The organism is Nocardioides yefusunii, from assembly GCF_004014875.1.
Lineage (GTDB): Bacteria > Actinomycetota > Actinomycetes > Propionibacteriales > Nocardioidaceae > Nocardioides > Nocardioides yefusunii.
This window is the reverse complement of sequence record NZ_CP034929.1, coordinates 229,916-287,586: the sequence shown is the minus strand read 5'-3', so window position 1 is coordinate 287,586 and position 57,671 is coordinate 229,916. Positions and strand designations below refer to the sequence as shown.

Sequence of the window (57,671 nt, the reverse complement as noted above, 5' to 3'; positions counted from 1 at the left end):
GGGGCGCGGCGAAGCCCGCTCAGGTCGTTCGATGGAGGCACTGCTGGCCGCCTACCGCGTCGGGAGCCGCGAGTCGTGGCGCCAGATGGCGTCAGCACTGGTGGAGAACGGCGTGGACGCAGCGACCATCGCGTCGTTCGCAGAACTCGTCTTCACCTACATGGACCAGCTCTCCGACGCCTCCGTCACCGGCCACAGCGACGAGACCGCGTCGAGCGGGCGCATCCGTCAGCAACTGCTGGACGAACTGGCGCGTTCGCTCGTCGCCGGCGACCCTGACGAGATCCTCGTCCGGGCTGCCGAACGTGCCGAGTGGGAGCCACCCGAGACCCTGACCGCGGTCCTGCTGCCCGAGGCCCAGGTGGGTGCCGCGATGCGCGTCGTCTCGCCACACACGTTGCGCGTCGACGACCTCACCGGCGAGACCGACCGCGTCGTCCTGCTGGTTCCCGACGCTCCGCGACGCCTGCTGCTACGCGCCGTCCAGGGTCGCCAGTGCATCGTCGGGCCGCCGCGACCGTGGACGCGGGTGCGCCGTTCCTACCGACGGGCCGTGCGAGCACTGACGCTGCCGGAGGCCAACGGACCCAGCGTGGTCGACACCGAGCACCATCTGGCCGCACTGGCGGTCTCGGCCGACGTCGACGCCCTGCGTGACCTGCGCGCCCGGGTGCTGGCGCCGCTGGCCGACCACACGCCCACCGCCCGGGAGAAGCTCACCGAGACGCTGCGGGCCTGGCTGCTGCTGCAGGGCCGGCGCGACGCCGTGGCCGAGGCGCTGTTCGTGCACCCACAGACGGTCCGGTACCGCGTGGGGCAACTCCGCGAGGCGTACGGCGACGCTCTCGAGGACCCTCACTTCGTCCGCGAGGCGATCGTGGCGCTGGGTTTCGACCACCCGGCCTGACCCTTTCTTGCCCGCGGACGTCATCACATCTGGTCGCCAGAGCGACCAGATGTGATGACGTCCCGCACGACGGGGTACCTCAGGGGCAGGTCTCGGCGAGCTTCACGACACCGAAGTCGACGATCGTCTCCTCGGTGAACGTCTCCCCCGGCGCGGGCTCCTGGCCACAGACCTTCCAATGGGCGTCGAGCACCTGGAGGCGCCACCCCTCGAGCACGTCGTGCGACCTGAGCAGCGGCCAGACCGGAACGCCCAGCAGGTCCTTGACGGCTTCCTGGGCCGACTGGAGGTCGACGCCGAGAGTGTTCGGCATCGTGTAGGCGGTGAGCACGGGCTCGGGTGCCTTCTTCTCGGCCTCCTCGACGGCTTCCTCATCGGCGGGCTCATCGGCGGGCTCAGACTCGTCGGCGACCGGCTCGGGCGTGGCGGTCACGGTGGCGGTCACAGTGGCAGTCGCGGTCGGGCCCGCAGCCGGTTCGGCGTCGCCTCCGCAGCCGGTGACCACCAGGGCGCCGAAGGCGAACAGGGCGACAGAGGTGGCGAGCCTCTTGGGCTTCTCAATGGCATCAGTACGCGGCACTTCACCAGCCTCGCCGCCCGCCTGATGTTTCGCGCCCTTTCCCGATCGACGTGACGCGCACCACGTCTTTCCCTCTACCCAGCAGTAGCAAACCTCTGAAATGGAAGTTTTTTCGCGGCACAGTGAAAAAACCATCTGGAAGTGATCTCGGCACTCCCTCTGTCCCATGCGCGACATCCCGGCCACCCGGTCCGGACCGCGCCGTCGAGGAGATTCGTGAACACCCCCGCACCGTCGCGCCGCGCCGTCATCCGCACCGCAGCGTGGACCGCACCTGCCGTCATCGTCGCCGGGAACACCCCGGCCTTCGCCGCCTCAGGAACCACGTCGACCGCGGCCTGCGCGCCGATGTACTACAGCCTCGACTGGGGCACCTCGGACTACACGACCACCGCCGGGTCACTGGTCCCCACAACCAACAGCATCACCAGTTCGTCGTCGTCGGGAACCGTCACCGTGTCCCCCACCGGCGTCGCAGCCACGACTGCCACCAAGATCAGGATGACCGTGAACAGCTCGTTCACCGGTCGGACCCGCGGACTCAACGTCTCAAACTTCCGCAACATGACGCTCTCCCACTCCTACGGGGGAAGTTCCGACGTCGGCGGGACCGGCAAGGTCGGACTCACCCTGATGCAGCGCCTCTCCAACTCCACCAGCAACGGCCGCAACAGCCGACAGACGCTCACCATCACCTTCGAGAAGCCGGTCAAGAACCTCTCGTTCACGATCACCGACATCGACGCCTACAACCCGAACCCCAGTTACCAGTACACCGACGCCGTCCTTGTCACCGGCAACCAACCCAACGCCACCGGCGGCGCCGGCGTCGCAGTGCTGCCGGACCGCTTCACCCACGACACCACCACCAATCACGGCACCCAGGGCAGCGGAACCGCCGCTTCGCCGCTCACCAGCCGCAACAACGGCAGGTCCGGCACCGCCGTCGACACCAACTCCCGCGGCGGCAACGTGATCGTGCACTTCCCCACCGACACCGAGGTCAAGACGGTGACGGTGGAGTTCTGGAACAACCGCTCGGGCAGCGTGACCAGCAACGGTCAGCAGGCCATCTTCCTGACCGACTTCACCTTCACCCGCGACGGCATCTGCTGACCCCCGGCAGCACCGACGTTCCCGAGCGGGTTCACGGCGTCAGCCCAGACGGGCCAGTTCCTTCAACGTCCCCTCCGACGTCGGGATCGGGAGACCGTAGTTCTCCCGCAGCGTCGTGCCCTCGTACTCGGTGTGGAACAGGCCGCGCTCCTGCAGGATCGGGACGACGTTGTCGATGAAGTCCTCCAGCAGCACCGGGTAGGCAGGGATCAGCAGGTTGAAGCCGTCCGCGGCACCGGTGGTGAACCACTCCTCGATGAAGTCGGCCACCTGGACGTAGGAGCCGACGAAGTTGAGGTGGCCGCGTCCGTTGGCGATCACCTCGACCAGGCCGCGGAGGGAGAGGTTCCCCTCGTCCGCGATCCGGCGCAGGATCTCGATCCGAGACTTGATCCCATCGCTCTCCTCGGCGGTGGGCAGGGCGTCGAACGGCACGGGTGCGTCGAGGTCGTGGCCCGAGAGGTCGACGCCGCCGAAGAAGTGGCCCAGGGCCACCAGACCCGCATCGAAGTCGATCGCGGCGTCGTAGGTGGCCTTCAACGCGCGGGCCTCCTCCTCGGTCTCCGCGACGAACGGCATCAGCCCGGGCAGCACCTTGGTGTGCTCGGGGTTGCGTCCGGCCTCGGCGACGGCGGCCTTGAGCTTGGCGTAGTACTCGCGGCCCTGCTCGATCGTCGGGGTGGCGGTGAAGACCGCCTCGGCGTACTTGCCGGCCAACGCGATCCCCGCCTCGGACGAGCCCGCCTGCACCACGACGGGGTGCCCCTGCGGACTGCGACCCAGGGTCAACGGTCCCGTGACGGAGAAGTGCTCTCCCACGTGGTCGATCGGGCGGATGCCGCCCTCGCGCCTCGGATCCTCGTCCCAGCTGGCCCACAGCCCCAGGGTGACGCGCAGGAACTCGTCGGCGATCGCGTACCGCTCGGCGTGGGTGGGCAACGCGCCACCGTAGTTCGCCGCCGCAGCCTCGTGACCGGTGGTGACGACGTTCCAGGCCGCCCGGCCACCGCTGACGGTGTCGAGGGAGGCGAACTCGCGTGCCAGCGTGTACGGGTGGTTGTACGTGGTGGAACTGGTGGCGATCAGACCGATGTTGCTGGTCGCCGCCGCGATCGTGGTGAGCAGGATCCGGGGTTCCGGGACGCCGTGCGTGGGGCCGAACTGGCTGGCCTGGTGGGCCGGGCCGTCGGCGAAGAAGATCGACTGCAGCTTGCCGCGCTCGGCGGTGCGGGCGAGTTCCTGGTACCACGCAGCGTCGAGATCACCGGAGGCGTGCCCGAGGACGCGCCACGCGGCAGGATGGTGACCGGAACCGGCGAAGAAGGCGTTGAGGACGAGCCGACGAGACATCGAGAACTCCTGGGATGCGGTGCGGGCGGGGTCAGCCGACGCGGAGGTCGGCGATGGCGGAACGGTCGGCCGGGACCGGCAGGCCGTAGTGCTCGCGCAACGTCGAGCCTGTGTACTCGGTGCGGAACAGACCGCGCTGCTGCAGGATCGGGACGACCCCGTCGACGAAGTCGGTCAAGGTGTCAGGGAGCGTCGCCGGCATGATGTTGAAGCCGTCCGAGGCACCGGTGGTGAACCACAGTTCGATCTGGTCGGCTATCTGCTCCGGCGTCCCGGCGAAGACTCGGTGGCCGCGGCCGCCACCGAGGCGACGCAGGAGCTGCCGCACGGTGAGGTTCTCCCGGCGCGCCAGGTCAAGCGTCAGCTGGTAGCGGCTTCCGGTGGTCTCGTCGGGGGCCCGGACCGCGGAGGGCAAGGGCGCGTCGAGCGGGACCTGCTCGATCGGCAGCCCGACGGCGCGGGCCAGCTGCTCGTGGGCGTGGTCGAGGACGATCAGGTCGTCCAGCGCCTCGGCCTTGGCCTTCGCCTCCGCTTCTGTGCCACCCAGGACGGTGACGATGCCGGGCAGGATCTTGAGGTGGTCAGGGTTGCGTCCGGCCTTGAGCGTGGCTGCCTTGAGGGTGGAGTAGAAGTCGCGTCCCTCCTCGATCGTGCGCTGTGCAGTGAAGACCGCTTCGGCGTACTTGGCAGCCAGTGCAATGCCGGGACCCGACGACCCTGCCTGCACGACGACGGGGTGGCCCTGCTCGCTGCGCCCGACGGTGAGCGGGCCCTGCACGTCGAAGAACTCACCGTGGTGGTCGGCGGCGTGGACCCGCGTCGGGTCGGCCCAGACACCGGTGCCCTTGTCGCCGACGACAGCGTCGTCCTGCCAGCCGTTCCAGAGCTTGAGGACGACGTCGACGAACTCGTCGCCACGGCGGTAGCGCTCGGGCGCCTCGGGCCAGGGGTTGATGCCGTAGTTGAAGCCGACGTCGCCGCCGGTGGTGACGACGTTCCAGCCGGCCCGGCCACCGCTGAGGCGGTCCAAGGAGGCGAAACGTCGAGCCAGGTTGTAGGGCTCCTCGACGGTGGTCGAGGCGGTGCCGATCAGACCGATCCGCTCGGTGACCGCGGCGATCGCGGCGAGTTGGACGGTTGGGTCCAGGGACTCCGAGGGACGACGGTCGGGCGCCTGCAGAGCCGGGACGTCGGCGAAGAAGATCGAGTCGAGCAGGCCACGTTCGGCGGTACGGGCCACCTCCACCCAGTGCTTGAGCGGCAGGTAGTCGGCCGGCGCCTGGGCGTTGTGGCGCCAAGCAGCCTCGTGGTGGCCGGCGTGCATGAGGAAGGCGTTGAGGACGAGCTGACGGGACTGGTCGGGCATGACGATTCCTCCCGGGAACGGGTGGGTGGGACGGAGCGGGCACGGTGGGACGGTCGAGTACGCGGCGCGGTTCAGTCGCGCCAGCGGGAGAGCCGTTTCTCGATCCCCACCAGGCCGTAGTTGACGGCCAGCCCCAGTGCGGTGGAGGTGATGATCGCGGCGTACATCTGCGGGTAGAGCGAGTTGTTCTGGTAGTAGGTGATCAGGAACCCGACGCCTTGGGTCGCGCCGATCATCTCGGCGGCGATGAGCACCAGGATCGAGACCGCGCCGGCCATCCGGATACCGGTGAAGATGGTCGGCACCGCAGCAGGGAAGACGACCTTGCGGAACGTCGTCACCGGCCCGAGGCCGAGCACCTTCGCCGACCGCAGCAGCTGCGGGTCGACGCTGGAGACGCCACTGATCGTCGAGAGCAGGATCGGGAAGAAGCAGGCGAACAGGACGATCGCGATCTTGGACGTCTCCCCGATGCCGAAGACCAGGGTGAAGACCGGGAGGATCGCCAACGCCGCGGTGTTGCGGAAGATCTCCAGCGGCGGCGTCAGGGTCTCGCGGACCACCGGGTACCAGGCGATGGCGGCACCCAACGGGATCGCGAGCGCCACCGCGAGCCCGAACCCGATCCCGGAGCGCACGAGGCTGGCCCCGATGTTGTCGAACAGGCTGCCGCTGGCGGTCATCTCCCAGAGCGCGGCGAGCGCCTCCGAGAGCGGCGAGACGACGTACGACGGGACGATCTCGAGGCGCGGGGCGAGCTCCCAGACGGCCGCGAGCAGCAGCACTCCGACGAACCCACGGCCCGTCTTCGCGGCGACGTTGCGGTAGCGGGAGACGTGCTTGACCCCGGCCGATGCTTCCTGGCGTGGATTGAGCGCAGGCTCGGTGCGCTCGGCGAGCAGACTAGGCAACGCGGGTCACCCCTTCAGGCGTGGTGGTGCGGAGGTTCCCCTGGCGCAGCAGCGACCAGATCTCGTGCCGGTACCGGGCGAACTCGGGCGTCGAGCGGACGTCCTCGTCCCCCGACGCGTGCGGTAGATGAATGTCGAGAAGGGCCTTGATCCGGCCCGGACGCGCGCTCATGACGGCGACGCGTTGGCCGAGGAAGACGGCTTCGTCGATGTCGTGGGTGATGAAGACGATCGTGGTGCCGGTGCGCTTCCAGATCCCGACGAGTTCCTCCTGGAGGCGTTCGCGGGTCTGGGCGTCGAGGGCACCGAAGGGTTCGTCCATCAGCAGCACGTCGGGGTCGTAGGAGAGCGACCGGGCGATGGCGACGCGCTGCTTCATGCCCCCTGAGAGCTCCTTGGGTCGGCGGTCGGCGAAGTCGGCGAGACCGACGAGGTCGAGCACCTCCAGGGCACGGGCTCGACGCTCGGCCTTGGTGTAGCCACCCTTGGCCTCGAGGGCGAACTCGACGTTCCCGGCCGCGGTGCGCCACGGCAGCAGCGTGTACTGCTGGAAGACGACGCTGCGGTCGAGGCCGGGTGCGGTGATCTCGGTGCCGTTGGTGGTGAGGCGTCCCGCCGTGGGCCGGGTCAGGCCGGCGATCAGGTCCAGGACAGTGGACTTGCCGCATCCCGAGGGGCCGACGAGGGTGATGAACTCGCCTGCCTCGATGGTGAGGTCGACGTCGTCGAGCGCGACGAACTCGTGGAGCTTCTTGTCCGCGTCACCGCGGACCTGGAAGGTCTGGCGGACGCCGCGCAGTTCGATCCTGCTGCTCATGGGGCTCTCCTGGTTCCTGGTCCGGGGTTCACTTCTTCGCCGCGACGAACTCGGGCACGAACTCGCCCTTGTCGGCGTACGGGTTGAACTCGTTGGTGTAGACGTCACTGAGTTCGAGGGAGCCGGCCTCGACCGACCCGGACTTCTCCAGCCAGTCGATCCAGGCGGTGAAGTCCTCGTCGCGCAGCCATCCGCCGACGGTCGGGACGCCGAACCCGATCCAGTTCTGCACGGCCGGGATCACGTCGTCGCGGCCCTGCTCCCGAAGGAAGCCGACGACGAACTCGCGTACTTCCTCCACGGAGTGGGTCTGGGTCCACTCGAAGGCCTTGGCGACGCCCTGGACGAAGTCCTCGGTGGCCTCGGGCTGCCCCTCGATGAACTTCTCGTGCAGCGCGTAGGAGCCACCGGTGTAGGGACCGACGACGTCGATGTCGGTGGTGAGGACCTTGACCCCGCCGCGAGCCTCGACGGCCGGGTAGAGCGCGGCGGAGTAGAAGAAGGCGTCGACCTGCTTCTTGCGCAGCGAGGTCTCCAACGACGCGGACGGCAGGGGCACCAGAGTGACCTGGGCGATCTCCTCCTGGGTGAGCCCGGCCTGCTCGAGGTAGGTGTCGAGGACGGCCTCGGAGTTGGCGCCGAGGGTGTTGAGGGCGACCTTCTTGCCGATCAGGTCACGGGCCTCGTTCACGCTGCCGTCGTCGCGGACGACGATCGGGCTGGCGACGTCGCCGACGGATCCGTAGGAGGCGATGAGCGCCTTGACCGGCGCCCCGGAGGAGATGGTCTTGGCGATGGCGCCTTGGAAGGCGTTGGCGATGTCGACCTGGTCGGTGGAGAGGGCGCGCAGGCTCTCGGGGCCACCAGTGGTCTCGCCGACGAGCTTGAGCTCGACGTCCTCGAAGTAGCCGAGCTCGGCAGCGATCTCCGGCAGCGTGACCGCACCGGGCGAGGACTGGTAGCGGACGACGACCTTCCCGTCCTCGGTGGTCTCGGCACCGTTGGCACCGCAGGCCGCGGTACCGACAGCCATGGCGAGGACGGCGGCGGTGGCCAGCAGGCGGCGGTGCAACGGACGAGTGCTCATGGGAGGTCCCCCCTCGGGACGTGGTGGTGCAGATGGTTGAGTGAGTAATAGTTAGTCACTAATTCATAGTGACTTGATAGACAATGACAGATGGATGCCCGACCGGCGAAACGGCCGTCCAGCCATTGAGACGACCCCTCGTCCACGGCGACTGCCCCGCCTCCCCCGCGCCCGACGATCGACCTACTCTTGAGTAATGAACGAACGTCTTTCCGCCCGGGCACTGATCGACCTCGTCATCGACGAGGGCTCCTGGCAGTCCTGGGACACCGCCCCCGACCACTCCGCCGCCACCGGCACCTACGCCGAGCAGCTCGTGGCCGCGGCCGAGAAGTCCGGCGTCGACGAGTCGGTCATCACCGGCGAGGGCACCCTGCGCGGACGCCGCGTCGCGATCCTGGCCAGCGAGTTCCGGTTCCTGGCCGGTTCACTGGGCCGGGCGTCGTCGGACCGCCTCGTGGCCTCCATCCGCCGCGCCACCGCCGAGGGCCTGCCGCTGCTCGGTGCCCCGGTCTCGGGCGGCACCCGGATGCAGGAAGGCACCGCGGCGTTCGTCCAGATGGTCCGGATCTCCGAGGCGATCGCCGCCCACAAGGCCGCCGGCCTCCCCTACCTCGTCTACTTGCGCCACCCCACCACCGGCGGCGTGATGGCGTCGTGGGGATCGCTCGGACACGTCACCGTCGCCGAGCCCGAGGCGCTGCTCGGCTTCCTCGGCCCCCGCGTCTACGAGGCGATCTACGGCGAGCCGTTCCCCACCGGGATCCAGACCTCGGAGAACCTCTTCGACCGCGGCATCATCGATGCCGTCGTGCCGCCCGCCGAGATCGGCGAGGCCGTGCACCGTGCGCTCGAGATCATCGAGCTCGGGCGCGAGGCCAGCGCCAGCGACCCCGCCGACCTGCCCACGCCGCGCCCCGACCGCAAGGTCGCCGAGACCGACGCGTGGACGTCGATCGAGATCTCCCGACGCACCGACCGCCCCGGCATTCGCGAGCTGCTGCGGCACGCCGCCGGAGACGTCGTCCCGCTCAACGGCACCGGCGAGGGCGAGTCCGACCCCGGCCTGCTGCTCGCCCTGACCCGCTTCGGCGACGCTCCGTGCGTGCTGCTCGCCCAGGACCGCAGCGGCCAGAGCGCCGACCACCCGATGGGGCCCGGCGCGCTGCGCGAGGCCCGGCGCGGGATGCGCCTGGCCGCCGAGCTCCGCCTGCCGCTGGTCACCGTCATCGACACCCGCGGGGCCGCGCTCAGCGCCGAGGCCGAGAACGGTGGTCTGGCCGGCGAGATCGCCCGCTGCCTGGCCGACCTCGTCACCCTCGAGGCGCCCACCCTGTGCCTGATGCTCGGCGAGGGCACTGGCGGCGGCGCGCTGGCCCTGCTCCCGGCCGACCGCGTGATCGCGGCCCAGCACGCCTGGCTCTCCCCGCTCCCGCCCGAGGGGGCGTCCGCGATCGTGCACCGCACCGTCGACAAGGCGCCCGACATGGCTCGCGCCCAGGGCGTCCGTTCCACCGACCTGCTGGCTCGCGGCACCGTCGACCGGATCGTCCCCGAGACGCCTGATGCCGCCGACGAGCCGGAGTCGTTCTGCCGTCGGGTCGGCGCGGTGCTGTCGGAGGAGCTGGCCGTACTGCTGGCCACCGGCGCAGGCAGCCCGGAGAAGCGCGCCGCGCGTCACGCCTGAGCGCTTCCGGCACGCCCTTCTGCGGACTTCCAGCACCCTCCCCCTCGTCAATCACTAGAATCCAGATCAACTTTGGATGACTAGCGCTGACGACGAGGGGAAGCCATGGCAACGGCCGCTCCCCCGGTGCGCCCCGACGCGGCACGCACGACACCCCGAGCGCCCCGCCGCACCGGACTCCTGCTGGCACTGGCGATCGCCCAGACCGTGGTCGGCGGGACGACGTTCCCTGCCGTCGCGGTCCTGCTGACCCCGATCTCCGAGGCGCTCGACGCCACCCGCGCCCAGGTGATGGGCGCCAGTACCGCAGCTCTGCTCGCCGGTGCGCTGGTCGCCGTGCCCGTGGGACGGCTCCTCGACCGGCACGGCGGGAGGGCCGTCATGACGACGGGCGCAGCCGCGGTCGCGCTGCTCCTGACTGCCTGCGCCGGAGCACACGACCTGCCTCAGCTCTACCTGGGGTTCCTGCTCCTGGGCGGCGCCCAGGCCTCGATCGGGTTCGAGAGCACCTACGCGGTGGTGGTGAGCACGCTCGGGCCGCGCCAGCGCGACCGCGGGCTTCTGATCATCTCCACCGTCACCGGCCTGGGCACCACGCTCTTCTACCCCGTGACCGTGTGGCTCGAGGACGGCCTCGGCTGGCGTGGAGCGCTGCTGGCCCTCGCCGCACTGCAGGCCGCGGTCAGCGTGCCGTTGCTGGCCCTGAACCTTCCCGGACGCTCCACCCACCGTCGACGGATCGCGCAGCGCCGCGGCATGGACGTCGCCGCCGCGCTGCGGACGCCGTCGTTCTGGCTCCTGACGCTCTGCTTCGTCGGGCAGGCCGGGGCAGGCAGCACCTTGTCGTTGTTGTCGGTGAGCTGGTTCCTCGACCTGGGCCACCCTGCCGCGGTGGCCGCCGTCCTCCCGATCACCCTCGGGGTGCTGCAGGTGCTCTCCCGGCTCGCGCTGGTGCCGCTGGCGCCGCTGGTCGGGATGCCCACGCTCGCGGTCTGCGCCAACGTCGTGCAGGCCGCAGCGATGGTGTCGTTGCCGTTCACCGGCACGTCGATCGGACCGACGATGCTGTGCCTGGCCGGTGCCGGACTGGGGATGGGCGTCGGCGCGCTCGCGCGACCTTCGGTGATCGCCTCCACCTACGGGGCGGTCCGGTTCGCGACGATCCTGGGCCTGATGACGATCGCGATGAGCGCGTCCCGGGCCTTGTTCCCACTTCTGGGCGCGACTCTCGACGCCGACCACGCGATGCTGCTCTGCGCGATCCTGTCCGCCGTCGGCGCCCTCAGCCTGTTCCCGGTGGCACGGGCGGCGCGGACGCGGGGCGAGTACGAGAGCTCGTGACCGTGGCTCAGGCCGGGTCGAAGGAGAGCTCAGCCGCCGGCAGCTTCACCGGCGCACGGAAGACGTCCACGAGGTCAGGGTCCTGATCGACGAGCAGGTCCTCGAACGCCTCCCAGCCCTGCTCGCGCACGAACCGTGCCTCGGCGGAGGTGATCGGGACCAGCCACAGCACCTGCACGTCGGGGCCGCCCTCACCTGCGAACCGGGCGAACTCGTCGGGCAGGTAGACCGGGTCGGCGACGTAGAGCGCCGAGACCTCCGACCCCCAGATCCCCGAGCGCGGACGCACCGGCGCCGTCGGGGCGGCTGGGGCGGCAGGAGACGGCGTCAACGGCAGGACCGGCTGCACCGGCCCGAGGACGCTCCCGCGCCGCAGCGCCCGCCCGGTGCTGAGCGCGACATGGGCGGCGTCGACGAAGACGCCCAGGACGTACTCGACCGGCAACGACTTGGTGACCATCACGACGAGTTCCTGACGCACCGGCGTCGGATCGCCCGAAGGACCGGCGGCGAGGACGTTCCGGCTCAGACCGAGGGTGGAGTAGGCCACCGAGCCGACGTCGGGGCCGCGGGTCCATCGCACCACCTGGAACGGCAACAGTTCGCCGGAGTTCGACTTCATCCAGCCCGACGTCCCCGGCCCGAGGAAGCGCTCGAAGTGCGCGACGAGTCCGGACACACCGGGAGCAACGACCTCTCCCACCGCGCCTCCTCGTCGTTCCGATGACCCTCACGGTCTCCGCGCCAACGGTACGAGCGTAGAGCCACGGTCCTACCCGGCGTGCAGGAACCCGTCCCCGCGTCAGCCCCTTGCTGCGCGTCTACGATCTGGCCATGGGTGCAGGTCACGGGCACGGAAGCAGCGGACACGGGCACGGCGGCGCGACGTCGGGCCATGCGGGCGGGCGCCACCGCTGGCGTCTCGCGCTCTCGCTGGCGGTGATCGCGACGTTCTTCGTCGTCGAACTGGTCGCGGGCGTCGTTTCGGGGTCACTGTCGTTGCTCTCCGACGCCGGGCACATGGCCGCCGACGTGGTGGCGTTGAGTGCGGCGTTGGCCGCGACCCGGATCGCGACTCGGCCGGACCGCAGCGGCCTGCGGACGTTCGGTTCCTACCGGGCCGAGGTGTTCGCCTCGGCGTTGGCCGTGTTGCTGATGGTCAGTGTCGCGGTCTTCATCACCGTCGAGTCGGTCCAGCGGATCGGCACGACCGTCGAGGTCGAGACCGGGCCGATGATGGTCGTCGGCGCGCTCGGCCTGGTGGCCAACCTGGTCGCGATGGCCCTGCTCGCGGGTGGCGCGAAGGAGTCGATCAACGTCAAGGGCGCCTACTTGGAGGTGCTGGCTGACACCCTCGGATCGGTCGGCGTGATCGCGGCCGGCATCCTCGTCGCGACCACCGGCGACGTCTGGTGGGACACCGTCGTGGCGCTCGCGATCGCCGCGTTCGTGCTGGTGCGGGCGCTGATGCTGGGCCGCGAGGTGGTGGCGGTGCTGGGGCAGCACGCTCCGGCCGGGATCGTGCCTGCGGAGATCACTGCGGCCCTGTCGGAAGTCGACGGCGTGCACGAGGTCCACGACCTGCACGTGTGGGCGCTGACCTCAGGCATGAACGTCGCGACCGCACACCTGGTCGCCGATCCCGGCTGCAGCGACGAGGTGCTCGGCGCGGGTCGAGCTGTCCTGCGGGAACGGTTCGGGATCGAGCACGCGACGTTGCAGGTGGAGTCGGCCACCGAGGAGTGCAGCCGCACCGACTGGTAGCTCAATCAGCGCTGGCGCAGGACCTTCGCCGACACGAAGGTCATGATGACCATCAGCACCGACGCGACACCGGCGATCACCAGCACACCTCCGTCGAAGGCATGGGCGGCCGAGGCCATCAGTGCGTCACCGGCAGCGGCGGGCAGCTGTCCGGCCACCTCGTAGGCACCGGCGAGGGTGTCCCCGGCCTGAGCGGCCTGGACGTCGGTGAGGCCGCCGGGCAGGTCGATGCCGGTGCGGTAGGCGACGTTGAGCAGGGTGCCGAGCACGGCGATGCCGAGGACCGCACCCACCTCGTAGGCGGTCTCCGAGGTCGCGGAGGCCGCGCCTGCCTTCTCCGGCGGGACGGCAGACATGACGAGGTCGTTGGAGATCGTCTCCGAGAGGCCGACGCCGGCCGAGAGGATCACGAAGCCGCCGAGCAGGGCGAGCAGCGAGCCGCCCGAGCCGAAGGCCGCGACCGCGAGGTAGCCGAGTGCCGCGAGTGCGAGGCCCACGACGACGACGCCCCGCGTCCCGAGCGGACGCACCAGACGCACCGCGAGCAGGCTGCACACGATGGTGGTCACCAGGCCGGGCACCAGCATCCATCCGGCCTTCATCGGGGCGTACCCGGCGACGAACTGGAGGTGCTGGGAGATGAAGTAGAGGTAGCCGACGAAGGCGAACATCGCGACCAGGTTGGCCGCGAGCGCACCCGAGAAGACGGGGCTGCGGAACATCCGGACGTCGAGCAGCGGGGTCTCGCGCGTCAGCATCCGGCGCACGAACATCCAGCCCGACGCGATCGCGACCACCGCGACCAGCACGACGACTCCCAGCGGCTCGCCCGAGCCGAGGCTCTTGATCGCGAGGACGACGCCACCGAGGGCGAGGACGGAGAGCAGGATGCCGATCGGGTCGACGGGGCCCGGGTGGGGGTCCTTCGACTCGGGCAGCAGGACCGGGCCGAGGATCAGCAGCGGCACCAGCATCGGGACGGCCATCAGGAAGACCGAGCCCCACTCGAAGTGTTCGAGCAGCCAGCCGCCGACGATCGGGCCGAGGGCGGCGCCGCCGGAGAACCCGGAGGCCCAGATCGCGATGGCGGTGCGTCGTTCGGTGTCGTCGACGAAGATGTTGCGCAGCAGCGACAGGGTCGCGGGCATCAGGGTCGCACCGAAGACACCCAGCAGCGCGCGGGCAGCGATCAGGTGGGCGGCGTCGGTCGAGAACGCCGCGAGTGCCGAGACCGCGGCGAACGCGGTGGCACCGATCAGGAGCAGTCGACGACGTCCGATCCGGTCACCGAGCGATCCCATGGTGATCAGCAGGGCGCCGAGGACGAGCGGGTAGGCGTCGACAATCCAGAGCATCTGGGTGGACGACGGCTGGAGGTCGCGGGCCAGGGACGGCACGGCGAACGAGAGCGCGGTGTTGTCGATGGAGACCAGCAGCACCGGCAGCATCAGGACGGCAAGTGCGGCCCACCGACGTCGCTTCGACGCGATGGGCGAGACCATGGTCGGGGTGTTCCCGGTCCGGTCGGCGGCCGGGGCGTCGGCAGCGGGCGCCTGCGGGCGCGGTTCGGTGGGGGCTGAAGTACTCACGTGCCATAACTGTACCGTCTAGACGGTACAGAAACTCAATCACGCGTCTGGCCCCCTCTCCTATTAGCCTTCGCAGCATGGCTCGACCTCCCCACGCCCGCGAGAAGGTGCTCCTCGCCTACGCCCAGCTCCTCGTCGAGGGCGAGCGCGCCGCGACGATGGACGCCGTCGCCACCCGCGCCGGGGTCTCCAAGGGCGGCGTCCTCTACCACTTCCCCAGCAAGGACGCCCTGGCCGAAGCGCTCCTGGGCCGCTTCGCCGAGGTGTCGGCCGCCGACGTCAAGGCCATGCAGGACGACCCCGACGGCCCGGTGCGCAACTTCATCCGCACCTCCTGGGAGACCGACGCCGACCTCGACCCCGTCTACCGCGCCGTCATGCGGCTCGCGCACGCCGGCCACGAAGGCGCGCTCGGAATGCTCGAGTCCCTGCACGACGACTGGCTGCGCGAGCTCGAGACCGAGACCGGCGACGCCGCGTTGGCCAAGACCGTGATGCTGCTCGGCGACGGCCTCTACCACCAGGCCTCCATGCCCGGACGCTGGTCGCAGCAGCAGTTCAGCGACCTCGACGAACTCCTCGCCCAGGTGGACAGACTGCTCGGTCGCTGACCTCCGCGTCGCTCCGCTCCCCGGCCCGCTCCCCGGCATGCCCCGGTAACTGTCGGATGGATGCCACTCGCTTGAGCGTGTCGCTGCATCAATCCCACAGTTGCGACGTCCCGCCCTCCCGAGCCCGCCTCAACCCCGTACGGTCAGCTCACCGCGCCGCGACCTGCGGCCCTGGAGGCACCGAGTGGACCCGGTGCGCCGTTCTGTCGTGAGTGCGACGCGCAGGCCAAGGACACGCTGCAGGCCTTCTGCGGCGCCTGCGCACGCAGCCTGGAAGAGACGTCGAGTAGGCGTCAGCCGCGACCGTGCGGCGTCATCCACACCGAGACGTCGGGCCCCTTCGGCACGACGCCGGTGGGATTGATGTCGGTGTGCACGACGTAGTAGTGCTCCTTGATCTGCTCGAAGTCGACGTTGTTGCCGAATCCGGGCGTCTGGAACAGGTCGCGGGCGTAGGCCCACAGCACCGGCATCTCGGTGAGCTTCTGGCGGTTGCACTTGAAGTGACCGTGGTAGACGGGGTCGAAGCGGACCAGCGTCGTGAAGAGGCGGACGTCGGCCTCGGTGATCGCCTCACCCATCAGGTAGCGCTGACGCGAGAGGCGGTCCTCCAGCCAGTCGAGTGCCGTCCAGAGTCGGTCGTAGGCATCGTCGTAGGCCTCCTGCGATCCGGCGAAACCACAGCGGTAGACGCCGTTGTTGACCTCGGTGAAGACCCGTCGCATGACGGCCTCCATCTCCTCGCGCACCGCGACCGGCCACAGGTCGGGGGCGCCGGCCTTGTGGTGCTCGCTCCACTCGAAGAAGAGGTCGTGGGTGATCCACGGGAAGTCGTTGGTGACGACCTTGCCGCTGGGCACGTCGACGACGGCCGGGACGGTGATGCCCTGGGGGTACTCGGGGTCGCGAGCGAAGTAGGCCTGCTGAATCCGCTCGATGCCGAGGACGGGGTCGACGCCGCCGGGGTCGAGATCGAAGGTCCACGAACGCTGGTCGTGGGTGGGCCCGGGCGTGCCGAGGCTGATGACGTCCTCGAGGCCGAGGAGTTCGCGGACGATGATCGCGCGGTTGGCCCACGGGCAGGCCTTGGCCGCGACGAGTCGGTAGCGCCCGGGCTCGACCGGCCAGGTCGGCGCGGTGATCTCGGCAGGCTTCTTGTCGTGGCCGTGCGGGTCACGGGAACGTCCCGGCTCAGCGGTGATGCGGTCCGGGAGGTACGTCATGTCACGCTCGTACGCCTCCCCGGCCTTGGTGTAGGTCGGGGTCAGGTCGGCTGCGGTGGCGTGGCTCATGGTTCGACCCTAGTTGGATCGTCAACCTCTTGGCTGCCCCTCGCGCCGCAGTTCATCCCCGCAGTGCGCGTTCCTTCACCGACGGCGCGCGCCAAGGACGCACCAACAGCAACGCCAGCAGACCGACGACGAACCCGAGCGCAGCGCCAACGGTGTTGTCCACCATGTCGGTGACGTCGCAGGCCCGGTCGATGCGGGCCACCTCGAACTGCACCCATTCGATCGCCACCGAGTACGCCGCGAGACCGAGCAGCCCCAGCGGGGCCAGCACCCAGGCCGCACGCCAACGCCCCAACGCCAGCACCAGCAGGAACCCGGCAGGCACGAAGATCGCGACGTTCAGCAGCCGCTGGTTGCCGGCCACCACCCAGAACCCTTCGGGCGCCGGGCCGCCGTAGTCCATCGAGCATCGCGTCGGGCGCGCGTCGGCCGGGATCACCTCGGGGACGGCGTACGCGGGGGTCAGGGTGATGACACCGATGCAGAGCACCGCGAAGACCAGCAACGCCCACGCCCAGGCGCTCACCGGCGGGAGCAGGCGCACCAGCACCCACGCCACGAGGAGGGCGAGCACCCCACTCGCCGCCACCCCCACCAACATTCCCTGCACACCCACCAGCACCACGCCCCGAGCGTAGCCACCGGCACCGACCTTCCCCGACTCCCGCGGCCCCGGTCACCGACCGTGTGCCGTGGCTCCGCCTACAGTGACGAGCATGCGATTCATCTCCCAGCTGCTCTCCACGATGGCGGCCCTGGCCGTGTCCGCCTGGATCTTCGACGGCATCTGGTTCGGCGGCGCCGCCGAACCGTTCGCCGACGAGTTCGCCGACAAGATCGTCCCGCTCGCGCTCGTCGCGGTGATCATGTGGCTGGTCTCCTCGGTGGTGACGCCGATCGTGAAGCTCCTGTCGTTGCCGTTCGTGATCGTGACGCTGGGGCTGTTCCTGTTCGTCGTGAACGCAGCGATGCTGTTGTTCGTGGGGTGGTTGGCCGACAGCGTCGGGATCGACTTCCACGTCGACGGTTTCTGGACCGCCCTGGGCGGTTCGATCGTGATCACCCTCGTCCAGCGCGTCGTCTCCGGCGTGCTCTCCGACGACTGAGAGGACGCAGCCATGAGCGGACGCACCACCGAACCCCGCACTTCGGTCCCGGCGCCGCGCACCCCGGGCCGGTACCGGGTCGCCGCGGTCTGTCTGGGCAACATCTGCCGCTCCCCCGTCGCTGACGTCGTGCTGAGCGCACGCGTCGCGGAGGCCGGGCTCGCCGACGTCGTCGAGGTGGTCTCGGCCGGCACCGCCGGCTACCACGTCGGGGGTGGGATGGACCCGCGCTCGGCCGCGACGTTGAGCGCCGCCGGATACGACCCGACGCGTCACCGAGCCCAGCAGTTCTGGCCGACCTGGCACGACGAGTGCGACCTCGTCCTCGTCATGGATCGCTCCAACCTGCGCGACGTCGGCCCAGGCGAGCGCACGTTCTTGTTCCGCGACTTCGACCCCGTCGGGACCGGCTGTGAGGTACCAGACCCGTACTACGGTGGAGAGGACGGATTCAGGGAGGTGCTGGAGATGGTCGAACGGACGAGCGAGCGCGTGGTCGCGCTGATCGCGGCGCAGATGACCGACGCCGACACCGTGGGGTCGCAGGAGCAGGCGTGACCGTGGAGCTCTTGTGAGCAGGGCGCCACTGGTGGCCCGACGCATCGAGGCCTTGGTGGGCACGGCGGTGATGAGCACGTCGGCGGTGGCCGGCGGGGATGTCGCCGCCGCGACACGGGCCCGCCTGAGCGACGGGACGTCGGCGTTCGCGAAGACGTTGCCGCACCCTCCCGCGGGGTTCTTCCCCGCAGAGGCGGCCGGTCTGCGCTGGCTCGGGGCCGTCGACGGCGGGATCCCGACGCCGGACGTGCTGGGCGTCGACGAGACGTGTCTGGTGCTGCGGTGGATCGAGCCGACCCGCCCCAGCGGCGAGGCGGCCGAGGAGTTCGGGGAACGCCTGGCCCGCACCCATGCAGCCGGCGCCCCTGCCTTCGGCGCGGGCGGACAGGACGATCCGCACACCGACGGGTTCATCGGCAAACTCCCGCTGCCCAATCGTGCGGCCGAGTCGTGGGCAGAGTTCTACGCCACCCGACGAGTGCTGCCCTACCTCAAGCTGGCCGCCGACCGCGGTCGCATCTCCCTCACCGACGCCGCCGACGTCGAACGGGTGCTGTCCCGGCTCACGCAGTTGGTCCCGCACGAGCCGGTGGCTCGGATCCACGGAGACCTCTGGAGCGGCAACTGCGTCTGGGCCGTCGAGGGTGGCGTGCACGTCGTCGACCCGGCCGCGCACGGCGGTCACCGCGAGACCGACCTGGCGATGCTGTCGTTGTTCGGGCTGCCGCACCTGCCGAAGGTGATGTCCGCCTACGAGTCGGTGACGCCCCTGGCCGACGGCTGGCGGGATCGTCAGTGGCTGCACCAACTGTTCCCGCTGCTGGTGCACGCGGCGATGTTCGGCGGCTCGTACGGCGCGAAGGCCGGCGACGCGGCCCGCGTCTTCCTCTGAGCCCGCACCCCACCGGTCTGAGTCGTGGAACGGCCTGAATCACGACTCGAACCGGTGGGGCCTGACGTCACCGGACTTCAGCCTCGTCTCAGGTCGCGGTGGCAGAGTGGTCCTGTGCCCAACTCGTCCTCCCCCTCCCGTGTCCTGGTCGTCGACGACGACCGTGCCGTGCGTGAGTCGCTGCGTCGTTCCTTGGAGTTCAACGGCTACGAGGTCGCGATGGCCGGCGACGGCGCCGAAGCATTGGCGACCTACGCCGCCGTGGCGCCTGACCTCGTCGTGATGGACGTGATGATGCCGCGCCTCGACGGCCTGGAGACCACGCGTGCGTTGCGTCAGGCCGGGCACGACGTGCCGATCCTGTGCCTGACCGCGCGGGACTCGATCGGCGACCGCGTGGAGGGCCTCGACGCCGGCGCCGACGACTACCTGACCAAGCCGTTCGCGCTGGAGGAGCTGCTGGCCCGGGTCCGGGCACTGCTGCGCCGCGCGACGCCGGTGGCCGGCAACGACGCCGAGGTCCTCTCCTTCGGAGACCTCACCATGGACATCGCCTCGCGTGAGGTGGTGCGCGGTGGCCGCTCGATCGAGCTGACCCGCACCGAGTTCTCGCTGCTGGAGATGTTCCTGCGTCGTCCGCGCCGGGTCCTGGAGCGTTCCTTCATCCTGGAGGAGGTCTGGGGCTACGACTTCCCGACGACGGCCAACTCTCTTGAGGTGTACGTCGGCTACCTGCGCCGCAAGACCGAGGCCGAGGGCGAGACCCGCCTGATCCACACCGTCCGCGGCGTCGGCTACGTCCTCAAGGAGGGCTGAACGGGTGACGCCCCCGATGAACCAGCGGATCGCCGACTGGTGGGACACCCGCGGCTGGCACTACCGCCGGTCGTTGGCGAGCCGGGTCGCGGTGCTGACCGCGTTCGCGTTGGGTGTCTCGATCGCCCTGATCTCCTCCACCGCGTTCGTGGTGGTGCGGATGCGGATCCAGAGCACGCTCGACGAGTCCCTGCTCGACCGTGCCGCGCAGGCCGCGACGGCGTCGAGCCTGCTCGAGGACCTCAACCGTCAGGAGGTCCCGTCGTGGGTCTTCGGTGCGGCTGACGTCCGGGTCGCGTTCATCCGCCCCGGCCAGACCACTGCCGATTCGGTCGACCCCGGCCCGCGGTTGCGGCTGGGACAGCCCGAACTCGACGTCGCCCAGAGCAAGACGGACCACTCGATCCGGACCGTGATCGCCGAGGACGGCACCTACTACCGGGTCGCTGCGGTGCCCGTCGACGACGAGGGCAGCGCGTTGTTGCTGCTGCAGTCACTCACCGACACCCGACGGACGTTGAAGGCGCTCGGGCTGGTGCTCGGGATCTTCGGTGGCGCCGGTGTCGCGGTGGCTGCGTTGGCCGGGTGGGGCGTGGCCCGCAACGGTCTGAGGCCGGTGCGACGTCTGACTGCCGCGGTGGAGCAGGTGGCACGTACCCAGGACCTGACGCCGATGCCGGTGGAGGGCGACGACGAGGTCGCGCGCCTGACGATCGCGTTCAACCAGATGCTGGTGGCGTTGCAGGAGTCGCGGGACCGCCAGCGTCGTCTGATCGCGGACGCCGGGCACGAGCTCCGGACCCCGTTGACGAGTCTGCGCACCAACATCGACCTGCTGGCCCAGGCCGGCGACAACCTCCCGGCCGCGGCCAAGTCCGAACTGCTGGAGGACGTCCGCGCCCAACTCTCGGAGTTCACGACCCTGATCGGCGACCTCGTCGAACTGGCCCGCGACGAACCGTTGACGCAGGTCGTGGCCGAGTTCGACTTCCACGACGTCGTCGAACGGGCCGTGCAGCGAGTGCGGCGTCGTGCCCACGACGTCGAGGTCGAGGTCGATCTCGCCCCGTGGCTGGTCCGCGGTGAGGAGGCTGCGTTGGAACGCGCCGTCACCAACCTGCTCGACAACGCCGTGAAGTGGTCGCCGCCGACCGGCACGGTGCGGGTGCACCTGGCCGAGGGCGTCCTGACCGTCGACGACGAGGGCCCCGGCATCGCCGAGGAGGACCTGACCAAGGTCTTCGACCGCTTCTACCGCTCTGACGACTCCCGCTCGATGCCCGGTTCTGGCCTCGGGTTGGCGATCGTCGCGCAGGCCGCGCAGCGCCACGGTGGTGCGGTGCGTGCCGATCGTGCGCCGTCCGGCGGTGCTCGTCTGGTGCTCTGGGTCCCGGGCCAGCCCGCCTGACCCGCTCTTCCTCCCGGACGTCATCACATCTGGTCGCCATGGCGGCCAGATGTGATGACGTCCCGCGGGGTGTGAGCCTCAGGCGTCGAAGACCCGCAGCAGGCGCTCGGCCTTCCACGCGGTCTCGGCCCACTCCTCGACGACGTCGGACCGCACCGTGATCCCGCCGCCGGTGCCGAGCGTCCAGGTCCCGTCCCCGGTGGTCACGAGCGAACGGATGACGACGCCCAGGTCGGCGCGTCCGTCGCCGGAGATCCAGCCGAACGCGCCCGCGTAGACCCCGCGCGGAGTGGCCTCAACGGCGTCGGTGATCTGCATCGTCCGCAACTTCGGGGCGCCGGTCATCGACCCGGCGGGGAACAGCGATCGCAGCGCGCCGACGGTGCTCAGGTCCTCGCGCAGTCGCCCCCGGACGGTGGAGACCAACTGGTGCACGCTCGCGTACGACTCCACCTGCATCAACGCCGGCACCTCGACCGAGCCGACCTCGCAGACAGCCCCGAGGTCGTTGCGCAGCAGGTCGACGATCATGAGGTTCTCGGCCCGGAACTTCGGGTCGGTGGCCAGCAGGTGCTTCTGTTCGGCGTCGGCGATCGGGGTGGCGCCACGCGGCGTGGTGCCCTTGATCGGCTTGGTCTCGATGACGCGGCCGCCGGCGTCGGCCGTGATCAGCGCGTACCGCTCCGGCGACGACGACAGCAACCAGCCACGCGCCCCGTCGACGTCGTGCTGCAGGAATCCGGCGTACGGCGCCGGGTTGAGAGCGCGCAACCGTGCGTACGCCTCGGGCGGCGACACCTCTGACGACGTGCTGACGCGGTGGGTCAGGTTGGCCTCGTAGGTGTCCCCGGCCCGCAGGCGTTCGGCGACCCGGGCGAACGCGTCCGCGTACTCCTCGGGGACGTCGCGGTCGCTGGCCGCCGTGGGGACGGTGACCGCAGCGGCTGCCGGGTCGGTGACGTCGTGGACGAACTCGCGCACCAGCGAGGGTCGCATCCAGATCGCGTCGGGCAGTCCGGCGCCGCCCTCCGCGCAGTCGGGTCGCGCAGGCAGGTCGGGTCGGCAGGCGTAGCCGAAGTAGCCGAACCACTGGTCGTGGCGGCCTGCCTCGGCCCCGGCGGCGATCTCCGCTTCCAGGACCGCGAACACGTCGGCGTCATCCCCTGAGGCGACGACGGTGCTGACGCCACCGACGTGACGGGTGACCTCGCGGCAAGCAGCGTCGTAGGTGATCGAGACGTCGTCGTCAGTGAGCGCACCAACCAGCGACCGCGATCCGGACCAGTCCCGCGCGCCTCCGCCGTCGAGCCAGAAGCAACGGGCATGAGTGGCGGCGACCTCGGCGAACCACGCGGCCGGATCGCCGTGCAGCAGCGGGCTCATCGACGCTCTCCGCGTGGGGCAAGGAAGTCGCGCGCCAGAAAATTGCGGGCCATCTCCGCGCCGTACTGCGACAGCACCGACTCGGGATGGAACTGCACCCCTTCGACGTCCAGCGTGCGGTGCCGGACGCCCATGACGGTCCCGTCCTCGGCGCGGGCGGTCACCACCAGGTCGTCGGGCACCTCGACCGCAGCGAGCGAGTGGTAGCGGACCGCGTCGAACCCTTGCGGCAGGCCGGCGAAGACGCCGTCGGCGTCGTGGCTGATCGTGGCGACCTCACCGTGGGCGGGTTCGATCCGCTCGACGCGGCCTCCGAACGCGGTCACGATCCCCTGCATCCCCAGACAGACGCCCCACACCGGACGTCCGTGTGGTGTGGCTGCGGCAGCGAGCACCGCACGACCGACCGCGAAGTCTGCCTCCACCGACGGGTGTCCGGGTCCGGGCGAGAGCACGACATGGCCGTACGACAGCACGGTCGCGACGTCGACGGCGTCGTGCTGGACGACGGCAGGAAGCACCCCGGTGACCGACGCGATCAGGTGTGCGAGGTTCCAGGTGTAGGAGTCGTGGTGGTCGACGAGCACCACGTCGGTACCCGCTCCGCCTCGCTCCCCCACCCGGAACCTACGTTCGTCGCTACGTCGTCAGCTCAGCCGGTGCGGGTCAGTCGACCAGCAGGTCGGTGACGATCTCACCGAGCAGGTCGAAGCCGCGTTCGGTGAGGATCGACTCGGCGTGGAACTGGATGCCACGGAAGTGCGGGCCTTCTAGGGCGTGGATGTCGCCGGTCTCGGGGTCGGCGTGGACGGTGACTCCCTCGGGCAGACCGTTCTCGCCGACGCGTCCCACGAACGTGTTGTAGAAGCCGACGCGTTCGGTGCGGCCACCGAGGTCGACGGTGGCCTGGGTGCCCTGGAAGACGATGTCCTTGAATGCGAGGTCGAGGCCGAGGACGTGGCACAGGGTCTGGTGGCCGAGGCAGACGGAGAAGAACTTCTGCTTGCGCTCCAGCAGACGTGCGGTCGCGGCGCGGAACGTCGCGATCTTGGCGGCGTCGCCGTCGCGCGGGTCTCCGGGGCCGGGGCCGATGATGACGAGGTCGAAGTCGTCGAGCGCGGTCTCGGTCCACGCCTCGTGACGGATGACCTCGCTCTGCATTCCGAGCACCCGCATGACGTGCACGATCATGTTCACGAAGTCGTCCTCGCCGTCGAGGATGCCGACGCGCTTGCCCTTCAACGAGGCGTCGGGCGTGGCGCCGGCCTGGTCCGTGAGCCAGAAGGTGCTCAGGCGTCGGTTGCGCGACTGGAGCGCGATCAGGACGTCCTCGTCGTTCGTGAGCTCGGCGAGTCCGGCAGACGGTGCGCCCGCGGCGGGGACAAGACCGAAGGCCGACAGGATGCCGCCTGCCTTGGCGTGGGTCTCGGCGACCTCGTAGGCGGCGTCGGAGTCGCGCACGAGGGTGGCGCCGGCGGTGACGGTGAGGGCGCCGTCGGGCTTCACGTCGGCGGTACGGATGACGATCGGCGAGTCCAGGGTGGGCTGGCCCGTGGCGTCGCGACCGAAGAGGGCGAGCGCGGAGGCGTAGTACTCGCGGCCACGGTCCTCGTACTGGCTGATGAGGCGGCAGGCGTTCTCCACCGGGGAGCCGGTGACGGTGGCCGCGTACATGGTGTCGCGCAGGATCTCGCGGGTGTCGCGGCTGGAGCGCCCGGCGAGCAGGTACTCGGTGTGGATCAGGTGCGTCATCGGCTTCAGGAACGGACCGAGCACCATGCCGCCCTGGTCGCAGACATCGCACATCATCTTGAGCTCTTCGTCGACGACCATGAAGAGCTCGTAGATCTCCTTCTCGTCAGCGAGGAAGTCGAGCAGGGCCGGCTTCATCTCGGCTGCCGAGCGGCCCCCGACGCGGAAGGTGCCCGAGATCGGGTTCATCCGGACGTCGCCGCCGGTGACGGAGACGTGGCGTTCGGGCGAGGCGCCGATCAGGAAGCGGTCGCCGGTGAAGAAGCAGAACGTCCAGTAGGCGCCGCGCTCACGCTCGAGGAGGCGACGGAAGACGGTGAGGGCCTTGTCGACGCCCCAGTCGGCGACGACGGCGGTGTACTGACGGCCGACGACGAGGTTGGCGCCCTCGCCCTGGCCGATCTCGTCACGGATGATCGACTCGACGACCTTGGCGTAGTCCTCGTCGGAGGTGCGGAAGCCGCCGCGGTCGGTGAACTCGACGCCGTTGTCCTCGATCGCGGCGACGACGTCGGCGACTCCGAAGCGGAGCTCGGTCTCGATGTCGATGGAGACAAGCGGAGTGCCGTCGTCGATGACGTCGAAGCCACGCTCACGGATCTGACGGAACGGGACAGCGACGAGGCGGTCATGACGACGGCCCTCGGCCGGGACGCCGGTCTCGAGCGGGATGTCGGTGATCGAGTCGAGCTCGGTGCGGGGTCCGCCGATGAAGGTCACGACGTCGGGGTCGCCCGGCTCCCGCTTGGAGAGTCGGACGAGGGCCCACGCCTCGTGTCCCTGGAGTTCGGCGAGTGCGGCCTGCACCGCGCCACCTTCCATGGGGGACTGCGAGTGCGTGGTGGTAGTCATGGCGCAACTTTAGTTCGCGGCTTCTGCGCGCTCGCACCGCGTCCCAGCACGCTGGCCCTGCTCCCGGCCTCAGCGTCGCTCCGCTCCGTGCGCAACTGTCGGATTGATGCCACGTCGACGGCGTGTCACCGCATCAATCCGACAATTGCCCAGAGCCAGCGCTGAACGACGTCCCGTGGCGTCCACACCTCGAAAAAGGTTAACGATCGTTCACCACGACGCCCACTCGCGGTGCACACTGTGCGGCATGACCGACGCAACCGCCACCGAAGCGCCCCTCGAGGCACCCACCGAGCTCGTCCACCTCGACGTCGCCGACGGCGTCGCCACCATCACCCTGGACAGCCCCCACAACCGCAACGCGCTCTCGCGTCAGCTCGTCACCGAACTGCTCGCGCACCTCGAGACCGCGAACGCCGACGCCGACGTCCGCGTCGTGCTGGTGCAGTCCTCGGGCAAGGTCTTCTGCTCCGGCGCCGACCTCTCCGAAGCCGCCACGGTCGGCATGGAGCAGGGCGCCCGCACGATCGTCGGGATCCAGCGTCTGGTCGCGACGATGGACAAGGTCGTCGTCACCAAGAACCTCGGCGCAGTACGCGCCGGCGGGATCGGTCTGGTCGCTGCGGCCGACGTCGCGATCAGTGCCGAGACGGCCTCCTTCGCCCTCACCGAGGTGAAGCTGGGCTTGGCTCCGGCCGCGATCAGCCTGAGCGTCTTCCACCGCATGACCAACCGCGAGGCGTCACTGGCCGCGCTGTCCGGCGAGACGTTCTCGGGCGTCGAAGCCGCAGCTGGCGGCCTGGTGACGCGTGCGGTTCCCGCCGAGGACCTCGACGGTTACGTCGCAGACCTCGTCGCCAAGATCGCCACCGGCGCCAACCAGGGCATCCGTGAGACCAAGAAGCTGCTCAACGCCGAGCTCGTCGCGAAGATCGACGCCCAGGCCGACCACCTCGCCGCCACCTCCGCACGACTCTTCGCCTCCGACGAGGCCCGGGACGCGATGTTGGCGTTCCTCTCGCGCCCCAAGGCCTGACCACGCTCCACCAGCCGCGAGCCGCCCCGACACCCACGGTGTCGGGGCGGTCCTACGGCCCGGACGGAGTAGTGTTGACCCCTTGCCTGAGCGCGGACGAGGTGGTCCGCGCCGGCTCGGAGCACCGGGTGGAGAGAGCGTTGTCCGAAGAAGTCCTCGCACGCGAAGTCGCGGCCGAACAGGCCTTTGTCGACGAGGTGTACGTCCAGTTGGAACGCTCTGCGGAGTCGGCCCAGAAGCTGGCTGCGGAGGGCCACAGTCGTGGCCGTCTGGGGCACGAGGGTGGTCTCGTCGAGCGTGACGCGATGGTCTTCCAGGCCGCGAAGCGGATCAAGCAGCTCGACGCCGCGCACGAGGGTCTGGTCTTCGGCCGCCTCGACATGCGCCCCGAGTTCGACACCGAGCCGCGTTACGTGGGCCGCATCGGCCTGCGCGACGAGAACCACGACGTCATGCTGATCGACTGGCGCGCCCCTGCTGCCGCGGTCTTCTACCAGGCCACCGCTGCGACGCCGTCGAACGTCGTGCGTCGTCGGGTCCTGCGCTCGGACCACCGCACCGTCGTCGGCGTCGAGGACGAGCTGCTCGACGACTCCGTCGAGACCGACCTCCCGATCGTCGGCGAGGGCGCGCTGATGGCGCAGCTCTCCCGTGCCCGTGACCGCACGATGCACTCGATCGTCGCGACCATCCAGGCCGAGCAGGACAAGGCGATCCGTGCCCCCGGCAAGGGTGTCGTCCGGATCTCCGGCGGCCCGGGTGTCGGCAAGACGGTCGTGGCTCTGCACCGCGCCGCCTACCTGCTGTACTCCGACCGTCGTCGCTACGAGTCCGGTGGCGTCCTCGTCATCGGCCCTTCGGGCGTCTTCATGCGCTACATCGAGCGCGTCCTCCCCTCCCTGGGCGAGACCGCGGTCGCGCTGCGCTCGCTGGGCGAGGTCGTGGGCGGTGTCCGCGCGACCCGTCGTGACGTCCCGGCTGTCGCGGACGTGAAGGGTTCGGCGCGGATGGCGGAGGTCGTGCGCCGCACGGCTCGTCAGCAGGCTCCGGGCTCCCCGCGCGAGTTCAAGATCTTCTGGTACGACGCCCAGATCATGCTCGACGGTTCGCTGTTGGGGCGTCTGCGTCGCCAGTTGATGAGCCAGGGACGACGCAACCAGATGATCCCGAAGGTGGCCTCGACGCTGCTGGAGGCGATGTGGAAGCAGGTCCGTTCCGACCGTGGCCGCGAACGTGGCCGCAAGCTGTTCGAGCAGGACATGCTCGACCGCCGCGAGTTCGTCGAGTTCGCGCTCGACTGGTGGCCGCCCTTGGACGCTGCTGACGTCCTGACGTGGCTGCACGACCCCGAGGTGCTCAAGCGCGTGGCCGAGGGAGTCCTGTCGCGTGCCGAGATCGACCTGTTGGCTGCGTCGTGGGTCGACGCCGGCTCCGAGGGCTGGACGCTGAGCGTCGAGGACGTCCCGCTGCTCGACGAGCTGCGCTACGCCATCGGTGACGTGCCGCAGCGCAGCGACGAGGACAACGAGTACGGCGACCACGTCGGTGGCGACCTTCAGGAGGTCGTCACGGCTTCCGAACGCGAGTTCGCTCCCCGCGGGCGTGCGTGGAAGCCGCCGACGCACCGGATCGAGGACGACGCCTACGCGCACGTCCTGATCGACGAGGCCCAGGACCTCACCCCGATGCAGTGGCGCATGGTCGGCCGTCGTGGCCGCGGTGCGTCGTGGACCATCGTGGGCGACCCGGCGCAGTCGTCATGGCCGGTGTACGCCGAGGCCGAGGCTGCTCGTGACGAGGCGCTGCGCGGCAAGGACGTGCACGCCTTCCACCTGTCGAAGAACTACCGCAACTCCTCCGAGATCTACGCCCACGCTGCTGCGTACGCGAAGCGCGTGGGTCTCGACGCCGACCTGCCCGAGGCCGTGCGTTCCACGGGCGAGGACCCGGTGACCGTGAAGGTCGCCGGGGCCGACGTCGAGGCGACGATCCGTGCGGAGGTCGCGAAGATCCGTGAGCGTGTCTCGGGCACCATTGGCATCGTCGTGCCGGTCGCGCGCCGCAGCGAGGTGAACACCTGGCTCTCGGAGTGGGACGAGTTCGCCGACGAGGCACAGGGCGCCAAGGCCGCCATCGACCCGACGGTCGCCCCGTCGGGCGAGGACAAGGTCGTCGTCCTCACTGGTGTCGACACCAAGGGCCTCGAGTTCGACGGCATCGTCGTGGTGCGCCCTCAGGAGATCGAGGACGAGGCCAGCACCGGTCGCGCGACCCTGTACGTCGTCCTGACGCGTGCCACGCAGTTGCTCACCGTCATCGAGGCCTGACGACCTCACCTGCACCCAGAACGACGACGAGCCCGTCCCTCCGGGGGGCGGGCTCGTTTCTGTTGCCGGCGTGGACGTCGAACTCTCACGTGGGAGCACCGAGTGCCGATCTGAAGGGCAGGACTGACTTCTGCCCCACGGAGGCACGATGGACCCGCACCTCATGTTGCATGCCGCAGCGACCGCATCGTCGTCATTGGCACCCTCGTCGCTCGCAGGATGGGTGGGAGTGGGTGTCGCATCGGCTGCGCTCCTGACCGCTGGTGCAGCGGTCGCGGCCTCGTTCCGCGCCATGTTCCACGTGGAGGCGTTGCTCGACATCGCCCAGGAGCAGACTGCATTGCTCCACCAGGAACGACGTCAGGAGCAGGCCGCCCAGATCGCGGTCGTCGCGACCCGGACCTCCGAACTCTGTCAGGACGCCTCATGCCGCACCCTCCACAGCCGGCCGGCCGTGGAGGTGGTCAACACCTCCACGCAGCCGGTCTTCGCGGTGACGCTGACCAACCCCTCCCCTGTGGGTCCGAAGCCGACGCTGGCGACGGTGCCCCCGACGGTGTCGAGCCGACGCTCCCGCCCGACGTTGGTGACGCTCTCCTTCGACGACGTCCTCCCGCTCCTGGGCAACCCGCGCTTCGCGGAGCACCTGGAGACGCGTGCGATGACGGAGTCGCTGGCCTCAGAGATCCTGGATGACTGGGAGTACGTGGGACGTCCCGGGATGCAGTTCACCGACGCAGCTGGCTTCGCCTGGGTACGACGCCCTGACGGCGGCCTCGAGAGCGTCGCCGCTCCTCAGTGAGGCGCTGCTCTTCGCTCCCCTGAAATCGCCTGTGGCGGTGAGCGTGTTTGTCGACAAACACACTCACCGCCACAGGTGTTTCCACGACACCCCACCACGACCCGAACGCATCCTGGGCTGAAAAGGGTCGTGAAATGACCGGAGGCCCCCACCAAACAGGTGGGGGCCTCAACGGCATCAATAATTGTCCGGCGGCGTCCTACTCTCCCACGACCTCTCGATCGCAGTACCATCGGCGCTGAAAGGCTTAACTTCCGGGTTCGGGATGGGACCGGGTGTTTCCCTTTCGCTATGACCGCCGTAACCCTTCAACCACACCCACAAAAAAGGGGCGGGTAGTCTGTGTTACGAAGACAAGCATATCAACTTGTATCGTGCATTCCAAAAACAACGCTTGTTGTCTGGGAACTGAACAGTGGACGCGTGGCAATAACTCTTGTTGGTCGAGTTGATTTGTACGGTGTTGGGACAAGCCCTCGGCCTATTAGTACCGGTCGGCTAGGCATTACTGCTGTACACCTCCGGCCTATCAACCCAGTGTTCTGCTGGGGGCCTTAACCACTCAAGGTGGTGGGAAACCTCATCTTGAAACATGCTTCCCGCTTAGATGCATTCAGCGGTTATCACTTCCGAACGTAGCCAACCAGCCGTGCTCCTGGCGGAACAACTGGCACACCAGAGGTTCGTCCACCCCGGTCCTCTCGTACTAGGGGCAGCCTTTCTCAAGTTTCCAACGCGCGCGGCGGATAGGGACCGAACTGTCTCACGACGTTCTAAACCCAGCTCGCGTGCCGCTTTAATGGGCGAACAGCCCAACCCTTGGGACCTACTCCAGCCCCAGGATGCGACGAGCCGACATCGAGGTGCCAAACCATCCCGTCGATATGGACTCTTGGGGAAGATCAGCCTGTTATCCCCGGGGTACCTTTTATCCGTTGAGCGACGCCGCTTCCACATGCTGGCGCCGGATCACTAGTTCCGACTTTCGTCCCTGCTCGACATGTCTGTCTCACAGTCAAGCTCCCTTGTGCACTTACACTCGCCACCTGATTACCAACCAGGCTGAGGGAACCTTTGAGCGCCTCCGTTACATTTTAGGAGGCAACCGCCCCAGTTAAACTACCCATCAGGCACTGTCCCTGATCCGGATTACGGACCTAGGTTAGACATCTAGTACGACCAGAGTGGTATTTCAACGTCGACTCCACAAACACTGGCGTGAATGCTTCACAGTCTCCCACCTATCCTACACAAGCCGAACCAAACACCAATACCAAACTATAGTAAAGGTCCCGGGGTCTTTCCGTCCTGCCGCGCGTAACGAGCATCTTTACTCGTAGTGCAATTTCGCCGAGTCCATGGTTGAGACAGCGCCCAAGTCGTTACTCCATTCGTGCAGGTCGGAACTTACCCGACAAGGAATTTCGCTACCTTAGGATGGTTATAGTTACCACCGCCGTTTACTGGGGCTTAAGTTCTCAGCTTCGACTTGCGTCTAACCGGTCCCCTTAACCTTCCAGCACCGGGCAGGAGTCAGTCCGTATACATCGTCTTACAACTTCGCACGGACCTGTGTTTTTAGTAAACAGTCGCTTGGGCCTGGTCTCTGCGGCCATCACCGCTTCACACCGCACGGGTGCTAACGGATCCGGCCCCCCTTCTCCCGAAGTTACGGGGGCATTTTGCCGAGTTCCTTAACCATGGTTCACTCGATCGCCTTAGTATTCTCTACTTGATCACCTGAGTCGGTTTGGGGTACGGGCGGCTCGTATCTCGCTAGAGGTTTTTCTCGACAGCATAGGATCACCCACTTCACCAAACGGCTCCCCATCAGGTCTCAGGCCTATGTGTGGCGGATTTGCCTACCACACGCCCTACACCCTTGGCCGCGGACTACCATCGCCGCGGTTGGACTACCTTCCTGCGTCACCCCATCGCTTGACTACTACTGAATCGGGTCCCGTGCTCCACACACACGCCTCCACCCCGAAGGGCTTTGGTCACGGTGCTTCGGACGGTTAGCATCAACAGCCTCATCATGGGCGATACTTCGCCGGTACGGGAATATCAACCCGTTGTCCATCGACTACGCCTGTCGGCCTCGCCTTAGGTCCCGACTTACCCAGGGCAGATTAGCTTGACCCTGGAACCCTTGATCATTCGGCGGAAATGTTTCTCGCATTTCATTCGCTACTCATGCCTGCATTCTCACTCGTGTGGCCTCCACAACTGGATCACTCCGCTGCTTCACTGCCCACACGACGCTCCCCTACCCATCCAGACGCCTGGACCACGAAGGCCTAGCTTAATATCTGAATGCCATAGCTTCGGCGGATGACTTGAGCCCCGCTACATTGTCGGCGCGGAATCACTTGACCAGTGAGCTATTACGCACTCTTTCAAGGGTGGCTGCTTCCAAGCCAACCTCCTGGTTGTCAATGCGACTCCACATCCTTTTCCACTTAGTCACCGCTTAGGGGCCTTAGCTGATGGTCTGGGCTGTTTCCCTCTCGACTACGGAGCTTATCCCCCGCAGTCTCACTGCCGCGCTCTCACTTACCGGCATTCGGAGTTTGGTTAACGTCAGTAACCCGCTAGGGCCCATCGGCTATCCAGTGCTCTACCTCCGGCAAGAAACACACGACGCTGCACCTAAATGCATTTCGGGGAGAACCAGCTATCACGAAGTTTGATTGGCCTTTCACCCCTATCCACAGGTCATCCCCTCAGTTTTCAACCTAAGTGGGTTCGGTCCTCCACGCGGTCTTACCCGCGCTTCAACCTGCCCATGGATAGATCACTTCGCTTCGGGTCTAGAGCGTGCAACTCAATCGCCCTATTCGGACTCGCTTTCGCTACGGCTACCCCACACGGGTTAACCTTGCTACACACCGCTAACTCGCAGGCTCATTCTTCAAAAGGCACGCCGTCACCCTTTAACAGGCTCCGACGGATTGTAGGCACATGGTTTCAGGTACTATTTCACTCCCCGCCAGGGGTACTTTTCACCTTTCCCTCACGGTACTTGTCCGCTATCGGTCACCAAGGAGTATTTAGGCTTAACGGGTGGTCCCGCCAGATTCACACGGAATTTCAGGGGTTCCGTGTTACTTGGGGTGACACTCCAGAGATGCTGACTTACACGTACGGGGCTATCACCCTCTACGGCCAGGCTTTCCAACCTGCTTCGGCTTCATCAACATTTTCTTACTCTGTACCAGCACGGCAGTACTGATCGAGTGGCCCCACAACCCCACACCTGCAACCCCTGCCGGGTATCACACAGATGCGGTTTGGCCTCATCCGATTTCGCTCGCCACTACTCTCGGAATCACTTTTGTTTTCTCTTCCTGAGGGTACTGAGATGTTTCACTTCCCCTCGTTCCCTCCACTCACCCTATGTGTTCAGGTGAGGGTAACTGGACATGACTCCAGCTGGGTTTCCCCATTCGGACACCCCCGGATCACAGTTCGTTTACCAACTCCCCGGGGCTTATCGCAGGTTACTACGTCCTTCATCGGCTCTTGGTGCCAAGGCATCCACCATGTGCCCTTAGTAGCTTGTTCCAACATCGTCAAAACAACTCGAACTACAAAGACCATACAATTCTGCTTATTGCACATACACACTCAATAAATTGAGTATGTGATGCTCGCGTCCACTATTCAGATCTCAAACAACAAACCCACCAACCCATCCAGCCAACCGCAAGCAGTCGTCCTTCAGCGAAAGAGGCCAGAGCAAACCAGTCACACCCCACAGGGTGTGGCCTGATCCCTCAGGACCCAACAGTGTGTCTCGACCCTCCCCCTACCAACAACACATCCACTTTCCACGCTCAAAGAGCAGTACTAAGAACAAGCTGCCAGCCAGGTTCAAGTCATTCATCGACGATTCCACTAGTGAGACACCACCATGCGCAACCAAACATTCGTTGGTCGTCGGGGTGTGTGCTCCTTAGAAAGGAGGTGATCCAGCCGCACCTTCCGGTACGGCTACCTTGTTACGACTTCGTCCCAATCGCCAGCCCCACCTTCGACGGCTCCCTCCACAAGGGTTGGGCCACCGGCTTCGGGTGTTGCCGACTTTCGTGACGTGACGGGCGGTGTGTACAAGGCCCGGGAACGTATTCACCGCAGCGTTGCTGATCTGCGATTACTAGCGACTCCGACTTCATGGGGTCGAGTTGCAGACCCCAATCCGAACTGAGACCGGCTTTTTGGGATTCGCTCCCCCTCACGGGATCGCAGCCCTTTGTACCGGCCATTGTAGCATGCGTGAAGCCCTGGACATAAGGGGCATGATGACTTGACGTCATCCCCACCTTCCTCCGAGTTGACCCCGGCAGTCTCCTATGAGTCCCCACCATTACGTGCTGGCAACATAGAACGAGGGTTGCGCTCGTTGCGGGACTTAACCCAACATCTCACGACACGAGCTGACGACAGCCATGCACCACCTGTATACCGACCAAAAAGGGGCACCTATCTCTAGGTGTTTCCGGCATATGTCAAACCCAGGTAAGGTTCTTCGCGTTGCATCGAATTAATCCGCATGCTCCGCCGCTTGTGCGGGCCCCCGTCAATTCCTTTGAGTTTTAGCCTTGCGGCCGTACTCCCCAGGCGGGGCGCTTAATGCGTTAGCTGCGGCACGGAATCCATGGAATAGACCCCACACCTAGCGCCCAACGTTTACGGTGTGGACTACCAGGGTATCTAATCCTGTTCGCTCCCCACACTTTCGCTCCTCAGCGTCAGGTAATGCCCAGAGAACCGCCTTCGCCACCGGTGTTCCTCCTGATATCTGCGCATTTCACCGCTACACCAGGAATTCCGTTCTCCCCTGCATACCTCTAGTCTGCCCGTATCGGAAGCAGGCCAGGTGTTAAGCACCTGGTTTTCACTCCCGACGTGACAAACCGCCTACGAGCCCTTTACGCCCAATAATTCCGGACAACGCTCGCACCCTACGTATTACCGCGGCTGCTGGCACGTAGTTGGCCGGTGCTTCTTCTGTAGGTACCGTCACTTTCGCTTCGTCCCTACTGAAAGAGGTTTACAACCCGAAGGCAGTCATCCCTCACGCGGCGTTGCTGGATCAGGCTTTCGCCCATTGTCCAATATTCCCCACTGCTGCCTCCCGTAGGAGTCTGGGCCGTGTCTCAGTCCCAGTGTGGCCGATCACCCTCTCAGGCCGGCTACCCGTCGAAGCCTTGGTGAGCCATTACCTCACCAACAAGCTGATAGGCCGCGAGCACATCCTTCACCGCCGGAACTTTCCAACCACCTCCATGCAGAGGCAGTTCATATTCGGTATTAGACACCGTTTCCGGTGCTTATCCCGAAGTGAAGGGCAGATTACTCACGTGTTACTCACCCGTTCGCCGCTCGTGTACCCCGAAGGGCCTTACCGCTCGACTTGCATGTGTTAAGCACGCCGCCAGCGTTCGTCCTGAGCCAGGATCAAACTCTCCATTGAAATTTCAAAGAAAAGCCAATTCCCGACAGAACAAACCCCGACAATGTTGTTGTCAGAATTTATTGTCAAAAGAAATCCGTTAACTGTTCTTCCGAAGAAGACCAGTCGACGGGGCATATCAAACTAATTCGTCGACTATGACACACTGTTGAGTTCTCAAGGATCAAGCACATCCAGATCCGGCACCCACTCTTTCGAGCGGCTACTTCGTTCTGGAGCAACCCGACTAAACTTAGTCGGTGTGAATCTCTCAGTCAAACCGAGCGATTCAGGCGATTTCCGAGAAACCTAAGTTTCTCTTTGATCAAGTGGCCGCCTGGCAACAAGACCCGGTCAAGCAACCCTTCTGGGCTGTGTCCGTGTCCCTTGCGGCGACAGGTGAAACCTTAGCACCACGTCAACGAGAACGGCCAAATCGGGGTCTGAGGACCCCTTCCTGACCCTCCGGGTCAGGGCCCCAGGTGGCCTCGTCACGCGTTCATCGGGACTGCTCAGAGGCTCCGTGTCTCCCGCAGGGAGACACCCGCAGGAAGACACCCGCAGGAAGACACCCGCAGGAAGACACCCGCAGGAAGACACCCGCAGGAAGACACCCGCAGGAAGACACCCGCAGGGTCCCGGGGGAATGCACAGGACAGAGCAACTGACTCCGCGCGACCGCTGCTCCTCGCAGCGGGGTCATCCATCCACGCGACCTGCCCAAGAAGGTCCTGCGAAGTGACGCCTCCCCAACGGGCACCGCTCAGCCCGCCGACCGCCGACCGCTGCCGCTGCCTTCGCATCGGTGACCACGAGTCCTCGTCGCGGCCCCAGGTCGGCTTCCCAACGCCCGCGCCTCCGGGCTTCCAGGGCTCCAGGGCTCCAGGGAAGTTCACCCCTACTGCGTGAGGCGGGCCCTACTGCGTGAGCCCGGCCCTCCCGCCCGGGCCTGTCCTTCCACGACAGGACCGCTCCCGGACGACCCGGATGTCGCGGCTAGCACCGCGACGTCTCGGACCGCCTCACCTCGACTTCACGCCCATGCTGGCCGCGTCAGCCCAGCTGTAGACGACCATCGCGGGCTGCTCCCCCTCCTTGAGGGAGACCCCCACCGCGAATCCGCTCTCCTCGCCTCGCATGAATGTCTGCAGACCGGCAACAGCCAAAGAGTCATTCGGCGGAATCTCGACGTACGAGTAGCCGGCGGCTTCGGCACGGCACCTGAGATCGGCCTCCGTCGCCTTCACGTCGAACTCGGCCTCCGTCTCCAGAACGACGCTGCGCCCGCCGCCCGCGCCGTAGAACGGCAAGTGCAGACCCTCGAGGTTGGGGAGGGGAACGTCACTCGGAAAACTCGACGGGAGCTGCCACGCCGGGTCGGCCTTCACGTCCGGACCGCACTTCGATCCGGTCGCAGGGTCCCTGGACTCCCCGGCTGCGGACGCCTTCTCACCGGGTGCCGATACTTCTTCGCCGGTCGACGCACCGGCGCCGCATCCCGACAGCACAAGAAGCGCGGCCAGGGCAGCGGCCGTCGCTGCGGGCTTCAGCATGACGTTGCGCACGAGGAACTCCTTCCGGGACGACCGCCGTGGTCGTACCGGGAAGAACGATCCCGGGTTCCAGCCTGCTCGAGCTCGATCCACAGCGCCGGCTGTGGAGAACCCTGCTGGAGCGGGGCTTCAGATCTGATTGTGGACGCGAGGTGGCACCTTGGTGCGCCGGCATGGTCGGTGACCATCAACTCTGGCCTCAGCCCTGGCTTCACCCGGGCATCAGCCCAGGGCCCAGGACGCGAACCCGTCACCCCGCAAACGCATCCTGGGCTGAAAAGGGTCGTGAAATGACCGGAGGCCCCCAACCAAAGGTGGGGGCCTCAACGGCGAATAATTGTCCGGCGGCGTCCTACTCTCCCACGACCTCTCGATCGCAGTACCATCGGCGCTGAAAGGCTTAACTTCCGGGTTCGGGATGGGACCGGGTGTTTCCCTTTCGCTATGACCGCCGTAACCCTTCAACCACACCCACAAAAAAGGGGCGGGTAGTCTGTGTTACGAAGACAAGCATATCAACTTGTATCGTGCATTCCAAAAACAACGCTTGTTGTCTGGGAACTGAACAGTGGACGCGTGGCAATAACTCTTGTTGGTCGAGTTGATTTGTACGGTGTTGGGACAAGCCCTCGGCCTATTAGTACCGGTCGGCTAGGCATTACTGCTGTACACCTCCGGCCTATCAACCCAGTGTTCTGCTGGGGGCCTTAACCACTCAAGGTGGTGGGAAACCTCATCTTGAAACATGCTTCCCGCTTAGATGCATTCAGCGGTTATCACTTCCGAACGTAGCCAACCAGCCGTGCTCCTGGCGGAACAACTGGCACACCAGAGGTTCGTCCACCCCGGTCCTCTCGTACTAGGGGCAGCCTTTCTCAAGTTTCCAACGCGCGCGGCGGATAGGGACCGAACTGTCTCACGACGTTCTAAACCCAGCTCGCGTGCCGCTTTAATGGGCGAACAGCCCAACCCTTGGGACCTACTCCAGCCCCAGGATGCGACGAGCCGACATCGAGGTGCCAAACCATCCCGTCGATATGGACTCTTGGGGAAGATCAGCCTGTTATCCCCGGGGTACCTTTTATCCGTTGAGCGACGCCGCTTCCACATGCTGGCGCCGGATCACTAGTTCCGACTTTCGTCCCTGCTCGACATGTCTGTCTCACAGTCAAGCTCCCTTGTGCACTTACACTCGCCACCTGATTACCAACCAGGCTGAGGGAACCTTTGAGCGCCTCCGTTACATTTTAGGAGGCAACCGCCCCAGTTAAACTACCCATCAGGCACTGTCCCTGATCCGGATTACGGACCTAGGTTAGACATCTAGTACGACCAGAGTGGTATTTCAACGTCGACTCCACAAACACTGGCGTGAATGCTTCACAGTCTCCCACCTATCCTACACAAGCCGAACCAAACACCAATACCAAACTATAGTAAAGGTCCCGGGGTCTTTCCGTCCTGCCGCGCGTAACGAGCATCTTTACTCGTAGTGCAATTTCGCCGAGTCCATGGTTGAGACAGCGCCCAAGTCGTTACTCCATTCGTGCAGGTCGGAACTTACCCGACAAGGAATTTCGCTACCTTAGGATGGTTATAGTTACCACCGCCGTTTACTGGGGCTTAAGTTCTCAGCTTCGACTTGCGTCTAACCGGTCCCCTTAACCTTCCAGCACCGGGCAGGAGTCAGTCCGTATACATCGTCTTACAACTTCGCACGGACCTGTGTTTTTAGTAAACAGTCGCTTGGGCCTGGTCTCTGCGGCCATCACCGCTTCACACCGCACGGGTGCTAACGGATCCGGCCCCCCTTCTCCCGAAGTTACGGGGGCATTTTGCCGAGTTCCTTAACCATGGTTCACTCGATCGCCTTAGTATTCTCTACTTGATCACCTGAGTCGGTTTGGGGTACGGGCGGCTCGTATCTCGCTAGAGGTTTTTCTCGACAGCATAGGATCACCCACTTCACCAAACGGCTCCCCATCAGGTCTCAGGCCTATGTGTGGCGGATTTGCCTACCACACGCCCTACACCCTTGGCCGCGGACTACCATCGCCGCGGTTGGACTACCTTCCTGCGTCACCCCATCGCTTGACTACTACTGAATCGGGTCCCGTGCTCCACACACACGCCTCCACCCCGAAGGGCTTTGGTCACGGTGCTTCGGACGGTTAGCATCAACAGCCTCATCATGGGCGATACTTCGCCGGTACGGGAATATCAACCCGTTGTCCATCGACTACGCCTGTCGGCCTCGCCTTAGGTCCCGACTTACCCAGGGCAGATTAGCTTGACCCTGGAACCCTTGATCATTCGGCGGAAATGTTTCTCGCATTTCATTCGCTACTCATGCCTGCATTCTCACTCGTGTGGCCTCCACAACTGGATCACTCCGCTGCTTCACTGCCCACACGACGCTCCCCTACCCATCCAGACGCCTGGACCACGAAGGCCTAGCTTAATATCTGAATGCCATAGCTTCGGCGGATGACTTGAGCCCCGCTACATTGTCGGCGCGGAATCACTTGACCAGTGAGCTATTACGCACTCTTTCAAGGGTGGCTGCTTCCAAGCCAACCTCCTGGTTGTCAATGCGACTCCACATCCTTTTCCACTTAGTCACCGCTTAGGGGCCTTAGCTGATGGTCTGGGCTGTTTCCCTCTCGACTACGGAGCTTATCCCCCGCAGTCTCACTGCCGCGCTCTCACTTACCGGCATTCGGAGTTTGGTTAACGTCAGTAACCCGCTAGGGCCCATCGGCTATCCAGTGCTCTACCTCCGGCAAGAAACACACGACGCTGCACCTAAATGCATTTCGGGGAGAACCAGCTATCACGAAGTTTGATTGGCCTTTCACCCCTATCCACAGGTCATCCCCTCAGTTTTCAACCTAAGTGGGTTCGGTCCTCCACGCGGTCTTACCCGCGCTTCAACCTGCCCATGGATAGATCACTTCGCTTCGGGTCTAGAGCGTGCAACTCAATCGCCCTATTCGGACTCGCTTTCGCTACGGCTACCCCACACGGGTTAACCTTGCTACACACCGCTAACTCGCAGGCTCATTCTTCAAAAGGCACGCCGTCACCCTTTAACAGGCTCCGACGGATTGTAGGCACATGGTTTCAGGTACTATTTCACTCCCCGCCAGGGGTACTTTTCACCTTTCCCTCACGGTACTTGTCCGCTATCGGTCACCAAGGAGTATTTAGGCTTAACGGGTGGTCCCGCCAGATTCACACGGAATTTCAGGGGTTCCGTGTTACTTGGGGTGACACTCCAGAGATGCTGACTTACACGTACGGGGCTATCACCCTCTACGGCCAGGCTTTCCAACCTGCTTCGGCTTCATCAACATTTTCTTACTCTGTACCAGCACGGCAGTACTGATCGAGTGGCCCCACAACCCCACACCTGCAACCCCTGCCGGGTATCACACAGATGCGGTTTGGCCTCATCCGATTTCGCTCGCCACTACTCTCGGAATCACTTTTGTTTTCTCTTCCTGAGGGTACTGAGATGTTTCACTTCCCCTCGTTCCCTCCACTCACCCTATGTGTTCAGGTGAGGGTAACTGGACATGACTCCAGCTGGGTTTCCCCATTCGGACACCCCCGGATCACAGTTCGTTTACCAACTCCCCGGGGCTTATCGCAGGTTACTACGTCCTTCATCGGCTCTTGGTGCCAAGGCATCCACCATGTGCCCTTAGTAGCTTGTTCCAACATCGTCAAAACAACTCGAACTACAAAGACCATACAATTCTGCTTATTGCACATACACACTCAATAAATTGAGTATGTGATGCTCGCGTCCACTATTCAGATCTCAAACAACAAACCCACCAACCCATCCAGCCAACCGCAAGCAGTCGTCCTTCAGCGAAAGAGGCCAGAGCAAACCAGTCACACCCCACAGGGTGTGGCCTGATCCCTCAGGACCCAACAGTGTGTCTCGACCCCAACCTCTGCTCCAACATCTTCGTGTTCCACGCTTGCAAGCAAGCAGTACTAGAAAGACCTGGACTTCCAGATCAAAGTCATTCATCGACGATTCCACTAGTGAGACACCACCATGCGCAACCAAACATTCGTTGGTTGTCGGGGTGTGTGCTCCTTAGAAAGGAGGTGATCCAGCCGCACCTTCCGGTACGGCTACCTTGTTACGACTTCGTCCCAATCGCCAGCCCCACCTTCGACGGCTCCCTCCACAAGGGTTGGGCCACCGGCTTCGGGTGTTGCCGACTTTCGTGACGTGACGGGCGGTGTGTACAAGGCCCGGGAACGTATTCACCGCAGCGTTGCTGATCTGCGATTACTAGCGACTCCGACTTCATGGGGTCGAGTTGCAGACCCCAATCCGAACTGAGACCGGCTTTTTGGGATTCGCTCCCCCTCACGGGATCGCAGCCCTTTGTACCGGCCATTGTAGCATGCGTGAAGCCCTGGACATAAGGGGCATGATGACTTGACGTCATCCCCACCTTCCTCCGAGTTGACCCCGGCAGTCTCCTATGAGTCCCCACCATTACGTGCTGGCAACATAGAACGAGGGTTGCGCTCGTTGCGGGACTTAACCCAACATCTCACGACACGAGCTGACGACAGCCATGCACCACCTGTATACCGACCAAAAAGGGGCACCTATCTCTAGGTGTTTCCGGCATATGTCAAACCCAGGTAAGGTTCTTCGCGTTGCATCGAATTAATCCGCATGCTCCGCCGCTTGTGCGGGCCCCCGTCAATTCCTTTGAGTTTTAGCCTTGCGGCCGTACTCCCCAGGCGGGGCGCTTAATGCGTTAGCTGCGGCACGGAATCCATGGAATAGACCCCACACCTAGCGCCCAACGTTTACGGTGTGGACTACCAGGGTATCTAATCCTGTTCGCTCCCCACACTTTCGCTCCTCAGCGTCAGGTAATGCCCAGAGAACCGCCTTCGCCACCGGTGTTCCTCCTGATATCTGCGCATTTCACCGCTACACCAGGAATTCCGTTCTCCCCTGCATACCTCTAGTCTGCCCGTATCGGAAGCAGGCCAGGTGTTAAGCACCTGGTTTTCACTCCCGACGTGACAAACCGCCTACGAGCCCTTTACGCCCAATAATTCCGGACAACGCTCGCACCCTACGTATTACCGCGGCTGCTGGCACGTAGTTGGCCGGTGCTTCTTCTGTAGGTACCGTCACTTTCGCTTCGTCCCTACTGAAAGAGGTTTACAACCCGAAGGCAGTCATCCCTCACGCGGCGTTGCTGGATCAGGCTTTCGCCCATTGTCCAATATTCCCCACTGCTGCCTCCCGTAGGAGTCTGGGCCGTGTCTCAGTCCCAGTGTGGCCGATCACCCTCTCAGGCCGGCTACCCGTCGAAGCCTTGGTGAGCCATTACCTCACCAACAAGCTGATAGGCCGCGAGCACATCCTTCACCGCCGGAACTTTCCAACCACCTCCATGCAGAGGCAGTTCATATTCGGTATTAGACACCGTTTCCGGTGCTTATCCCGAAGTGAAGGGCAGATTACTCACGTGTTACTCACCCGTTCGCCGCTCGTGTACCCCGAAGGGCCTTACCGCTCGACTTGCATGTGTTAAGCACGCCGCCAGCGTTCGTCCTGAGCCAGGATCAAACTCTCCATTGAAATTTCAAAGAAAAGCCAATTCCCGACAGAACAAACCCCGACAATGTTGTTGTCAGAATTTATTGTCAAAAGAAATCCGTTAACTGTTCTTCCGAAGAAGACCAGTCGACGGGGCATATCAAACTAATTCGTCGACTATGACACACTGTTGAGTTCTCAAGGATCAAGCACATCCAGATCCCGCACCCACTCTTTCGAGCGGCTACTTCGTTCTGGAGCAACCCGACTAAACTTAGTCGGTGTGAATCTCTCAGTCAAACCGAGCGATTCAGGCGATTTCCGAGAAACCTAAGTCTCTCTTTGATCAAGTGGCCGCCTGGCAACAAGACCCGGTCAAGCAACCCTTCTGGGCTGTGTCCGTGTCCCTTGCGGCGACAAGAAGAACTTTAGGCCGAATGCGCCCTCCAAGGCCAATCGGCGGCCACTTGAGGCCGTTCGCGCAGGTCAGTGGGCAAACGCCGGCGGGTTGTCGAGCAGCATGGGCGAGTGGACGATGCGATCCACCTCGATGCGGATCGCCACGCGAGAGGTTCCGTTCTCCGCAGGACGCTTGTAGCGAGCCGTGTAGAGCTCGATCGCGCGATTCACCTGGGCCTCGTCGGTGACGACCTTCGCGGTTCCCTCGATCGTCGACCAACGAGGACCGTCCACTTGGCACAACGCGACGCGGGCGCCGTCGTCGGACAGGGCAGCCTCACGGATGTTGGCGACCTTGCGGGATCCGTCGCGGGTGATGATCCAGGCACACTCGTTCTCGACGTCGAGGGTCAGGCCCACCGGAACCACGTGCGGGCGTCCGTTCGGACGGATCGTGGTGAGGGTGTTGATCTGGTACTCGTCGTAGAACTCGACGATCTTGTGCGGGATCGCGTCCCAGCCGGGTCGGAAGACACTCATGACTGCATTGTGCCCGCGCCGAGAAACCTCGTCAGCCAGAGACTGTCGGTGGAGCAGCACTCACGAGGCGCAGGCCGGCGTCCGGACCGAGTACTCCCCCAGCACCACGCCGGGAGCGGGGACCGTCAGCGCCAAGGAAGCGTCGACGTCACCGGAGAAGGTGAAGGAGACCGTCTCCACCGCCGGGCCCGGGCTGAGCGTCGGACTGCCCCACGCGTCGACGGTGGGAACCGGGGCCCCGGGGACGGAAGCGGACTGGTGCTTGGTCCTGAGACCATTCGTCCGTGCCTGAGCGCTGACGTCGGCGGCCGTCGCGCTGAGCTCTGCCCCCGAAGCCAGCCACGTCAGGCGACACTCCCCTGCCCCTCGCTGGATCTCCGCACCCTCAGGCACCGGGAGCGCCTGCGGGAAGGAAGCCGGCACCGTCGTGGACGTGTTCCCGTCCACGGCGTCGTCGACCGGTGCGCTGGGCAGCGTCGCCGCGGGCTGCGGCGTCGTGGTGGACCGGCCACCAGCGGCGCCCACCAGTTCGGCGGCAGCGCGGGGCTTCGGCTCTGCTGGGTCCGCGCCGCACCCGGAGAGGGCCGCCACCAGGAGGAACGGGAGGGCAGCGGTGAGCGCCAGGCGTCCCGCAGTGTGCGCGGATACGTGCATGGTGCCTCCCGACGACGAGGAATGAACAGCGACGGTGTGTCTCAGTTCACAGTCTCAGGAGACAGCACGAAAGGAAACAGGCCAACGGGTTTCTCGTCCTGACTTTTCTGAAAGCGGGCTGGGGCCCGCTCCCTCAGCCAAGCCCTCCTGCGCCACCGTGGCGCGGAGTGGGAGCATCGGTGCATGAACAGCGACAGCCCCTACCTCCGTCGTCTCGGCCCGTTCGCACTCGACGTCGTCCTCGTCGTCGTGTTCGCGACGCTCGGGTCCCGCACCCACGAGGGCGGGCTGTCCCTGAGCCACGTCGCGGACGTGGCCTGGCCGTTCCTCGTCGGCCTCGGCGTCGTCCACGCGGTGGCACGACGCCCGTGGTCGCTGCAGTTCGGGCTGACCGCCTGGCTCGGCACCGTCGCCATCGGCATGCTGCTGCGTCAGGCCACCGACGAAGGGACGGCGTTCTCGTTCGTCGTCGTGGCGACGCTCTTCAACCTCGCCACCCTCGTGGGCTGGCGGCTCGTCGCACTCGCGCTGCAGCGCCGCAACGCCTGAGCGCCTGAGCGCCTGAGCGCCTGAGTCAGCTTCAGGCCGTGCGGCGGGCGAGGAACCCGCCCACGGCTGCCCCGGCCAGCGGCACCAGCCACAACAGCCACGACGCCTGCAGGGACGCACTGAGCTCCCGGCCCGCGTCGTCGAACTGGGCACGGAAGAGGCCGAGATCGACGGTGTTCGGCCCTAGGACGGCCACCGCGAGCACCACCGCTCCGGCGAGCACCACGAGGGCAGCACCGACACAGGCACCCTTCTCGGCGCCCGTCACGACACACCGCGTGCTGGTCTTCATCGTCCACTCCCTGCAGTCAGATCCTGCGCAAGTGTGCTCCCCGGCTGCCGCGACGTCCACCCTCATGAGGTGTGACGTCGGTCAGAGCTGCGTGACCTGCCCGTTCTCGACCAGCCAACGGCGGTCGACGCGGACGTTGTCGAGCAGACGACGGTCGTGCGATACCAGCAGCAACGTGCCCGGGTAGGACTCCAGGGCCTGCTCCAACTGCTCGATCGCCGGCAGGTCGAGGTGGTTGGTCGGCTCGTCGAGCACCAACAAGTTGACGCCACGGGCCTGCAGCAGCGCCATCGCGGCACGCGTGCGCTCACCCCCGGAGAGACGCCCCACCAACGAGGTGACCTGGTCGGCCTTGAGACCGAACTTGGCCAGCAACGTGCGGACCTCGGCCGGCGTCATCTCCGGGACCAGACGCTCGAAGGCGTCGCCGAGGGGGAGGTCGTCGGCCAGACCGGTACGCGCCTGGTCGATGCGACCGACCTCGACCGTCGTGCCCAGGGAGTGACGGCCCTCGGTCGGCGTCAGCTCACCCAGCAGCAGCTTGAGCAGGGTCGACTTGCCGGCACCGTTCGGGCCGGTGATGCCGATCCGGTCGCCGGCGCTCACCTGCAGCGAGACCGGGCCGAGGGTGTAGGCGTCGTCGCCCTCACCGAACCGGACCACGGCCTGGTCCAGCGTCGCCGCGACCGTGGAGCCGCGCGGCGCGACGGCGATGTCGAACTGGAGCACCCACTCCTTGCGGGGCTCCTCGACCTCGTCCAGACGCGCGATCCGGGACTCCATCTGGCGGACCTTCTGGGCCTGCTTCTCGCTCGACTCCGAGGACGCCTTGCGGCGGATCTTGTCGTTGTCGGGGTTCTTCTTCATCGCGTTGCGGACACCCTGCGAGGACCACTCCCGCTGCACCCGGGCCCGGGAGACGAGGTCGGCCTTCTTGTCGGCGAACTCGTCGTACGCCTCACGGGCGTGACGCTTCGCGACCGCGCGTTCTGCGAGGAAGGACTCGTAGCCGCCGTCGTAGACGGTGATCTCGTTCTGGGCGAGGTCGAGCTCGACGATGCGGGACGCCGCACGTGCCAGGAACTCGCGGTCGTGGGAGACCAGCACGACCCCGGCCCGCAGGGAGGAGACGAACTTCTCCAGCACTGCGAGGCCGTCGAGGTCGAGGTCGTTGGTGGGCTCGTCGAGCAGAACGACGTCGAAGGAACTCAGCAGCAGCGCAGCCAGCGCGACGCGCGCGGCCTGCCCACCCGAGAGGGACGTCATCAGAGCGTCGGTACCGAGGTCGAGGCCGAGTTCGGCCAGGACGCCGGGGAGACGGTCCTCGAGGTCGGCGGCACCCGATGCCATCCATCGGTCGAAGGCGACGGCGTAGGCGTCGTCGATCCCGGGGACGTCGGAACCCAGCAGGCCCGCGGTGCGCTCCATCTCGGCGGTGGCCTCGGTGCAGCCGGTACGACGCCCCACGTAACCGGCGATCGTCTCGCCCTCGATCCGCTCGTGCTCCTGCGGCAGGTAGCCGACGAACGCGTCGGTGGGGGCGGTGGAGACAGTGCCGTCGAGCGGCTCGACCAGCCCGGCGAGGATCTTCAACAGCGTCGACTTGCCGGCGCCGTTGGCGCCCAGGACGCCGACGACGTCGCCGGGGGCGACCGTCAGGTCCAGGCCCTCGAAGAGGGTGCGGTGACCATGACCGCCGGACAGGTTCTTCGCCACCAGGGTTCCACTCACCCGGCCAGCCTAGGTGGGCCCTCGCGTGAGAGCCCACCCGTGCGACGCGGACGTCGGAAGAGGCCGTGATTCAGGGCTTGGACTGGCAGAGGATCCGGGCGTTGCCGTAGTACCCCCAGCCGTCGGGGTTCGAGACGTCCACGACGTCCAACCGCAGCCGGAACCTCGTCCTGGTGTCGATCCGCACGGACGTGACGGAGCCGAGCCCCTTGTCGCCGAGCGAGGTCTCCGCGCCGTCGAGCGAAGCCACGAAGCGACGAACCGCTCCGGTCTCGCTGTCGTCACGCAGCCCGATCTCCGCCCGGAACTCGTCGCACTTGTACCCGAGGTTGTACTCGCCCCAACCGCTGCGCCTGTCGTAGTACGAGCCGACCGACCTGCTGAACGCCCGGCCAGCGATCGACGTTGACGCATGACTCCAGCCGTACGAGTTCACCCGGCCGAGGTCGTAGAGGTAGAACCACTGCAGCGACCACATCGCCTGCACCGGCGAGACGACGTTGTACGCCTTCTTCTTCTTGGTCTTCGGCACGACACCGAACGTGCGCCAACTGTTGACCCCGACGCCGGTGGTGATGCCGGAGACGCTGTACGTGCCCTTGCTGCTGACCTTGGCTGAGGCGACGTTGACCCACGCGCCGTTGCCGACCTTGCGCTGCAGGGTCACCTTGTTGCCCTTGAAGGTCTTGCGGGGCGCTGTCCCGGTGAACGTCGACCTCGTGCCGGTCTGGAGTCGGTAGCCCGAGGTGCGCTTGATCGTCACCTTGAGTTTCGCCCTGGCCGTCGCCGTCGCGGTGGGCGTGACCGGCGGGGTGAGGCCGACCCCGTGCGTGAGAACAGGAGCGGATCCGGGGACCGCAGGAGCGGCCGTGGCGGAAGGAGCAGCCACCAGGGCAACTCCCAGCGAGAACGCGGCGAACCTGGCCGCGCGTGAGGATGAAGGCGTGGTCATGCTCCACCGTGACATCCCGTGGAGCACCCGGAAAAGGGTCTTCCTGAGCTGAGCAGTGGCGAAATCGGCTGGCTGCGAAAACATCCCTGACCTGCGATGACCCCCGACGAACCAGCGCATTCTGGGTACAGGCACCGGCCTCCCCCGCCATGCTGGATCCATGTCGACCACGCTCTCCGTCCTCGCCGCCCGCGCGAAGGACGTTGACGCCGCCGCCGAGTCGCTGGCTCTTGCCTACGAGCACAACCCGTGGGCGACGTGGGTGATCCCGGCCAAGAACCGCCTCGAGCGCCTCTACGAACTCCAGCGGCTCTACCTGCGCCACGCCCTCGAGCACGGACTGGTGCTGACGACGCCGCAGGGCACCGGAGCGATCGCGTTGCTGCCCACCGACGCTCCCGACCCCAACGACGACGTCGTGGACCGGATCCTGGACCTACACGGCGAGCACGTCGACCGGCTCTCCCTCGAGACGCCAGCGCCCTCCCTCGCCGGCGCCTGGAACGTCGAGAGTCTGGGTGTGCACCCCGAGCACACCCGGCTCGGGATCGGCAGCGCCCTGGTGGTGCAGGCACTGCTGCGGATGCGTGCGATCGGAGCGCCCACCACGGTCACGACCTCCGACCCCCGGAACCTGAAGTTCTACGGTCGTTACGGGTTCACGACCGCGGCGCACCGCCCTGCATCAAGCACTCCGGACGGCGCCGGACCCGACGTGTGGACCCTGCACCGCACCACCTGAGGCGCACCGGTGCCCTGTAGGGACGAATCCCGAGACGCACCGTTCCCCCGGCCCGAGACACCTTCTAGGTTCATGACCCCACCGACCTGAGGAGTGACGTGCACCAGAGCGACCTGCGGTACCTCAAGCGAGTCACCGGCGCGCTGCGGTGGCGTCATGTGGAGGACGAGCAGATCGTCCTCGTGCTCCGCGACCTGCGACGCGACCTGCGTCGCACCGGGTTCAGTGCCCAGGACCAGTTCGGCGACGTCGCCGACTTCGTTTCCGGTGTGCCGAAGGGGTCGAAGTGGCCCCTGGGGCAGCTGATCGGGTTCGGGCTCGCAGCGCTGCTGCTCGTGGGGTGGGTCGTGACGGTGTGGTTCCTGCGCGGGGACGTTCTCTCGTTGAAGCAGGCGGCGGTGCTGACCGTGCCCGTCGTGCTGGGTGCGGTCGCGCTGGTGGGGTTGGGGCGCCTGTTCGACATGCGCCTGCCCCAGGGCTGGCGCCGCACGAACTCTCGCTCCTGAGCGTCGGTCCACGGGCGTCTGCGGCTCGTCGCAACAGCCGCAGGACTGGGCGATCGGGGCAAAGGAGACGACGTTGAAACGCATGTGCCCTCTTCACGCCCGGTCGGCGACTGGTCCGGACCACTGGTCCTCATCCTCGGGGAATGAGGCGTCTGACGCGGTGGTGCGGCGCCTCCCGAGGCTCCGCTGCGTCGTCCCCGGAATTTTTTTCGCGAGGGACCAATCCGTGCGCGCCACGGCACCGAACCATCTGTGACGGCAACCACACGAGTGGTCGTCACGGCACTGGTCAGTCGCTCTCAGCGACCACACGAAAGGCACCGACATGAAGCGCATCTCCCGCACCGCACCGCTGGCTGCTCTCGCCCTCACGCTCGCGCTGGGACTCTCGGCCTGCGGCGACGACGACTCCTCGGAGTCGACGACTCCCCAGGAGACCATGACGACGACCCCCAGCCCCTCCGCCACCGACGCCGCGACCGAGGACGCCACGAGCGGCTCCTCGCCGTTCGGCCCGGCCTGCGCCTCGCTCCCCGAGTCCGGTGACGGATCGGCGGCGAAGATGGCCACCCAGCCGGTCGCCACCGCCGCAGCCGGCAACCCGCTGCTGACCACGCTCGCCACCGCTGTCGAGGCCGCCGGACTGGTCGACACCCTCAACGATGCCGAGGCCCTCACCGTCTTCGCGCCCACCAACGACGCGTTCGCCAAGATCCCCGCCGACGACCTCAAGGCCCTGCTCGCCGACAAGGAAGCCCTGACCAAGGTGCTGACCCACCACGTCGTCGGCGCCGCAGCTGACCGCGACGCCGTTGTCGCCGAGCACGAGACCCTCAACATGGACACCGTGAAGGTCACCGCGTCGGGCGACGACTACGAGGTCGACGGTGCTGCGGTGCTCTGCGGCGACGTCGACACGAAGAATGCGAAGGTGTACGTCATCGACACCGTGCTCATGCCCTGAGCCCACGACGTCACCGACACCGACGAGGACTGACGTGGACCACCTCCGGCCCGTTCCCCCCGGGGCCGCCGCACCTGCGGCGGTCCCGGGGTCCGGCCTCCCCATCCCCGCACCGGACGACCTGACGTCGTTGTTGCGCCGTGCTGCGCGCGGCGACGAGACCGCGTTCGGCGAGTTCTACGACGCCACCGTCGCGCAGGCCCACGGCCTGGCCCTGCGGGTGGTCCGCAATCCCAGCCACGCCCAGGAGGTGACCCAGGAGGCCTATCTGGAGGTGTGGCGCCACGGTGCCCGCTTCGACGCCTCACGCGGATCGGCCCGCGGCTGGCTGCTGACGATCGTGCACCGCGCGGCCGTCGACCGGGTCCGCTCCACCGAGAGCGCGACCCGACGCGAACACGCGTGGGAGCAGCAGAGCGTCGAGGCGCAGGCCCCGGCGTCCGGGACCGACCAGACCGCCGAAGCGGTCGAGGACGCCCTCGAACGACGACGGGTACGGGCGGCCGTCGCCGGCCTGACGCCGGTGCAGCGCGAGGCAGTGGCTCTGGCCTACTTCGGTGGCTACACCCATACCGAGGTCGCGACGATGCTGGAGGTGCCGCTCGGCACCGCCAAGACCCGAATCCGAGACGGCCTGATCCGGCTGCGCGACGCCCTGGGGGTGCTCCGATGAACGACATCCACCTGCTGACCGGGGCCTACGTGCTGGACGCCCTCGACCCGCTCGAGGACGCAGAGTTCGAGTCGCACCTGACGCGCTGCCCCGACTGCGCCGAAGAGATCACCTCGTTCATGGAGGTCACCGCCCGTCTCGCTGCCAGCGAGACCGTCGCGCCTCCCGCTGCCCTGCGTGCGCAGGTGCTGGGCGCGATCTCGACAGTGCGGCCGCTGCCGCCACTCGTCCCGGAGCCCGCGGACACCTTCGACTCTCCTGCCGAGGACGGGCAGGCGCACGACGTCGTCGTCCCGCTCGCTCCACGTGCGCGTCGTCGTCGGTTCGTCGGCCTGGTCGCGGCGGCTGCCGTGGTCGTGGCCGGTGTCGGCGTCACCGTCTGGAGTCCGTGGAAGGACGAGCCGACCCGCAGCGTCACCGAACTGGTGCTGGTGGCTGACGACGCCCAACGCGAGTTCGTCGACCTCGGGGCCGCAGGACGGGCCACCGTGATCCGGTCCGTCACCGAGGACCGCGCCGTGCTCGTCACCGAGGACATGGTCGCCCCGCCCGAGGGCTCCGTCTACCAGGTGTGGCTCCAGACCCCGGCCGACGACATGGTCCCAGCCGCGGTCATGGACGTGGTCCCCGACCAGACGATCCTGCTCGACGGCGCAGCCGGCGAGGCGATCGGCGTGGGCATCACCGTCGAACCCGTGGGTGGCTCCGCAGCACCGACATCGGACCCGATCGTGCTGTTCGACCTGAGCGACGACTGACGCATGACGAAGCCCCGGACCGAGTGGTCCGGGGCTTCGTCATGCCTGTGGTCAGTACGAGGGTCAGTACGACTTGGGCAGACCCAGCGAGTGCATCGCCACGAAGTTGAGGATCATCTCCCGGCTCACCGGAGCGATCCGGCCCAGACGAGCCGCGACCATCATGTTGGCCAGGCCGTACTCGACCGTCAGACCGTTGCCGCCGTGGGTGTGGACCGCGACGTCCGTGGCGTTGCAGGCGATCTCGCCGCCGGCGTACTTGGCCATGTTGGCGTACTCACCGGCACCGAAGTCGTCGCCGGCGTCGTAGAGGGCCGCCGCCTTCTGCCACAGCAGACGTGCCTGCTCGAGCTCGATCTTGGCCTTCGCCAGCGGGTGTGCGATGCCCTGGTGGGTACCGATCGGCGCCTTCCAGACGGTGCGGACCTTGGCGTACTCGACCGCGCGGTCGAGGGCGAACTTCGCCATGCCGCAGGAGAACGCCGCACCCATGATGCGCTCGGGGTTGAGGCCCGCGAAGAGCTGCACCAGACCGGCGTCCTCGTCACCGACGAGAGCGTCGGCGGGAAGGCGGACGTCGTCGAGGAAGAGCGTGAACTGCTTCTCCGGGGCCGACCAGGCCATCGGGATGACCTGCTTGGAGAAACCGGCCGCGTCGGTCGGGACGACGAAGAGGCACGGCTTGAGCTTGCCGGTCTTCGCGTCCTCGGCACGAGCGACGATCAGCACCAGCTGGGCCTCGTCGACACCGGAGATGAAGGTCTTCTGTCCCTTCAGCACCCACTCCTCACCGTCGCGCGAGGCGGTGGTGGTGATCTGGTGGGAGTTGGAACCGGCGTCGGCCTCGGTGATGCCGAAGGCCATCGTGATCGCGCCTTCGGCGATGCCGGGGAGCCAGCGCTGCTTCTGCTCCTCGGTTCCGTATCGGGAGATGATCGAGCCGCAGATGGCCTGGGAGACCACCATCATGAGCAGCGGCGCACCCGCGGCCGCGCACTCCTCGAGGACTGCGGCGAGGTCGGACATGCCGCCTCCACCGCCGCCGTACTCCTCGGCGATGTTGACGCCCAGGAAGCCGTTGGCACCCATCTCCTGCCACAGCTCGGTGGTCTTGCCACCCTCCGCGGCCTGCTTCTCGACGTACTCACGGCCGTACTTGCCGGCCAGCTTCGCGACGGCCTCACGCAGCGCGATGCGCTCCTCGGGCTCGGTGAACATGGTCTGGGTCATCAGTTCTCTCCCTCTGCGGCTGCGTCGTCGGCAGAGTCGACGACGGCGAGGACGTCACCGGCACCGACCTGGCTCCCGGCCGTGACCGGGAGGCTGGACACGACGCCGTAGACCGGCGCAGTGATGGTGTGCTGCATCTTCATGGCCTCCATCACGAGGATGGTCTGACCGGCGGTGACGGCGTCGCCCTCGGCGACGGACACCGAGATCACGGCGCCCGGCATCGGTGCGAGGAGCGAACCGACCGCGACCTGCTCGGACGGGTCGACGAAGCGCGGCACCTTGGTGAGCTTCACGTAGCCGCCTGCGCTGTCGACGTGGACGACCGGGGCGCTGAGGCTGCCCGCTGCGGTGTCGACGACGACGGCGTAGGTGGTCGCGACCCCGTCGGACTCCACGGTCACGTCCCAGGACGTCGCCGTGGTCTGCAGCGTGCGGGACACCGAGAGCCCGTGGGACGTGACACCGTCACGGCCACCGAACCACTCCACCTGCACGTGCGGCTCGATTCCGTCGAGAGTGAACTCGGTGACCTGCGGGGCGGAGACGACGTTGCGCCAGCCGATCGGCGAACCCTTCTGGACCCGACGCTCGGCGCGGTACTTCTCCTGCAGCGCGACGGTCGCGGCGAAGGAGGCCAGACGCACCGTCTCCGCGTCGAACGAGGACGCGCGTGCTGCCAGATGCTGGATCTCGAAGAAGTCGGTGGAGACGTCACCGGCGGCGAACACCGGGTGACGCAGCACCTCGACCAACAGGTCGCGGTTGGTGGTGAGGCCGTGCAGCGTCGCCTTCTCCAGCGCACCGGCGAGCTGACGCAGCGCCTGGGCACGGGTCGGGGCCCACACGATCACCTTGGCGAGCATCGCGTCGTAGTGGGTGCCGACCTCGGAACCGGCCACGAAGCCGGTGTCGAGACGAAGCCATCCGGAGTTGCCCGCGGCAGGAAGCTCGAACTCGGTGACGACGCCCGGGATCTCGAACGACGTGAGCGTGCCCGACTGCGGCTGCCAGTCGTTGGCGGGGTCCTCGGCGTAGAGGCGGACCTCGACGGCGTGACCGTTCGGCTCCCCCACGGCGGTGGAGACGGGGTGGCCCTCGGCGACGTTGATCTGCTGCTCGACCAGGTCGACTCCGAAGATCGCCTCACTGACCGGGTGCTCCACCTGGAGGCGGGTGTTCATCTCCAGGAACCAGAACCGCGACGGGTCGTTGGCGTCGACGAGGAACTCGACGGTGCCGGCACCGACGTAGTCGATCGCGGACGCAGCCAGGCGGGCAGCGTCGTGCAGGGCGGTGCGGGTGGCGTCGTCCAGCCCCGGGGCCGGGGCCTCCTCGACCACCTTCTGGTGGCGCCGCTGGATCGAGCAGTCGCGCTCACCGAAGACGGCGACGTTGCCGTGACGGTCACCCACGACCTGCACCTCGACGTGGCGGCCGTGCTCGACGTACGGCTCGACGAAGACGGTGCCGTCACCGAACGCGGACGCGGCCTCGTTGGAGGCGAGGTCGACCTCACTGGCCAGTGCGGCCAGGTCGCGAACGATCCGCATACCGCGACCGCCACCGCCGGCGCTGGCCTTCACCAGCAACGGCAGGTCGGCTTCGGTCGCGGTGGTGCCGAGGTCGGCGAGCACCGGGACACCGGCGGCCTCCATCAGCTTCTTCGACTCGATCTTCGAACCCATCGAGTCGATCGAGGACGGGTCCGGGCCGAGCCAGGTGATCCCGGCCTCGATCACGGCGCGGGCGAAGTCGGCGTTCTCGGAAAGGAAGCCGTAGCCGGGGTGGATCGCGTCGGCGCCGGTCTTCTTCGCGGCCTCGATCACGAGCTCGCCACGCAGGTACGTCTCGGCCGGGGTGTTGCCCGGCAGGCGCACGGCCTGGTCGGCCTCGGCGACGAACGGCAGGGCCGCGTCGGCGTCGGAGTGGACGGCGACAGTGCCGATCCCCAGACGACGGGCGGTAGTGAAGACGCGTCGGGCGATCTCGCCGCGGTTGGCGACCAGGATCTTCGTGATCACGGTCGTGGCAGGAGCAGTGGTCTCAGTCATGGAAGTAGTCATTCCTCGCATCACAGGCGGAAGACGCCGAAGCGGTCGGTGCCCTCGGTCGGCACGGTGTCGATGGCGGAGAAGGCGATCCCGAGGATCGTGCGGGTGTCGCGGGGGTCGATGACGCCGTCGTCGTAGAGCATTCCGCTCAGCACGTACGGCAGGGACTGCTCCTCGACCATCTGCTCGACGAACGCACGCATCCCGGCATCGGCCTCCTCGTCGAACGGCTTGCCCTTCGCCTCGGCTGCGGCACGCGACACGATCGAGATCACGCCGGCGAGCTGGGCCGGGCCCATGACGGCCGACTTCGCGTTGGGCCAGGTGAACAGGAAGCGCGGGTCGTAGGCACGTCCGTTCATGCCGTAGTTGCCGGCGCCGTAGGAGGCACCGATCAGGATCGAGATGTGCGGGACGGTCGAGTTGGAGACCGCGTTGATCATCGACGCGCCGTGCTTGATGATGCCGCCCTGCTCGTACTCCTTGCCGACCATGTAGCCGGTGGTGTTGTGCAGGAACAGCAGCGGAGTGTCCTTGGCGTTGGCGAGCTGGATGAACTGCGTCGCCTTCTGCGCCTCCTCGGAGAACAGCACTCCCTGGGCGTTGGCGAGGATGCCGATCTCGCGTCCGTGCAGCTTGGCCCAGCCGGTGACGAGCGAGGAGCCGTAGAGCGGCTTGAACTCGTCGAAGACGACCTCGTTGTCGAGGCTGACGCCGTCGACGATCCGGACGATCACGTCGCGCGGGTCGAAGGGCTCCTTGAGGTCGGTCGGGATCAGTTCGAGGATCGACTCGGGGTCGTGCTCGGGCTCTGCGTAGGTGCGCTCGCCCTCGGGGCGCGCCTTCTTCCAGTTCAGACGCGCCACGATGCGACGTCCGATCCGGATCGCGTCGCGCTCGTCCTCGGCCAGGTAGTCGGCCAGACCCGAGATGCGGGCGTGCATCTCGGCGCCACCGAGCTCCTCGTCGTCGGTCTCCTCACCGGTGGCCATCTTCACCAGCGGCGGACCGGCCAGGAAGACCTTCGCCTGCTCCTTGACCATGACGGTGTAGTCGCTCAGGCCGGGGACGTAGGCGCCACCGGCGGTGGAGTTGCCGAAGACCAGCGCGATCGTGGGCTGACGACGGCCCGAGGCGCGGGCGAGGTCGCGGAAGATCTTGCCGCCGGGGATGAAGATGTCCTTCTGCGTCGGCAGGTCGGCACCCGCGGACTCGACCAGCGAGATCTGCGGCAGGTTGTTCTCCTGGGCGATCTGCGCGGCCCGGAAGGTCTTCTTCAACGTCCACGGGTTCGACGCGCCACCCTTCACGGTGGGGTCGTTGGCCGAGATCATGCACTCGACGCCCTCGACGACGCCGATGCCGCAGACGGTGGAGGCGCCGACGGTGAAGTCGGAGCCGTACCCGGCCAGAGGGGAGAGCTCGAGGAACGCGGAGCCCTCGTCGATGAGGAGCTCGATCCGCTCACGCGGGAGCAGCTTGCCGCGCTTCTTGTGGCGTTCGGCGTACTTCTCGCCGCCACCGGCGACCGCCTTGGCGTGCTCGGCGTCGAGGTCGGCGAGCTTGCCGAGGAGGTTCGCGCGACGCGCCTCCTCAGTGGTGAGCTCGGGCTGCTCGACAGCCTCGTTCTCGATGACGGTGTCAGTCACGGTTCCCCTCCTGGTCGTGGACTGCAGTGCTCTGCGTGGTCGTGCTGCTGGTGTGCGTGGTGCTGACGTGCGTGGTGCTGGTGATCGTCATGAGGCGTAGCCCAGGAGCTTGGCCGCGAGGTCGGTGAGGACCTCGGTGGCGCCGCCGCCGATCGGCAGCAGGCGGGCGTCGCGGTAGTGGCGTTCCACCTCGGTGCCGTGCATGTAGCCGGTGCCGCCGTGCAGCTGGACGGCCTGGTCGCAGACGTAGGTCGCGGCGTTGCAGGCGGTCTCCTTGGCCAGACAGGCCTGGGCGATGACCTGCTCGTTCGGGCCCCCGGCAGCGGTGTACATCTGGCCGACCAGGTGCGTGTACGCCTTCGCGGCCTCCACCTGGCGACGCATCTCGACGAGCTTGTGGCGCACCACCTGACGGGTGATGAGCGGCTTGCCGAACGTGTCGCGCTGACGGCAGTACTCCACGGTCAGCCGGAGCGAACGCTCAGCGATCCCGTAACCGTGGACGGCCAACGCCATCCGCTCGACGACGAACTGCTCGGCGATGTACCAGAAACCGGCGTTCTCGTCGCCGACGAGGTTCTCGATCGGCACCCGAACGTCGACGAACGAGATCTCGCCGGTGTCGGAGCAGTGCCAGCCCATCTTGGCGAGCTTGCGGTCCACCTGGAACCCGGGCGTCGAGGTGGGCACGACGATCAGCGAGATGCCGCCCGCGCCCGGCCCACCGGTGCGGGCGGCGACGGTGATGAAGTCGGCGCGGGTGGAGGAGGTGATGAAAGTCTTGGTGCCGTTGATGACCCACGCATCTCCGTCACGCACCGCGGTGGTGCGGATGTTGGCGACGTCGGAACCACCACCGGGCTCGGTGATGCCGAGCGAACCGATCATGTCGCCGGCCAGCGTCGGGCGGACGTAGGTGTCGACCAGGTGGTCGGAGCCGTGCGCCGCGATGTGCGGGCAGGCGATGCCATGGGTGAAGAGCGCCGACACGAGACCGGACGTGGCACCTTCGGAGAAGAGCCCTTCCTGGACGGCGATGGTGTCGAGCAGGCCGCCGCCGTCACCACCGACCGACTCAGGGAGACCGATGCCCATGAGGCCGGCCTCGGCGGTCTTCTTGTGGAGTTCGCGGGGCAGGGCGCCCTCGTCCTCCCACTGCTGGATGTGGGGGAAGATCTCGCGTCGGGCGAACTCGGCGGCAGCGGCCTTGAGGGCCTCGCGGTCCTCGGCGGTCGATTCGCTCGCGTGCAGGTCAGTGGTGCTGGCGGTGTCGTTCACGGTGGTGGTCACAGGAGCTCCTCGGGAATCTCGGCGTGGCGGGCACGGACCCATTCGCCCAGGGCCTTGGCCTGGGGGTCGGTGCGGGTGCCGGCGGCCACACCGGCTCCGAGAAGGCCACGGACGACGACGTTGACGGCGCCCAGGTTGGGCAGGGCGTAGACGTCCACGTCCAGGTCGGCGGCCTCGGGGACGAGGTCACGCACGACGTCGGGGGTGATGAGGTCGAGCAGCCAGTCGACGCGGGCCTTGCGCAGCCCGGAATCAGACGTAGCGTCGCTCGTGTTCGCGACCCAGAGGCCGATGTTGGCGTCGCCACCCTTGTCGCCCGAGCGGGCGTGGACGAAGGTGCCGAGCGGCCTCTTCACCGTCGCTCCGCTCCCGGACGTCATAAGAATCGGGGCCTCTGCCCCCGGATTCTTATGACGTCCCGCGGAAGGGGTGACGCCGGCTGTGCGGTGAGCAGCGAGGGCATCGGTGGTGGCGAGGTCGGTGGGGTCGGCGATGACCTCACGTCGTCCGTCGTGGTGGACGACCGTGTGCTCGACGGCGGTGCGGGCCACGTACTCGGGCCGGTAGATGCCATACGGGGTGGCCGGCGACGGCGGCGCCGTGAGCGTGAAACCGGGGTAGGACGCGAGCCCGAACTCGACCGCCGGGGCGGTGAGGCCCTTGCCGGCGACCTTGCCGTCGGGGTCGAGCACCGAGCAGCGCAGCACGCAGGAGGCGGCCTCCATCGTGGCCGG

44 protein-coding genes and 6 rRNA genes (2 of these 50 running past the window's edge) are annotated in these 57,671 nt (G+C 66.7%); 20 read left to right on the top strand and 30 right to left on the bottom strand.

Features of this window, described 5'->3' with window-relative positions:
• A protein-coding gene (locus EOV43_RS01195) for a PucR family transcriptional regulator (protein ID WP_239022173.1) crosses the window boundary here: on the top strand, positions 1–907 show its 3' portion. 254 nt of this gene lie to the left of the window's left edge; only the last 907 of its 1,161 coding nucleotides appear in the window; its start codon lies beyond the left edge, outside the window; the stop codon is at positions 905–907.
• A gap of 79 nt (positions 908–986) precedes the next feature.
• Here EOV43_RS01195 and EOV43_RS01190 read toward each other — a convergent pair whose 3' ends face one another.
• Positions 987–1,487: a hypothetical protein gene (locus EOV43_RS01190; protein WP_128219315.1), complete on the bottom strand. Its 501-nt coding sequence runs from the start codon at positions 1,485–1,487 to the stop codon at positions 987–989.
• Between the two features lie 216 nt (positions 1,488–1,703).
• Between EOV43_RS01190 and EOV43_RS01185 the strand changes: the two genes are divergently transcribed.
• Positions 1,704–2,603, top strand: coding sequence for a hypothetical protein (locus EOV43_RS01185; RefSeq protein ID WP_128219314.1), 900 nt, complete (start codon positions 1,704–1,706; stop codon positions 2,601–2,603).
• A gap of 39 nt (positions 2,604–2,642) precedes the next feature.
• On the opposite strand, the gene EOV43_RS01180 is transcribed toward EOV43_RS01185, so the two are convergent.
• From EOV43_RS01180 to EOV43_RS01160, 5 genes are all read right to left on the bottom strand, one after another.
• The gene (locus EOV43_RS01180; RefSeq protein WP_128219313.1) at positions 2,643–3,953 is read right to left on the bottom strand and encodes an LLM class flavin-dependent oxidoreductase; all 1,311 of its coding nucleotides are present in this window, start codon (positions 3,951–3,953) and stop codon (positions 2,643–2,645) included.
• A gap of 31 nt (positions 3,954–3,984) precedes the next feature.
• Positions 3,985–5,319 (bottom strand): LLM class flavin-dependent oxidoreductase, encoded by a 1,335-nt coding sequence (locus tag EOV43_RS01175; RefSeq protein ID WP_128219312.1) that lies wholly within the window; start codon positions 5,317–5,319, stop codon positions 3,985–3,987.
• Between the two features lie 71 nt (positions 5,320–5,390).
• Positions 5,391–6,230 (bottom strand): ABC transporter permease, encoded by an 840-nt coding sequence (locus EOV43_RS01170; protein WP_206611360.1) that lies wholly within the window; start codon positions 6,228–6,230, stop codon positions 5,391–5,393.
• Positions 6,223–7,047, bottom strand: coding sequence for an ABC transporter ATP-binding protein (locus EOV43_RS01165; RefSeq protein WP_128219311.1), 825 nt, complete (start codon positions 7,045–7,047; stop codon positions 6,223–6,225). Before EOV43_RS01165 ends, EOV43_RS01170 begins: the two co-directional genes overlap by 8 nt.
• A 28-nt stretch (positions 7,048–7,075) precedes the next feature.
• Positions 7,076–8,134, bottom strand: a complete 1,059-nt coding sequence (locus tag EOV43_RS01160; protein ID WP_128219310.1) for an ABC transporter substrate-binding protein — start codon at positions 8,132–8,134, stop codon at positions 7,076–7,078.
• A gap of 196 nt (positions 8,135–8,330) precedes the next feature.
• Here EOV43_RS01160 and EOV43_RS01155 point away from each other — a divergent pair, with 196 nt between their 5' ends.
• Together EOV43_RS01155 and EOV43_RS01150 are read left to right on the top strand one after the other, a co-directional pair.
• Positions 8,331–9,821 carry a carboxyl transferase domain-containing protein gene (locus EOV43_RS01155; protein WP_128219309.1) on the top strand — a complete coding sequence of 497 codons (1,491 nt, stop codon included), beginning with the start codon at positions 8,331–8,333 and terminating at the stop codon, positions 9,819–9,821.
• A gap of 105 nt (positions 9,822–9,926) precedes the next feature.
• A complete protein-coding gene (locus tag EOV43_RS01150) occupies positions 9,927–11,162 on the top strand; it encodes an MFS transporter (RefSeq protein WP_128219308.1) in 1,236 nt (411 codons plus the stop codon).
• Between the two features lie 7 nt (positions 11,163–11,169).
• Here EOV43_RS01150 and EOV43_RS01145 read toward each other — a convergent pair whose 3' ends face one another.
• Positions 11,170–11,865 (bottom strand): suppressor of fused domain protein, encoded by a 696-nt coding sequence (locus tag EOV43_RS01145; protein WP_128219307.1) that lies wholly within the window; start codon positions 11,863–11,865, stop codon positions 11,170–11,172.
• A gap of 131 nt (positions 11,866–11,996) precedes the next feature.
• Between EOV43_RS01145 and EOV43_RS01140 the strand changes: the two genes are divergently transcribed.
• Positions 11,997–12,926: a cation diffusion facilitator family transporter gene (locus EOV43_RS01140; protein WP_128219306.1), complete on the top strand. Its 930-nt coding sequence runs from the start codon at positions 11,997–11,999 to the stop codon at positions 12,924–12,926.
• 5 nt (positions 12,927–12,931) lie between these two features.
• Here the strand turns inward: EOV43_RS01140 and EOV43_RS01135 are convergent, their stop codons facing one another.
• Positions 12,932–14,515, bottom strand: coding sequence for an MFS transporter (locus tag EOV43_RS01135; protein WP_239022172.1), 1,584 nt, complete (start codon positions 14,513–14,515; stop codon positions 12,932–12,934).
• Positions 14,516–14,592: 77 nt separating this feature from the next.
• Here EOV43_RS01135 and EOV43_RS01130 point away from each other — a divergent pair, with 77 nt between their 5' ends.
• Entirely contained in the window at positions 14,593–15,126 is a 534-nt protein-coding gene (locus EOV43_RS01130) for a TetR/AcrR family transcriptional regulator (protein WP_128219305.1), read from the top strand.
• A 293-nt stretch (positions 15,127–15,419) separates the two neighbouring features.
• Here the strand turns inward: EOV43_RS01130 and EOV43_RS01125 are convergent, their stop codons facing one another.
• Positions 15,420–16,418 carry a glutathione S-transferase family protein gene (locus tag EOV43_RS01125; RefSeq protein ID WP_128219304.1) on the bottom strand — a complete coding sequence of 333 codons (999 nt, stop codon included), beginning with the start codon at positions 16,416–16,418 and terminating at the stop codon, positions 15,420–15,422.
• Between the two features lie 52 nt (positions 16,419–16,470).
• Entirely contained in the window at positions 16,471–17,043 is a 573-nt protein-coding gene (locus EOV43_RS01120) for a VanZ family protein (RefSeq protein WP_128219303.1), read from the bottom strand.
• Positions 17,044–17,134: 91 nt separating this feature from the next.
• Between EOV43_RS01120 and EOV43_RS01115 the strand changes: the two genes are divergently transcribed.
• The 5 genes from EOV43_RS01115 to EOV43_RS01095 all read left to right on the top strand — a co-directional run bounded on the left by EOV43_RS01115 (position 17,135) and on the right by EOV43_RS01095 (position 21,198).
• Positions 17,135–17,524: a phage holin family protein gene (locus EOV43_RS01115; protein ID WP_128219302.1), complete on the top strand. Its 390-nt coding sequence runs from the start codon at positions 17,135–17,137 to the stop codon at positions 17,522–17,524.
• Between the two features lie 12 nt (positions 17,525–17,536).
• Entirely contained in the window at positions 17,537–18,082 is a 546-nt protein-coding gene (locus tag EOV43_RS01110) for a low molecular weight protein-tyrosine-phosphatase (protein WP_128219301.1), read from the top strand.
• A 31-nt stretch (positions 18,083–18,113) separates the two neighbouring features.
• The gene (locus tag EOV43_RS01105; RefSeq protein WP_277745765.1) at positions 18,114–18,974 is read left to right on the top strand and encodes a fructosamine kinase family protein; all 861 of its coding nucleotides are present in this window, start codon (positions 18,114–18,116) and stop codon (positions 18,972–18,974) included.
• A gap of 114 nt (positions 18,975–19,088) precedes the next feature.
• Positions 19,089–19,790 (top strand): response regulator transcription factor, encoded by a 702-nt coding sequence (locus EOV43_RS01100; RefSeq protein ID WP_128219299.1) that lies wholly within the window; start codon positions 19,089–19,091, stop codon positions 19,788–19,790.
• Positions 19,791–19,794: 4 nt separating this feature from the next.
• Positions 19,795–21,198, top strand: coding sequence for a sensor histidine kinase (locus EOV43_RS01095; protein ID WP_239022171.1), 1,404 nt, complete (start codon positions 19,795–19,797; stop codon positions 21,196–21,198).
• Positions 21,199–21,276: 78 nt separating this feature from the next.
• Here the strand turns inward: EOV43_RS01095 and EOV43_RS01090 are convergent, their stop codons facing one another.
• From EOV43_RS01090 to EOV43_RS01080, 3 genes are read right to left on the bottom strand one after another with little or no spacing between them, the layout of a single operon-like run.
• Positions 21,277–22,581, bottom strand: a complete 1,305-nt coding sequence (locus EOV43_RS01090) for an anthranilate synthase component I family protein (RefSeq protein ID WP_128219298.1) — start codon at positions 22,579–22,581, stop codon at positions 21,277–21,279.
• Complete coding sequence (locus EOV43_RS01085) at positions 22,578–23,201, bottom strand: anthranilate synthase component II (RefSeq protein ID WP_128219297.1); 624 nt, start codon at positions 23,199–23,201, stop codon at positions 22,578–22,580. Before EOV43_RS01085 ends, EOV43_RS01090 begins: the two co-directional genes overlap by 4 nt.
• Before the next feature lie 46 nt (positions 23,202–23,247).
• Positions 23,248–25,185, bottom strand: coding sequence for an anthranilate synthase family protein (locus EOV43_RS01080; protein ID WP_239022170.1), 1,938 nt, complete (start codon positions 25,183–25,185; stop codon positions 23,248–23,250).
• 247 nt (positions 25,186–25,432) lie between these two features.
• On the opposite strand from EOV43_RS01080, the gene EOV43_RS01075 reads away from it, so the two are divergent.
• The 3 genes from EOV43_RS01075 (at position 25,433) to EOV43_RS01065 (ending at position 29,350) form a co-directional block, all read left to right on the top strand.
• Positions 25,433–26,221: an enoyl-CoA hydratase-related protein gene (locus tag EOV43_RS01075; RefSeq protein ID WP_128219296.1), complete on the top strand. Its 789-nt coding sequence runs from the start codon at positions 25,433–25,435 to the stop codon at positions 26,219–26,221.
• Positions 26,222–26,361: 140 nt separating this feature from the next.
• Complete coding sequence (locus EOV43_RS01070) at positions 26,362–28,548, top strand: HelD family protein (RefSeq protein ID WP_128219295.1); 2,187 nt, start codon at positions 26,362–26,364, stop codon at positions 28,546–28,548.
• A 148-nt stretch (positions 28,549–28,696) separates the two neighbouring features.
• On the top strand, positions 28,697–29,350 hold the full coding sequence (locus EOV43_RS01065) for a hypothetical protein (RefSeq protein ID WP_128219294.1): 654 nt from the start codon (positions 28,697–28,699) through the stop codon (positions 29,348–29,350).
• A gap of 186 nt (positions 29,351–29,536) precedes the next feature.
• Here EOV43_RS01065 and rrf (EOV43_RS01060) read toward each other — a convergent pair.
• The 9 genes from rrf (EOV43_RS01060) to EOV43_RS01020 form a co-directional block, all read right to left on the bottom strand.
• Positions 29,537–29,653 (bottom strand): 5S ribosomal RNA (gene rrf, locus EOV43_RS01060).
• Positions 29,654–29,814: 161 nt separating this feature from the next.
• Positions 29,815–32,917 (bottom strand): 23S ribosomal RNA (locus tag EOV43_RS01055).
• 395 nt (positions 32,918–33,312) lie between these two features.
• Positions 33,313–34,829: ribosomal RNA gene (locus EOV43_RS01050) — 16S ribosomal RNA — on the bottom strand.
• Between the two features lie 1,001 nt (positions 34,830–35,830).
• A complete protein-coding gene (locus EOV43_RS01045) occupies positions 35,831–36,373 on the bottom strand; it encodes a hypothetical protein (protein ID WP_128219293.1) in 543 nt (180 codons plus the stop codon).
• 327 nt (positions 36,374–36,700) lie between these two features.
• Positions 36,701–36,817 (bottom strand): 5S ribosomal RNA (gene rrf / locus EOV43_RS01040).
• A 161-nt stretch (positions 36,818–36,978) separates the two neighbouring features.
• A 23S ribosomal RNA gene (locus EOV43_RS01035) occupies positions 36,979–40,081 on the bottom strand.
• Between the two features lie 398 nt (positions 40,082–40,479).
• Positions 40,480–41,996: ribosomal RNA gene (locus EOV43_RS01030) — 16S ribosomal RNA — on the bottom strand.
• Together the 16S, 23S and 5S rRNA genes form the textbook arrangement of a ribosomal RNA operon.
• Positions 41,997–42,440: 444 nt before the next feature.
• Positions 42,441–42,893 (bottom strand): pyridoxamine 5'-phosphate oxidase family protein, encoded by a 453-nt coding sequence (locus EOV43_RS01025; protein ID WP_128219292.1) that lies wholly within the window; start codon positions 42,891–42,893, stop codon positions 42,441–42,443.
• A gap of 60 nt (positions 42,894–42,953) precedes the next feature.
• Positions 42,954–43,547, bottom strand: coding sequence for a hypothetical protein (locus tag EOV43_RS01020; RefSeq protein WP_128219291.1), 594 nt, complete (start codon positions 43,545–43,547; stop codon positions 42,954–42,956).
• A 183-nt stretch (positions 43,548–43,730) separates the two neighbouring features.
• On the opposite strand from EOV43_RS01020, the gene EOV43_RS01015 reads away from it, so the two are divergent.
• The gene (locus EOV43_RS01015) at positions 43,731–44,096 is read left to right on the top strand and encodes a DUF3054 domain-containing protein (RefSeq protein WP_128219290.1); all 366 of its coding nucleotides are present in this window, start codon (positions 43,731–43,733) and stop codon (positions 44,094–44,096) included.
• A 31-nt stretch (positions 44,097–44,127) separates the two neighbouring features.
• Here EOV43_RS01015 and EOV43_RS01010 read toward each other — a convergent pair whose 3' ends face one another.
• The 3 genes from EOV43_RS01010 to EOV43_RS01000 all read right to left on the bottom strand — a co-directional run bounded on the left by EOV43_RS01010 (position 44,128) and on the right by EOV43_RS01000 (position 47,071).
• Positions 44,128–44,388: a hypothetical protein gene (locus EOV43_RS01010; RefSeq protein ID WP_128219289.1), complete on the bottom strand. Its 261-nt coding sequence runs from the start codon at positions 44,386–44,388 to the stop codon at positions 44,128–44,130.
• An 81-nt stretch (positions 44,389–44,469) separates the two neighbouring features.
• Complete coding sequence (locus EOV43_RS01005) at positions 44,470–46,119, bottom strand: ABC-F family ATP-binding cassette domain-containing protein (RefSeq protein WP_128219288.1); 1,650 nt, start codon at positions 46,117–46,119, stop codon at positions 44,470–44,472.
• A 70-nt stretch (positions 46,120–46,189) separates the two neighbouring features.
• Positions 46,190–47,071, bottom strand: a complete 882-nt coding sequence (locus tag EOV43_RS01000) for a hypothetical protein (RefSeq protein ID WP_128219287.1) — start codon at positions 47,069–47,071, stop codon at positions 46,190–46,192.
• Positions 47,072–47,231: 160 nt separating this feature from the next.
• On the opposite strand from EOV43_RS01000, the gene EOV43_RS00995 reads away from it, so the two are divergent.
• The 5 genes from EOV43_RS00995 (at position 47,232) to EOV43_RS00975 (ending at position 50,714) form a co-directional block, all read left to right on the top strand.
• Positions 47,232–47,813 carry a GNAT family N-acetyltransferase gene (locus tag EOV43_RS00995; RefSeq protein ID WP_128219286.1) on the top strand — a complete coding sequence of 194 codons (582 nt, stop codon included), beginning with the start codon at positions 47,232–47,234 and terminating at the stop codon, positions 47,811–47,813.
• A gap of 98 nt (positions 47,814–47,911) precedes the next feature.
• Entirely contained in the window at positions 47,912–48,319 is a 408-nt protein-coding gene (locus EOV43_RS00990) for a hypothetical protein (RefSeq protein ID WP_128219285.1), read from the top strand.
• A 325-nt stretch (positions 48,320–48,644) separates the two neighbouring features.
• Positions 48,645–49,283: a fasciclin domain-containing protein gene (locus tag EOV43_RS00985; RefSeq protein WP_128219284.1), complete on the top strand. Its 639-nt coding sequence runs from the start codon at positions 48,645–48,647 to the stop codon at positions 49,281–49,283.
• Positions 49,284–49,317: 34 nt separating this feature from the next.
• The gene (gene sigK / locus EOV43_RS00980; RefSeq protein ID WP_239022169.1) at positions 49,318–49,956 is read left to right on the top strand and encodes an ECF RNA polymerase sigma factor SigK; all 639 of its coding nucleotides are present in this window, start codon (positions 49,318–49,320) and stop codon (positions 49,954–49,956) included.
• The gene (locus EOV43_RS00975; protein ID WP_128219282.1) at positions 49,953–50,714 is read left to right on the top strand and encodes an anti-sigma factor; all 762 of its coding nucleotides are present in this window, start codon (positions 49,953–49,955) and stop codon (positions 50,712–50,714) included. Before sigK ends, EOV43_RS00975 begins: the two co-directional genes overlap by 4 nt.
• Positions 50,715–50,777: 63 nt before the next feature.
• Here EOV43_RS00975 and EOV43_RS00970 read toward each other — a convergent pair whose 3' ends face one another.
• From EOV43_RS00970 to EOV43_RS00950, 5 genes are all read right to left on the bottom strand, one after another.
• Complete coding sequence (locus tag EOV43_RS00970; protein ID WP_128219281.1) at positions 50,778–51,944, bottom strand: acyl-CoA dehydrogenase family protein; 1,167 nt, start codon at positions 51,942–51,944, stop codon at positions 50,778–50,780.
• Complete coding sequence (locus tag EOV43_RS00965) at positions 51,944–53,998, bottom strand: ATP-binding protein (RefSeq protein WP_239022168.1); 2,055 nt, start codon at positions 53,996–53,998, stop codon at positions 51,944–51,946. The genes EOV43_RS00970 and EOV43_RS00965 overlap by 1 nt, the downstream gene beginning before the upstream one ends.
• 20 nt (positions 53,999–54,018) lie before the next feature.
• Positions 54,019–55,647: an acyl-CoA carboxylase subunit beta gene (locus EOV43_RS00960; RefSeq protein ID WP_378529024.1), complete on the bottom strand. Its 1,629-nt coding sequence runs from the start codon at positions 55,645–55,647 to the stop codon at positions 54,019–54,021.
• An 87-nt stretch (positions 55,648–55,734) separates the two neighbouring features.
• Positions 55,735–56,937: an acyl-CoA dehydrogenase family protein gene (locus EOV43_RS00955; protein WP_239022167.1), complete on the bottom strand. Its 1,203-nt coding sequence runs from the start codon at positions 56,935–56,937 to the stop codon at positions 55,735–55,737.
• Positions 56,934–57,671, bottom strand: the 3' end of a protein-coding gene (locus EOV43_RS00950) for an acyclic terpene utilization AtuA family protein (RefSeq protein ID WP_128219279.1). It continues 1,113 nt past the right edge of the window; 738 of the gene's 1,851 nt are visible here — the last part of the coding sequence; the start codon falls outside the window, past its right edge; its stop codon occupies positions 56,934–56,936. The genes EOV43_RS00955 and EOV43_RS00950 overlap by 4 nt, the downstream gene beginning before the upstream one ends.

Excerpts from the sequence above, each read along its gene's own strand:
- EOV43_RS01125 (WP_128219304.1), bottom strand. The coding sequence starts at position 16,418 with ATGAGCCACGCCACCGCAGCCGACCTGACCCCGACCTACACCAAGGCC.
- EOV43_RS00970 (WP_128219281.1), bottom strand. The coding sequence starts at position 51,944 with ATGACCCAGACCATGTTCACCGAGCCCGAGGAGCGCATCGCGCTGCGT.
- EOV43_RS01080 (WP_239022170.1), bottom strand. The coding sequence starts at position 25,185 with ATGACTACCACCACGCACTCGCAGTCCCCCATGGAAGGTGGCGCGGTG.
- EOV43_RS01140 (WP_128219306.1), top strand. The coding sequence starts at position 11,997 with ATGGGTGCAGGTCACGGGCACGGAAGCAGCGGACACGGGCACGGCGGC.
- EOV43_RS01155 (WP_128219309.1), top strand. The coding sequence starts at position 8,331 with ATGAACGAACGTCTTTCCGCCCGGGCACTGATCGACCTCGTCATCGAC.
- EOV43_RS00985 (WP_128219284.1), top strand. The coding sequence starts at position 48,645 with ATGAAGCGCATCTCCCGCACCGCACCGCTGGCTGCTCTCGCCCTCACG.
- EOV43_RS01110 (WP_128219301.1), top strand. The coding sequence starts at position 17,537 with ATGAGCGGACGCACCACCGAACCCCGCACTTCGGTCCCGGCGCCGCGC.
- EOV43_RS01180 (WP_128219313.1), bottom strand. The coding sequence starts at position 3,953 with ATGTCTCGTCGGCTCGTCCTCAACGCCTTCTTCGCCGGTTCCGGTCAC.
- EOV43_RS01010 (WP_128219289.1), bottom strand. The coding sequence starts at position 44,388 with ATGAAGACCAGCACGCGGTGTGTCGTGACGGGCGCCGAGAAGGGTGCC.
- EOV43_RS01025 (WP_128219292.1), bottom strand. The coding sequence starts at position 42,893 with ATGAGTGTCTTCCGACCCGGCTGGGACGCGATCCCGCACAAGATCGTC.
- EOV43_RS01160 (WP_128219310.1), bottom strand. The coding sequence starts at position 8,134 with ATGAGCACTCGTCCGTTGCACCGCCGCCTGCTGGCCACCGCCGCCGTC.
- EOV43_RS01165 (WP_128219311.1), bottom strand. The coding sequence starts at position 7,047 with ATGAGCAGCAGGATCGAACTGCGCGGCGTCCGCCAGACCTTCCAGGTC.
- EOV43_RS01150 (WP_128219308.1), top strand. The coding sequence starts at position 9,927 with ATGGCAACGGCCGCTCCCCCGGTGCGCCCCGACGCGGCACGCACGACA.
- EOV43_RS01020 (WP_128219291.1), bottom strand. The coding sequence starts at position 43,547 with ATGCACGTATCCGCGCACACTGCGGGACGCCTGGCGCTCACCGCTGCC.
- EOV43_RS01090 (WP_128219298.1), bottom strand. The coding sequence starts at position 22,581 with ATGAGCCCGCTGCTGCACGGCGATCCGGCCGCGTGGTTCGCCGAGGTC.
- EOV43_RS01075 (WP_128219296.1), top strand. The coding sequence starts at position 25,433 with ATGACCGACGCAACCGCCACCGAAGCGCCCCTCGAGGCACCCACCGAG.
- EOV43_RS01130 (WP_128219305.1), top strand. The coding sequence starts at position 14,593 with ATGGCTCGACCTCCCCACGCCCGCGAGAAGGTGCTCCTCGCCTACGCC.
- EOV43_RS01000 (WP_128219287.1), bottom strand. The coding sequence starts at position 47,071 with ATGACCACGCCTTCATCCTCACGCGCGGCCAGGTTCGCCGCGTTCTCG.
- EOV43_RS00965 (WP_239022168.1), bottom strand. The coding sequence starts at position 53,998 with ATGACTGAGACCACTGCTCCTGCCACGACCGTGATCACGAAGATCCTG.
- EOV43_RS01065 (WP_128219294.1), top strand. The coding sequence starts at position 28,697 with ATGGACCCGCACCTCATGTTGCATGCCGCAGCGACCGCATCGTCGTCA.
- EOV43_RS00995 (WP_128219286.1), top strand. The coding sequence starts at position 47,232 with ATGTCGACCACGCTCTCCGTCCTCGCCGCCCGCGCGAAGGACGTTGAC.
- EOV43_RS01175 (WP_128219312.1), bottom strand. The coding sequence starts at position 5,319 with ATGCCCGACCAGTCCCGTCAGCTCGTCCTCAACGCCTTCCTCATGCAC.
- EOV43_RS00975 (WP_128219282.1), top strand. The coding sequence starts at position 49,953 with ATGAACGACATCCACCTGCTGACCGGGGCCTACGTGCTGGACGCCCTC.
- EOV43_RS01015 (WP_128219290.1), top strand. The coding sequence starts at position 43,731 with ATGAACAGCGACAGCCCCTACCTCCGTCGTCTCGGCCCGTTCGCACTC.
- EOV43_RS01115 (WP_128219302.1), top strand. The coding sequence starts at position 17,135 with ATGCGATTCATCTCCCAGCTGCTCTCCACGATGGCGGCCCTGGCCGTG.